65 protein-coding genes (2 of these 65 only partly in view) are annotated in these 52196 nt (G+C 64.0%); 33 read left to right on the top strand and 32 right to left on the bottom strand.

Features of this window, described 5'->3' with window-relative positions; translation table 11 throughout:
- The 10 genes from rimM to K3725_RS16355 all read right to left on the bottom strand — a co-directional run.
- Positions 1–162, bottom strand: partial view of a ribosome maturation factor RimM gene (rimM, locus tag K3725_RS16400; RefSeq protein WP_260016340.1) — the beginning only. The gene continues 342 nt to the left of window position 1, outside the view; only the first 162 of its 504 coding nucleotides appear in the window; it begins with the start codon at positions 160–162; its stop codon lies off the left edge, out of view.
- 153 nt (positions 163–315) lie between these two features.
- Positions 316–900, bottom strand: a complete 585-nt coding sequence (gene bluB / locus K3725_RS16395) for a 5,6-dimethylbenzimidazole synthase (protein WP_260018625.1) — start codon at positions 898–900, stop codon at positions 316–318.
- Positions 901–958: 58 nt separating this feature from the next.
- On the bottom strand, positions 959–1327 hold the full coding sequence (gene rpsP / locus K3725_RS16390; protein ID WP_019296654.1) for a 30S ribosomal protein S16: 369 nt from the start codon (positions 1325–1327) through the stop codon (positions 959–961).
- 61 nt (positions 1328–1388) lie between these two features.
- Complete coding sequence (locus tag K3725_RS16385; RefSeq protein ID WP_260016339.1) at positions 1389–1697, bottom strand: chorismate mutase; 309 nt, start codon at positions 1695–1697, stop codon at positions 1389–1391.
- A 114-nt stretch (positions 1698–1811) separates the two neighbouring features.
- Positions 1812–2414 (bottom strand): GNAT family N-acetyltransferase, encoded by a 603-nt coding sequence (locus K3725_RS16380; protein ID WP_260016338.1) that lies wholly within the window; start codon positions 2412–2414, stop codon positions 1812–1814.
- Between the two features lie 61 nt (positions 2415–2475).
- On the bottom strand, positions 2476–3093 hold the full coding sequence (locus tag K3725_RS16375) for a GNAT family N-acetyltransferase (RefSeq protein ID WP_260016337.1): 618 nt from the start codon (positions 3091–3093) through the stop codon (positions 2476–2478).
- A gap of 95 nt (positions 3094–3188) precedes the next feature.
- A complete protein-coding gene (locus tag K3725_RS16370; protein WP_260016336.1) occupies positions 3189–3740 on the bottom strand; it encodes a GNAT family N-acetyltransferase in 552 nt (183 codons plus the stop codon).
- Positions 3740–4252, bottom strand: coding sequence for a GNAT family N-acetyltransferase (locus K3725_RS16365; protein WP_260016335.1), 513 nt, complete (start codon positions 4250–4252; stop codon positions 3740–3742). The genes K3725_RS16370 and K3725_RS16365 overlap by 1 nt, the downstream gene beginning before the upstream one ends.
- Positions 4253–4260: 8 nt before the next feature.
- The gene (gene ffh, locus K3725_RS16360; protein WP_260016334.1) at positions 4261–5781 is read right to left on the bottom strand and encodes a signal recognition particle protein; all 1521 of its coding nucleotides are present in this window, start codon (positions 5779–5781) and stop codon (positions 4261–4263) included.
- A 164-nt stretch (positions 5782–5945) separates the two neighbouring features.
- Entirely contained in the window at positions 5946–6473 is a 528-nt protein-coding gene (locus K3725_RS16355; RefSeq protein ID WP_260016333.1) for a hypothetical protein, read from the bottom strand.
- A 274-nt stretch (positions 6474–6747) separates the two neighbouring features.
- Between K3725_RS16355 and K3725_RS16350 the strand changes: the two genes are divergently transcribed.
- Both K3725_RS16350 and K3725_RS16345 read left to right on the top strand, forming a co-directional pair.
- Complete coding sequence (locus K3725_RS16350; RefSeq protein WP_260016332.1) at positions 6748–8655, top strand: elongation factor G; 1908 nt, start codon at positions 6748–6750, stop codon at positions 8653–8655.
- Between the two features lie 141 nt (positions 8656–8796).
- Positions 8797–9324: a prolyl-tRNA synthetase associated domain-containing protein gene (locus tag K3725_RS16345; protein ID WP_260016331.1), complete on the top strand. Its 528-nt coding sequence runs from the start codon at positions 8797–8799 to the stop codon at positions 9322–9324.
- Here K3725_RS16345 and K3725_RS16340 read toward each other — a convergent pair.
- The gene (locus K3725_RS16340) at positions 9321–10073 is read right to left on the bottom strand and encodes an aspartate/glutamate racemase family protein (RefSeq protein ID WP_260016330.1); all 753 of its coding nucleotides are present in this window, start codon (positions 10071–10073) and stop codon (positions 9321–9323) included. The two genes, K3725_RS16345 and K3725_RS16340, sit on opposite strands and share 4 nt — an antisense overlap.
- Positions 10074–10194: 121 nt before the next feature.
- A complete protein-coding gene (locus K3725_RS16335) occupies positions 10195–10776 on the bottom strand; it encodes an FMN-dependent NADH-azoreductase (RefSeq protein ID WP_260016329.1) in 582 nt (193 codons plus the stop codon).
- Between the two features lie 124 nt (positions 10777–10900).
- On the opposite strand from K3725_RS16335, the gene K3725_RS16330 reads away from it, so the two are divergent.
- The 3 genes from K3725_RS16330 to K3725_RS16320 all read left to right on the top strand — a co-directional run bounded on the left by K3725_RS16330 (position 10901) and on the right by K3725_RS16320 (position 13179).
- Positions 10901–11779 carry a LysR family transcriptional regulator gene (locus tag K3725_RS16330; RefSeq protein WP_260016328.1) on the top strand — a complete coding sequence of 293 codons (879 nt, stop codon included), beginning with the start codon at positions 10901–10903 and terminating at the stop codon, positions 11777–11779.
- The gene (locus K3725_RS16325) at positions 11767–12672 is read left to right on the top strand and encodes a DMT family transporter (protein WP_260016327.1); all 906 of its coding nucleotides are present in this window, start codon (positions 11767–11769) and stop codon (positions 12670–12672) included. The genes K3725_RS16330 and K3725_RS16325 overlap by 13 nt, the downstream gene beginning before the upstream one ends.
- 96 nt (positions 12673–12768) lie before the next feature.
- Complete coding sequence (locus K3725_RS16320; protein WP_260016326.1) at positions 12769–13179, top strand: universal stress protein; 411 nt, start codon at positions 12769–12771, stop codon at positions 13177–13179.
- A 12-nt stretch (positions 13180–13191) separates the two neighbouring features.
- Here the strand turns inward: K3725_RS16320 and K3725_RS16315 are convergent, their stop codons facing one another.
- Entirely contained in the window at positions 13192–13536 is a 345-nt protein-coding gene (locus K3725_RS16315; RefSeq protein ID WP_260016325.1) for a helix-turn-helix transcriptional regulator, read from the bottom strand.
- Between the two features lie 90 nt (positions 13537–13626).
- Here K3725_RS16315 and K3725_RS16310 point away from each other — a divergent pair, with 90 nt between their 5' ends.
- The 6 genes from K3725_RS16310 (at position 13627) to K3725_RS16285 (ending at position 17402) form a co-directional block, all read left to right on the top strand.
- Positions 13627–14523, top strand: a complete 897-nt coding sequence (locus K3725_RS16310) for a DMT family transporter (protein WP_260016324.1) — start codon at positions 13627–13629, stop codon at positions 14521–14523.
- A gap of 195 nt (positions 14524–14718) precedes the next feature.
- Positions 14719–15063 (top strand): AtpZ/AtpI family protein, encoded by a 345-nt coding sequence (locus tag K3725_RS16305; protein WP_409201577.1) that lies wholly within the window; start codon positions 14719–14721, stop codon positions 15061–15063.
- A 40-nt stretch (positions 15064–15103) separates the two neighbouring features.
- Positions 15104–15904, top strand: coding sequence for a F0F1 ATP synthase subunit A (locus K3725_RS16300; protein ID WP_260016322.1), 801 nt, complete (start codon positions 15104–15106; stop codon positions 15902–15904).
- 88 nt (positions 15905–15992) lie between these two features.
- The gene (locus K3725_RS16295; RefSeq protein ID WP_008553903.1) at positions 15993–16229 is read left to right on the top strand and encodes a F0F1 ATP synthase subunit C; all 237 of its coding nucleotides are present in this window, start codon (positions 15993–15995) and stop codon (positions 16227–16229) included.
- Between the two features lie 83 nt (positions 16230–16312).
- The gene (locus K3725_RS16290; RefSeq protein WP_260016321.1) at positions 16313–16840 is read left to right on the top strand and encodes a F0F1 ATP synthase subunit B'; all 528 of its coding nucleotides are present in this window, start codon (positions 16313–16315) and stop codon (positions 16838–16840) included.
- A gap of 4 nt (positions 16841–16844) precedes the next feature.
- Complete coding sequence (locus K3725_RS16285; protein ID WP_260016320.1) at positions 16845–17402, top strand: F0F1 ATP synthase subunit B; 558 nt, start codon at positions 16845–16847, stop codon at positions 17400–17402.
- 109 nt (positions 17403–17511) lie between these two features.
- Here the strand turns inward: K3725_RS16285 and K3725_RS16280 are convergent, their stop codons facing one another.
- Together K3725_RS16280 and K3725_RS16275 are read right to left on the bottom strand one after the other, a co-directional pair.
- Complete coding sequence (locus K3725_RS16280; RefSeq protein ID WP_260016319.1) at positions 17512–17967, bottom strand: DUF6389 family protein; 456 nt, start codon at positions 17965–17967, stop codon at positions 17512–17514.
- Between the two features lie 107 nt (positions 17968–18074).
- Complete coding sequence (locus K3725_RS16275; RefSeq protein ID WP_039186774.1) at positions 18075–18845, bottom strand: FadR/GntR family transcriptional regulator; 771 nt, start codon at positions 18843–18845, stop codon at positions 18075–18077.
- 157 nt (positions 18846–19002) lie between these two features.
- Here K3725_RS16275 and K3725_RS16270 point away from each other — a divergent pair, with 157 nt between their 5' ends.
- The 4 genes from K3725_RS16270 (at position 19003) to K3725_RS16255 (ending at position 24784) form a co-directional block, all read left to right on the top strand.
- Positions 19003–20211, top strand: coding sequence for a PLP-dependent aminotransferase family protein (locus tag K3725_RS16270; protein WP_260016318.1), 1209 nt, complete (start codon positions 19003–19005; stop codon positions 20209–20211).
- 165 nt (positions 20212–20376) lie between these two features.
- The gene (locus K3725_RS16265) at positions 20377–23832 is read left to right on the top strand and encodes a chromosome segregation SMC family protein (RefSeq protein ID WP_260016317.1); all 3456 of its coding nucleotides are present in this window, start codon (positions 20377–20379) and stop codon (positions 23830–23832) included.
- Positions 23833–23897: 65 nt separating this feature from the next.
- Positions 23898–24368: a YbjN domain-containing protein gene (locus K3725_RS16260; protein ID WP_260016316.1), complete on the top strand. Its 471-nt coding sequence runs from the start codon at positions 23898–23900 to the stop codon at positions 24366–24368.
- Positions 24369–24439: 71 nt separating this feature from the next.
- The gene (locus K3725_RS16255) at positions 24440–24784 is read left to right on the top strand and encodes a hypothetical protein (RefSeq protein ID WP_409201576.1); all 345 of its coding nucleotides are present in this window, start codon (positions 24440–24442) and stop codon (positions 24782–24784) included.
- On the opposite strand, the gene K3725_RS16250 is transcribed toward K3725_RS16255, so the two are convergent.
- From K3725_RS16250 to K3725_RS16235, 4 genes are all read right to left on the bottom strand, one after another.
- Positions 24781–25950: a lytic murein transglycosylase gene (locus K3725_RS16250; protein WP_260016314.1), complete on the bottom strand. Its 1170-nt coding sequence runs from the start codon at positions 25948–25950 to the stop codon at positions 24781–24783. The genes K3725_RS16255 and K3725_RS16250 overlap by 4 nt on opposite strands.
- Positions 25951–25999: 49 nt before the next feature.
- Positions 26000–26911, bottom strand: a complete 912-nt coding sequence (gene cbiB, locus K3725_RS16245; protein ID WP_260016313.1) for an adenosylcobinamide-phosphate synthase CbiB — start codon at positions 26909–26911, stop codon at positions 26000–26002.
- Positions 26908–27870: a threonine-phosphate decarboxylase gene (locus K3725_RS16240; RefSeq protein WP_260016312.1), complete on the bottom strand. Its 963-nt coding sequence runs from the start codon at positions 27868–27870 to the stop codon at positions 26908–26910. The genes cbiB and K3725_RS16240 overlap by 4 nt, the downstream gene beginning before the upstream one ends.
- A 128-nt stretch (positions 27871–27998) precedes the next feature.
- The gene (locus K3725_RS16235) at positions 27999–28973 is read right to left on the bottom strand and encodes a glutathione S-transferase family protein (RefSeq protein WP_260016311.1); all 975 of its coding nucleotides are present in this window, start codon (positions 28971–28973) and stop codon (positions 27999–28001) included.
- A 214-nt stretch (positions 28974–29187) separates the two neighbouring features.
- Between K3725_RS16235 and K3725_RS16230 the strand changes: the two genes are divergently transcribed.
- Positions 29188–29556 (top strand): hypothetical protein, encoded by a 369-nt coding sequence (locus K3725_RS16230; RefSeq protein ID WP_039147151.1) that lies wholly within the window; start codon positions 29188–29190, stop codon positions 29554–29556.
- Between the two features lie 6 nt (positions 29557–29562).
- Here K3725_RS16230 and K3725_RS16225 read toward each other — a convergent pair whose 3' ends face one another.
- Together K3725_RS16225 and K3725_RS16220 are read right to left on the bottom strand one after the other, a co-directional pair.
- Positions 29563–30093, bottom strand: a complete 531-nt coding sequence (locus K3725_RS16225) for a murein L,D-transpeptidase family protein (protein WP_260016310.1) — start codon at positions 30091–30093, stop codon at positions 29563–29565.
- Positions 30094–30095: 2 nt separating this feature from the next.
- Positions 30096–31268, bottom strand: coding sequence for a MalY/PatB family protein (locus tag K3725_RS16220; protein ID WP_260016309.1), 1173 nt, complete (start codon positions 31266–31268; stop codon positions 30096–30098).
- A gap of 99 nt (positions 31269–31367) precedes the next feature.
- Between K3725_RS16220 and def (K3725_RS16215) the strand changes: the two genes are divergently transcribed.
- The 4 genes from def (K3725_RS16215) to K3725_RS16200 all read left to right on the top strand — a co-directional run bounded on the left by def (K3725_RS16215) (position 31368) and on the right by K3725_RS16200 (position 33664).
- Positions 31368–31886, top strand: coding sequence for a peptide deformylase (def, locus tag K3725_RS16215; RefSeq protein ID WP_260016308.1), 519 nt, complete (start codon positions 31368–31370; stop codon positions 31884–31886).
- Between the two features lie 13 nt (positions 31887–31899).
- The gene (def, locus tag K3725_RS16210) at positions 31900–32397 is read left to right on the top strand and encodes a peptide deformylase (protein WP_260016307.1); all 498 of its coding nucleotides are present in this window, start codon (positions 31900–31902) and stop codon (positions 32395–32397) included.
- Between the two features lie 112 nt (positions 32398–32509).
- Positions 32510–33415 carry a methionyl-tRNA formyltransferase gene (gene fmt / locus K3725_RS16205; protein WP_260016306.1) on the top strand — a complete coding sequence of 302 codons (906 nt, stop codon included), beginning with the start codon at positions 32510–32512 and terminating at the stop codon, positions 33413–33415.
- Positions 33416–33427: 12 nt separating this feature from the next.
- Positions 33428–33664, top strand: coding sequence for a GlsB/YeaQ/YmgE family stress response membrane protein (locus K3725_RS16200; protein ID WP_260016305.1), 237 nt, complete (start codon positions 33428–33430; stop codon positions 33662–33664).
- Positions 33665–33673: 9 nt separating this feature from the next.
- Here K3725_RS16200 and K3725_RS16195 read toward each other — a convergent pair whose 3' ends face one another.
- The 6 genes from K3725_RS16195 to K3725_RS16170 form a co-directional block, all read right to left on the bottom strand.
- Positions 33674–34297, bottom strand: coding sequence for a trimeric intracellular cation channel family protein (locus tag K3725_RS16195; RefSeq protein ID WP_260016304.1), 624 nt, complete (start codon positions 34295–34297; stop codon positions 33674–33676).
- A 16-nt stretch (positions 34298–34313) separates the two neighbouring features.
- Positions 34314–34778 carry a ribonuclease HI gene (gene rnhA, locus K3725_RS16190; protein ID WP_260016303.1) on the bottom strand — a complete coding sequence of 155 codons (465 nt, stop codon included), beginning with the start codon at positions 34776–34778 and terminating at the stop codon, positions 34314–34316.
- Positions 34771–35370 carry a bifunctional 2-polyprenyl-6-hydroxyphenol methylase/3-demethylubiquinol 3-O-methyltransferase UbiG gene (locus K3725_RS16185; protein WP_260016302.1) on the bottom strand — a complete coding sequence of 200 codons (600 nt, stop codon included), beginning with the start codon at positions 35368–35370 and terminating at the stop codon, positions 34771–34773. The genes rnhA and K3725_RS16185 overlap by 8 nt, the downstream gene beginning before the upstream one ends.
- 22 nt (positions 35371–35392) lie before the next feature.
- A complete protein-coding gene (locus K3725_RS16180; RefSeq protein ID WP_260016301.1) occupies positions 35393–36007 on the bottom strand; it encodes a LysE family translocator in 615 nt (204 codons plus the stop codon).
- Positions 36008–36108: 101 nt separating this feature from the next.
- Positions 36109–37059 (bottom strand): 4-hydroxy-3-methylbut-2-enyl diphosphate reductase, encoded by a 951-nt coding sequence (gene ispH, locus K3725_RS16175; protein ID WP_260016300.1) that lies wholly within the window; start codon positions 37057–37059, stop codon positions 36109–36111.
- 223 nt (positions 37060–37282) lie between these two features.
- The gene (locus tag K3725_RS16170; RefSeq protein WP_019296609.1) at positions 37283–37852 is read right to left on the bottom strand and encodes an NYN domain-containing protein; all 570 of its coding nucleotides are present in this window, start codon (positions 37850–37852) and stop codon (positions 37283–37285) included.
- Positions 37853–37989: 137 nt separating this feature from the next.
- On the opposite strand from K3725_RS16170, the gene folK reads away from it, so the two are divergent.
- The 5 genes from folK to K3725_RS16145 all read left to right on the top strand — a co-directional run bounded on the left by folK (position 37990) and on the right by K3725_RS16145 (position 42716).
- Positions 37990–38559, top strand: a complete 570-nt coding sequence (gene folK, locus K3725_RS16165; RefSeq protein ID WP_260016299.1) for a 2-amino-4-hydroxy-6-hydroxymethyldihydropteridine diphosphokinase — start codon at positions 37990–37992, stop codon at positions 38557–38559.
- 93 nt (positions 38560–38652) lie between these two features.
- A complete protein-coding gene (rpoZ, locus tag K3725_RS16160; protein WP_019296607.1) occupies positions 38653–39006 on the top strand; it encodes a DNA-directed RNA polymerase subunit omega in 354 nt (117 codons plus the stop codon).
- A gap of 36 nt (positions 39007–39042) precedes the next feature.
- Positions 39043–41178, top strand: a complete 2136-nt coding sequence (locus K3725_RS16155; protein WP_260016298.1) for a bifunctional (p)ppGpp synthetase/guanosine-3',5'-bis(diphosphate) 3'-pyrophosphohydrolase — start codon at positions 39043–39045, stop codon at positions 41176–41178.
- A 43-nt stretch (positions 41179–41221) separates the two neighbouring features.
- On the top strand, positions 41222–41863 hold the full coding sequence (locus tag K3725_RS16150) for a DUF2062 domain-containing protein (RefSeq protein ID WP_260016297.1): 642 nt from the start codon (positions 41222–41224) through the stop codon (positions 41861–41863).
- A 106-nt stretch (positions 41864–41969) separates the two neighbouring features.
- Positions 41970–42716, top strand: coding sequence for a pyridoxine 5'-phosphate synthase (locus tag K3725_RS16145; protein WP_260016296.1), 747 nt, complete (start codon positions 41970–41972; stop codon positions 42714–42716).
- An 81-nt stretch (positions 42717–42797) separates the two neighbouring features.
- Here the strand turns inward: K3725_RS16145 and K3725_RS16140 are convergent, their stop codons facing one another.
- Positions 42798–43535 carry a hypothetical protein gene (locus K3725_RS16140; protein ID WP_260016295.1) on the bottom strand — a complete coding sequence of 246 codons (738 nt, stop codon included), beginning with the start codon at positions 43533–43535 and terminating at the stop codon, positions 42798–42800.
- A gap of 91 nt (positions 43536–43626) precedes the next feature.
- On the opposite strand from K3725_RS16140, the gene K3725_RS16135 reads away from it, so the two are divergent.
- The 5 genes from K3725_RS16135 to rnc are packed head-to-tail and all read left to right on the top strand — an operon-like array spanning position 43627 to position 46627.
- A complete protein-coding gene (locus K3725_RS16135) occupies positions 43627–44208 on the top strand; it encodes a MarR family winged helix-turn-helix transcriptional regulator (RefSeq protein WP_260016294.1) in 582 nt (193 codons plus the stop codon).
- Between the two features lie 2 nt (positions 44209–44210).
- Entirely contained in the window at positions 44211–44630 is a 420-nt protein-coding gene (locus K3725_RS16130; RefSeq protein ID WP_260016293.1) for an ABZJ_00895 family protein, read from the top strand.
- Positions 44627–45058, top strand: a complete 432-nt coding sequence (gene acpS, locus K3725_RS16125) for a holo-ACP synthase (RefSeq protein WP_260016292.1) — start codon at positions 44627–44629, stop codon at positions 45056–45058. Before K3725_RS16130 ends, acpS begins: the two co-directional genes overlap by 4 nt.
- A 58-nt stretch (positions 45059–45116) precedes the next feature.
- The gene (lepB, locus tag K3725_RS16120) at positions 45117–45953 is read left to right on the top strand and encodes a signal peptidase I (protein WP_039186709.1); all 837 of its coding nucleotides are present in this window, start codon (positions 45117–45119) and stop codon (positions 45951–45953) included.
- Positions 45950–46627, top strand: coding sequence for a ribonuclease III (gene rnc / locus K3725_RS16115; RefSeq protein WP_260016291.1), 678 nt, complete (start codon positions 45950–45952; stop codon positions 46625–46627). Before lepB ends, rnc begins: the two co-directional genes overlap by 4 nt.
- A 3-nt stretch (positions 46628–46630) precedes the next feature.
- On the opposite strand, the gene K3725_RS16110 is transcribed toward rnc, so the two are convergent.
- Positions 46631–48028 (bottom strand): multicopper oxidase family protein, encoded by a 1398-nt coding sequence (locus tag K3725_RS16110; protein ID WP_260016290.1) that lies wholly within the window; start codon positions 48026–48028, stop codon positions 46631–46633.
- 203 nt (positions 48029–48231) lie between these two features.
- Here K3725_RS16110 and era point away from each other — a divergent pair, with 203 nt between their 5' ends.
- From era to recO, 3 genes are all read left to right on the top strand, one after another.
- Positions 48232–49137 (top strand): GTPase Era, encoded by a 906-nt coding sequence (era, locus tag K3725_RS16105; RefSeq protein WP_260016289.1) that lies wholly within the window; start codon positions 48232–48234, stop codon positions 49135–49137.
- Positions 49138–49225: 88 nt separating this feature from the next.
- Positions 49226–49555: a DUF1491 family protein gene (locus K3725_RS16100; protein WP_260016288.1), complete on the top strand. Its 330-nt coding sequence runs from the start codon at positions 49226–49228 to the stop codon at positions 49553–49555.
- A 69-nt stretch (positions 49556–49624) separates the two neighbouring features.
- A complete protein-coding gene (recO, locus tag K3725_RS16095; protein ID WP_260016287.1) occupies positions 49625–50350 on the top strand; it encodes a DNA repair protein RecO in 726 nt (241 codons plus the stop codon).
- Here the strand turns inward: recO and K3725_RS16090 are convergent.
- The 3 genes from K3725_RS16090 to K3725_RS16080 all read right to left on the bottom strand — a co-directional run.
- A complete protein-coding gene (locus tag K3725_RS16090) occupies positions 50334–50726 on the bottom strand; it encodes an META domain-containing protein (RefSeq protein WP_260016286.1) in 393 nt (130 codons plus the stop codon). The genes recO and K3725_RS16090 overlap by 17 nt on opposite strands.
- Before the next feature lie 262 nt (positions 50727–50988).
- The gene (locus K3725_RS16085; protein ID WP_260016285.1) at positions 50989–51672 is read right to left on the bottom strand and encodes an SGNH/GDSL hydrolase family protein; all 684 of its coding nucleotides are present in this window, start codon (positions 51670–51672) and stop codon (positions 50989–50991) included.
- Positions 51673–51844: 172 nt separating this feature from the next.
- Positions 51845–52196: the end of an acyl-CoA dehydrogenase family protein gene (locus K3725_RS16080; protein WP_260016284.1), read on the bottom strand. The gene runs 1334 nt beyond the window's last position; 352 of the gene's 1686 nt are visible here — the last part of the coding sequence; the start codon falls outside the window, past its right edge; the stop codon is at positions 51845–51847.

The following is a 52196-nucleotide window of genomic DNA, read 5'->3' as shown; positions in this document are numbered from 1 at the left end:
CGGGCGGGTAATGGTCAGGGAGTAGGTCCTGGTGCCGTCCTCATTGCTGAGCGGCGAATAGTCCTCGATCTCCTCGGGGATGGCGCAGAAGCTCTTGAGCCGCACCTCGCCGCGCACCCCGAAGGATCCGGAAATGGCGCCTACGCAGATCAGATCGCTCATGGTGTCAGTCCTTTGCACAGAACCCCGCGCGCAGCCATTGGCCGCCGGATTGTTCGCAGAGTTCCACTTGGTGGTTGCGTTCAAAGAAGATGCCCGCGGTAAAGGCCACTGCAACAAAAAACACAAGCCTTATCAACCGTCCCATTGGCGGTCTCAGCGGGTTTCGAGCGGCAGATCCGCCATCCGGCTTTCCCAGCCGGTTTCTTCCAGTTCCGGCGTGTCCGACAGCCGTTCCGGGTAACCGATGCAGAAATAGCCGATCAGCTGCCAGCCCTCAGGCGCGTTCAGGTCGCGGTTCAGCTGCTGGGGGTCCAGCACCGAAACCCAGCCCAGCCCCAGCCCTTCGGCGCGCAGCGCCAGCCAGAACAGGGTGATGGCAGTAACCACCGAATAGCGGCGCATCTCCGGCATGGTGGCAGCACCCAGGCCGTGGCCCTGTGCGGTCTCGTCGTCGCAGTAGACCGCCAGCTGCACCGGAGCTTCACGCATGCCGGACAGTTTCAGTTCCGCATAGCGTTCCGCCTTTTTACCGGAGTACCCGGTCAGCGCCTGGGCATTGGCGGCTTCGAAATTCTTCAGCGCAGCGGCGCGGGCGGTATCGCTCTCCACCCGCAGGATGCGCCAGGGTTCGCTCAAACCCACGGATGGGGCGAGCTGAATGGCAGAGAGGCAGCGCATCAGCACTGCCTCCTCCACCGGATCGCTGCGGAACCGGCGAACGTCGCGCCGGAGCCGCATCAGCAGATCAAGCTGGCTGCGGAACTCTTCGGGAAAAGCGCCCCGCAGCTCCACGGAATTATTCCGCGTCTGCAGCTGCTTCGGCGGCTTCAGCAGCCTTTGCAGCTTTCTCTTCTGCGCGCTCCTGGGCTTTCTTGCCCGGGGTGCCTTTTTTCGGGTTGCTGCGCTCGGCCTTGGCGCGGACGCCTGCGGCTTCCAGCATGCGGGCGATACGGTCGGTCGGCTGCGCGCCCTGGTCCAGCCAGTGCTGCACGCGCTCCAGGTCCATTTTCACGCGGTCTTCCGAGTCTTTCGGCAGCAGCGGGTTGTAGGTGCCCAGCTTCTCGATGAAGCGGCCGTCGCGCGGCATGCGGCTGTCAGCAGCCACGATGCGGTAGAAGGGGCGTTTTTTGGAGCCGCCGCGGGCCAAACGGATTTTCATTGCCATGGGTACATCTCCTTTGATGGCGTTGTCCGGGGTATGCCCCGGTTGTTCCTGTTGTTCGTTGTTATTCTTGGTGTTTCTTGTGGTGGCGGATGACTTCATCGATGATGAAGTTCAAGAATGCCTTGGCGAATTCAGGGTCCAGATCGGCCTGATCCGCCAGGTCTTCGAGCCGTGCGATCTGCGCCGCTTCGCGGGTGGGATCGGACGGGGGAAGGTCGTGTTCGGCTTTGAGCCGGCCCACCGCCTGGGTGTGCTTGAACCGCTCGCCCAGAGTGTAGACGAGGATCGCATCCAGACGGTCGATGCTTTCGCGGTGGCCCTTCAGCAGCTGGGCTGCGCGGGCAACGGGATCTTGGGTATCTGTTGTCATCGGGTTCTCCGCAATGCAGCAGGGCGGGGTGTCATCGAAGGGGTGCCAGGCATGCACCGGCTGTGCACCACCTGTGCACCGCCGCAGCGCAGCATGAGGGAAATCGCGCGCGCATCAGTCAATGGCCCAGCCCTCCGGCTTGAAGAGCGGATCGGCGTAATGGCTGATTTCCATGTCGATGCCATGCGCAATCTGGCTGTCCTTCAGGGCGTCCGGCGCGGGGTGGCGGTAGACGGCGTCGTTGCCGTCGATGGTGGCGGCACCATGGTCCTTGGCAGCGCCGAGCCGTTCCGCGAGCCGGATCGAGTCGAGATTCTTGGGGTCGATATAGCTGACCGCCGTGTCCCAGCCCAGTTCCGAATAAAAGTGGCGGCGGGCGGCATGGGCGGCCTCCAGCGCGTAGCCCTTGCCGGCCGCTCCGGGCCAGATGATCCAGGCAATCTCGCGCTCGGGCCAGCCTGCGGGCTGCCAGCCGCCGGCCATGCCGTAGGTCTCGCCGCTGGCCTTGTCGTGGATCATCCACATGCCGAAGCCGCGCACCTGCCAGTGGCCGATCTCGGCGGCATAGAGCATCCAGGCCTCGTACGGATTGAGAGGCCCGCCCATGAACCGCGAGCGGTAGGAGCTGAAGGTGGCCTTGAAGTCAGGGTAATCCTGCGCTTCGGGGCCGCGCAGCTCCAGGCGGCGGGTTTCGATCACCGGAATGTCAAACGGCATCAGCGCGCTCCTTCCTGCGGAAGGGCGCGGCGGCGCCGGGATATGACTGCAGCGGGGCGCATCAGTGCAGAAGCCCCCGTGCAGGCTGCGGGCCGGTGCTGCGGCCCGGGGGCAGGTGGCGCCAGCAGCGCAGGCCGGGCGCGGGCTGCAGCGGGAAGGAAACCAGCCGTTCCGGCTTGGCGCCGGCGCGGCGGGCCAGTGCGATGGACGCGGTGTTTTCCTCCGGCACGTAGGAGACGATGGTGTTCCAGCCGGCCGCGTTGAACAGCCAGTCCAGCACGCATTGGACGGCTTCGCTGGCATAGCCCTTGCCCTCGCCGGTTTCCATCAGGTGCCAGGACAGTTCCGGTTCCGGCCATCCCTTGGGGAACCAGGGGCCGACCAGGCCGACGGTGCTGCCGGTGCTGCGCTCCACCACGGCAAACAGGCCGTAGCCGTGCAGGTGCCAGTGGCCGATGATGGTGGCAATCGACCACCACAGCGAATCGGCCTCCTCCGCAACATTGATGAAACGCGGCGCGTCCGGAGCCAGGAAGGCGGCCTGGGCGTCAAACTCCGGGTCCGCCGGAGAAATCAGCATCAGCCGCTTGGAAACCAGCCTCGGATACCGCCGTTGCGCGTCTTTCATGTCATACCCCATTGCCCGGGCAGCAGGCCGCCCGGCGTCAATTTCACCCATCCGGTGAAGGAGTATCGTGGAGACTGCGTAATTTTCCGTTAAGCCGGGCGCGGCGCAAGCCGCGGTACGCAGGGGGGCGGTGAACTGGCGGGAGGTCATGCGTTAGCCTCCATTCCGCCGTCGCAAGGCGTCTCTGGTGCAGGGTGGCGGTAGACCAGCTCACGCCCGTGCTTGGGGTTGTCGAATTCAGCTTCGAACACCGCGCCCAGCCGTTCGGCGAGCGCCACCGAGCGGATGTTGCCCGGGAAGATGTTGGAGCACAGCGCGGGCAGGCCCATCACATCATAAGCATGGGTGCGGGTGGCCAGGGCGGCCTCGGCCATGACGCCGCGGCCTTCGCCTGCCGGAAACGCGACCCAGCCCAGTTCCGGTTCCGGCCAGCCTTCGGGCTGCCAAATGCCGGTGATGCCAAGCGCCTCGCCGCTGTCCTTGCAGGTGATGGTCCAGAAACCGAAGCCCCGCATCGCCCAGTGGCCCACCGACATGGTGAACCAGCGCCAGGCCTCGTTGCGGTCGAGCGGCCCGCCGAACCCCCAGGAGCGTGCTTCGTCCGCGAAGAACGCTGCCACCGGCCCGAAATCCGCCGCCTCCGGTCCGCGCAGGACCAGGCGTTCGGTTTCAAGCTGAGGGATGGCGGGGAGCTGCATCAGGAAAATTCCCGCAGGTCATGCACGATCACAACATCACCGGGGCTTTCGCCCTTGGCATCCGGGTCAATCACCCCGCCCAGGCGCTGGCCCAGGGCGATGGAACGGGTGTTGCCGGGGTCAATGATATTGATCAGGCTATCCCATCCGAACGCGCGGCGGGCCCAGGCCATCACCGCGCGGGCTGCTTCGGCCGCATAACCTTTGCCTTCGGCTTCGGGGATCACAAACCAGCCCAGTTCGGGACCCGGGTAGCCATCGGGCTGATAGATGCCCACTTCGCCTGCGTATGCGCCGGTTTCGCGGACTTCCAGTCCGAAGGGGCCGTAACCGCGCAGGGTCCAAAGTGCGACATCCCCGGCCCAGACCTTCCACGCTTCGCCGCGCGGCAGGATCCCGCGTTCGTAGCGGGCGCGTTCTGACGCAAAGAAGCCGGCCCAATGCTCGAAATCCTCAAGCTTGGGGGCGCGCAGCGTCAGGCGCTCGGTTTGAAGGGTGGGGATGGAGGTCACGGGTCAGATCACTTCTTCTTGCCAAATCCGCTGAGGCCTGCGGGCAGGCCCATGCCTCCGCCGAGGCCCGGAAGGCCGCCGGGCAGGCCGCCTTTGCCGCCCATCGCCTTGGCTGCCGCTTCCAGTGCCTTGGGGTCCATCTGGCTGGGGTCCATGCCGCCCATGTCCGGCATGCCGCCCTTGCCGAACATGCCCTTCATGGCCTGTTTCAGCATCTTGCCTTTGCCCATCTTGCCCATCTTCTTCATCACGTCGGCCATCTGCCGGTGCATCTTCAGAAGCTTGTTGAGGTCAGACACTTCCATGCCGGAACCGGCCGCGATGCGTTTCTTGCGGCTGGCCTGCAGCAGGGCGGGGTTGGCGCGCTCTTTCTTGGTCATCGACTGGATCATGGCGATCTGGCGCTTCAGCACCTTGTCGTCCATGCCGGCATCCTGCACCTGCTTGGCCATTTTGCCCATGCCGGGCATCATCTGCATCATGCCCTCCATGCCGCCCATCTGCAGCATCTGTTCCAGCTGCATGCGCAGGTCGTTCATGTTGAACTGACCCTTCATCATGCGCTTCATCATCTTCTCGGCCTGTTCGGCCTCGATGGTTTCCTGGGCCTTCTCGACCAGCGCCACGATGTCGCCCATGCCGAGAATGCGGCCGGCGATCCGGTCCGCCTCGAAGGTCTCCAGCGCGTCCATCTTCTCGCCCAGGCCGACAAAGCGGATCGGCTTGCCGGTGACAGCGCGCATCGACAGGGCGGCGCCGCCACGGCCGTCGCCGTCCATCCGGGTGAGCACCACGCCGCTGATGCCGATCTTGGCGTCGAATTCCTCGGCCACCTCGACGGCGACCTGGCCGGTCAGGCCATCAACGACCAGCAGGGTCTCGCGCGGGGACACCACGTTGCGGACGTCCTCGACCTCCTGCATCAGAGTCTCGTCGATGTGCAGGCGGCCGGCGGTATCGAGCATGTAGACGTCATAGCCGCCCAGGGTCGCCTGCTGCTTGGCGCGCTTGGCGATGTCGACGGGTTTCTGGCCCGGCACGATGGGCAGGGTGTCGACGCCGATCTGGACACCGAGCACCGCCAGCTGGTCCATCGCCGCCGGGCGGTAGACGTCGAGAGAGGCCATCAGGACCTTCTTGCCCTCTTTCTCCTTCAGCCGTTTCGCCAGCTTGCCGGTGGTGGTGGTCTTACCGGAGCCCTGCAGACCGACCATCAGGACCGGGGCAGGCGGGTTGTCGACCTTGAGCTTGCCGGGGTCCTCGTCGCCGCGCAGCACGTCGACCAGCGCGTCGTGCACGATTTTCACCACCTGCTGGCCCGGGGTCACCGATTTGGTGACCGCCTGGCCGGTGGCCTGTTCCTGGACCCGCTTGACGAAATCGCGGGCAACCGGCAGCGAGACGTCGGCTTCCAGCAGCGCCACACGGACTTCGCGCAGGGCGGATTTGACGTCCTCTTCGCTGAGGGCGCCCTGTTTGGTCAGCCGGTCAAAGACGCCGGAAAGGCGTTCGGATAGATTTTCAAACATGCCTGCGGCCTCCTGATGCCGGTTTCAATGTGTGGCGCCCCCGTATGTAGGGGACAAGCGAACCATGCGCAAATGCCCCCACGGGCGTACAACGCTGGTGGGGGGCGATCCCTGGCACGGGCAGGGACCGGAAGACTCAGATCTCCCGGATGTTTGGGCGGGGCTTACGCGGATTGGGGGGCGGAGTCAACCTTTGGCCGGCTATCGGCTGGCAGCCACGCATTGACCGCATCAGCCAGCCGCTGGGCACCGCGGCCGCTGGTGTAGGCCTCGACCACCGGGTGGCGGCCGGCGCTCATGCCGCTGTCCAGCACCAGCACCGGGCGGTGGAGCGTGCGGGTGCGGCCCTCGCTGCGGCTGGTGGTGCTTTCCACCTCGGCGTGGGAGAGGTCGGCGAGGCGGTGCTCTACCCGGTTGTAGCCGAACACCGACTGGCGCCGGATCACGATGCTGCCGCCGGGCCTGTCGAGGATCACCTGCACCCGGCGCACGAACAGGCAGAAGGCGGCAAAGCCCATGCCGCCGCCCGCGAGGGCAAAGAAAAGGCCGAACCAGAGGTTCTCACCGCCGGTGCTGGCGGCCCCCAGGCCTGCGCCGACAAAAACGAGGATAAACAGGATGAGGGCGATGCCGATGAACCAGGGGTTGTCGGCCAGGATCAGCTGCTCAGGCGTGTTGCGGGTGATTTTCATAATTCAAGCTTACCCAAGGGAAAGGCGAGAGGGAGGGGAAATCGGCACCGGTTGCGTCAAAACCGTGCGCGGGGCGCCGCCGCTACGCCCTCTGCGCGCTTGACTCGGGGGCGGACGCTTGGCCAACATCGAAAACGGCCCCTTGCTGCCCACTCACCGGCACGGGGCGCTCAGAAGAGCACCGAGGCAGATCTTTGGCACAGGCAAGCTGCACGCCCTTGGCGGCTGCGGTCCTAGGCGGGCATTCGCATCAGCTAAGGGAGGATCTGAGAACATGCGCGTTTTCACTATTCTGGGACCGTCGCAGTCCGGCAAATCAACGCTGGCCACGGCGCTGGCCAATCTGGACAGTGCCGCTGGCAAAAGGCAGGAGGTTGCAGGCGTCACCGCTTTGCAGCCTTTTTCATTTATGGGGGAGGATTGGGCCGCGATCGACATCGCAGGCGGTGCCGACAATCTGGCGCAGGCGGGACCGGCGCTGGCTGCCAGCGATGCTGCCGTCCTCTGCGTTCCGGCTGACGCCGGCGCTGCGGTGCTGAGCGCGCCGTATCTGCGCAAGCTGGAGGAGGCGGGGGTTCCCGCCTTTATTTTTGTCAACCGTATGGACCAGGCAACGGACCGGGTAGCGGAGATCGTTGCCGCGCTTCAGGCCTATTGCAGCCACAACATCATCCTGCGGCAGGTGCCGATCCGCGAGGATGGGCAGGTTGTGGGTGCTGTGGATCTGATTTCCGAACGGGCCTGGCAGTATCAGGAGGGCAAGCCTTCGGCGCTGATCGAGCTGCCGGTGGCGATGTACGCACGCGAGCAGGAAGCCCGCACCGAACTGCTGGAGGCGCTGGCGGATTTTGACGACACGCTGCTGGAGGAGCTGATCGAGGATCAGCAGGTGATGGCGGAAGAGGCCTATGAGGTGGCCACGAAGGTGCTGCAGCACAATGACCTGATCCCGGCGCTGATGGGATCGGCGGAGCACAAGAACGGGATCCTGCGGCTGATGAAGTCGCTGCGCCATGAGGCGCCGGATGTGGGGGCGGCGCTGGAACGGTTGTCGCAGGACGGCAGCGTGCTGGCGGTCGGCTGCATGGCGGATCTGGTCAAGCATCTGGGCAAGACGGTGATGGTGCGGGCGCTGGACGGCAGCGTCGGCAATGGCGTGCCGGTTGGCGGTGCCGCGCTGGGATCGCTGACCGGCGTTGGATCGCAAGCGAACACCAGGCTGACACCGGGCGACATGGGGAAGGCGGTGAAATCCGACCATCTGAATCTGGGCTTTGCCTATGGGACGGATGGTGCATCGCCGCTGCCGGAGTGGGCGCAGCCGCGGCCCTCGACCTTCCGGCGGATCATCACCCCGGTGAATGAGCGCGACGATGCCCGCCTGTCCACCGCGCTGGAGCGGCTGGCGGAAATCGACCCGGCGCTGGTGCTGGACCAGGATGAGGCTAGCGGCCATGTGCTTTTGAACCTGCAGGGGCCGCTGCACATGCGCCGGATCAAGCAGGCGCTGAAGGACGAGTTTGGCGTCGAGGTGGAGGAGGGGCCGGTGCCGCCGGCCTTGCGCGAAACTATCAAGAAATCCGTGCAGGTGCATCACCGTCACCGCAAGCAGTCGGGCGGCGCCGGGCAGTTTGCGGATGTGGTGATCGAGGTGAAGCCCTTGCCGCGCGGCAGCGGGTTCGTGTTCGAGGAAACCGTGAAGGGCGGCGCGGTGCCCAAGAACTACATCCCCTCGGTCGAGGCGGGCGCGCGCGAGGCGCTGGCGCAGGGGCCGAACGGCCATCCGGTGGTGGATGTCTGCGTGACGCTGAAGGACGGCAAGCACCATTCGGTGGACAGTTCCGACTATGCCTTCCGGACCGCGGGCAAGAACGCGGTGAAGGAGGCGCTGGGCGAGGCCGGTCTGACCCTGCTGCAGCCGATCATGCGGGTGCATATCCATGTGCCGTCGGTCTTCACCGGCGGGCTGGTTCCGGTAGTGAGCGGCATGAAAGGGCAGATCCTGGGCTTTGAGGCAGAAGAGGGCGCCGCGGGCTGGGACGTGTTCGAGACGCTGCTGCCGATGTCGGCGCAGGATGAGCTGTGCAGCACCCTGGCCAGTGCCACCCGCGGCACCGGCTGGTTCAGCACCGATTTCGACCACTACGAGGAGGCGCGAAGGGCCGATTTCGCCGAGGCGTGATCTGGCCGGGCGGCGGGCGTTCGCGCCCGCCCTCCGCGGCGATGGCGCAAAACGGGGCGCAGGCGGCGGAACACCGCTTGCGTCCCGGCGCTGTTTTTTGCGATCTGCACGGCAAACCGGAACCGCTTGCGGAGTAAGATCATGGACGCCTCATCCACCTATCAGGACAGCCTGCCCATCTCCTCGGATGCGCTGCTGAAGCAGCTGGACGACTGGGGCATTGCCTATCAGCTGCATACCCATGTGCCGCTGCGCACGGTGGAGGACGCCAAGGGCGTCGAGGAGCAGTTCATGGTGCCGGGCGAAAACGCGCTGCGGCTGAAGAACCTGTTCCTGCGCGACAAGAAGAAGCGGAACTACCTGGTGACACTGCAGCAGGACCGGGAGATCGACCTGAAGGCGCTGGGCGCAGAGCTGGGGATCGGCAACCTGTCCTTTGGTTCCGCTGACCGGCTTCTGGAGAACCTGGGTATCCGCCCCGGCGCGGTCAGCCCGCTGGCGATGATCACCGGCGCGGAGAAGGGCGTCACCTTCTATATGGATGCGCAGGCGCAAGAGGCGGACGTGATCTATATGCACCCGCTGGTCAACGACCGCACGGTGGCGATGAAGCGCGATGATGTGATGGCGTTCTTTGAACGCATCGGCGTTGAGGTGCGCTGGGTCTAACCCGCCATTTCATCCGCCAGTGCCAGATCCAGCGCGGCGGCCACATGGGCGGCGGAGGGGTTCACAAACAGGAAGCCGCCGGCCTCGAAGCTGACGTCGTCGATGTGATCGGGGAAGGCAAGCGGCAGCTCGGTGCAGGCCAGCAGGATGGCGGTGCCGGGCTGGGCGTGTCTCGCGCAAAAGCGCAGCAGGCGGGCCTGTGCGGTGGCGGAAGCGCCGCCGTAGAAATCCTCGTCGATCATCATCTGCATCTCGGCGATCTCGTCCTGCGGCAGGGTCTCATTTGCTGTGACGCCCTGTGCGGCGAGCACGCTGGCATAGTTGCTGGCCTGCATGGTGACGGCGGTGCCCAGCACCAGCGCGCGGGCGGCGCCGGTTGCGGCGGTAGCTTCTGCGGTGGCGTCGAAGATGCTGAGGATTGGCATCACCACGCCCTCGCGGATCGCGTGCAGGCGGGCGTGCGGGGTGTTGGACGCGATAATGGCGAAGTCGCAGCCAGCGCGTTCCAGCGTCAGCATCGCCTCGCGGAAGACGGCATCAAAAGCGGTCCAGCTTGCTTCATCCCCCGGGCGGCCGCGCAACGCGCGGGTCTGGGCCTGAACCACGGATTCGATGGTGATCGGCGGCACCGGCAGCGGTGTGCCCGCGCCGCGCTCTGCAAAGAACCTTCCGGCTCCTTCGCAAATGGCGCGGTAGTAATCGAGGGTGGAGGCCCAGCCGACGCCGCCGAGAATGCCGATCTTCTTCATGGGAATGCCTGTTTTTGAAATACCGGTGCAGGCAGAGTGGCACAGGGCGAGCCGTGGTGCTAAACGCAAAAAGGCCGCCAGCCGGAGGGCTGGCGGCAGGAGCGCGCGGCGGTGCAGGGGGTCAGGCCGCCAGCGCTTCGATTTGGTTTTTCGCTTTGGCCAGCGCGCCCTCGGCGTCGATGGACATGGCGTCGGCGGCCACGATCTGGACATTGGTTATGCCGATGAAACCCAGCACATGGCGCAGGTAGGTGGTGGCAAAGTCGATGTCGGATCCGGCCTGGGTGCCGCCGGAGGCCACGGCAATAATGGCGCGCTTGCCCTCCAGCAGGCCGATGGGGCCGGTGTCCGTATAGCGGAAGGTGACGCCGACGCGGGCCACCAGGTCGATCCAGGCCTTCAGCGTGGAGGGCACCGAGAAGTTGTAGATCGGCGTGCCGATCACGATGGTGTCGGCCTGTTTCAGCTCCTCGACCAGCGCGTCGGAGAGGGCGAGCAGCTGTTTGTCTGCCTCGCTGCGCTGGTCGGCGGGGGTGAAGTTTGCCCCGATCCAGGCGCCGTCCAGCAGCGGTAGCGGTGCGGCGAGGTCGCGGCGGATCACAGTGTCCGCGTCCAGTCGGCTGACGATCTGTGCGGAGAGGCCCCGGGTCACCGAGCCTTCGGTGCGGGCGGAGGAGTCGAGGTGCATAACGGTGCGGGTCATGTCAAAGTTCCTGTGCTTGTTGCTGACAGAAATTTGGGTTATTGCATTTTCGAACGCAACGCCGCAAAAGTAACATCGAGTGTGCGCTTGTGCGCATGTCGCGCGGATCGGCAAGGAGGCAGCCATGGACAATTGGGATGAGGTGCGTACCGCCTATCAGGTCGCCCGGATGGGCACGGTCAGCGGTGCCGCCGAGGTGCTGGGGGTGCACCATGCCACGGTAATCCGACATATCGACGCTATCGAGGCGCGGCTGGGGGTGAAGCTGTTCCAGCGCCATGCCCGCGGCTACACGCCGACGGAGGCCGGGCAGGATCTGTTGCGGGTGGCGCAGGCGACCGATGATCAGTTCAGCCAGCTGGTCGGCCGGCTGAAGGGGCAGGGCGATGATGTCTCCGGCGAGCTGGTGGTGACGTCGCTTGCGTCTTTTGCGCCGATGCTGGTGCCGGCGCTGAAGGAGTTCCAGGACATGCACCCGGGACTGATCATCCGCTATCTGACCGGCGACCGGCTGTTCCGGCTGGAATACGGCGAGGCGCATGTGGCGGTGCGGGCCGGCAACGCCCCGGATCAGCCGGACAATGTGGTGCAGCCCTTCATCAAGCAGCAGGTCGGGCTTTATGCCTCCAAGGCCTATACCGAGAAATACGGCGTGCTGCAGGGGGTGGAGGACATGGCCAATCACCGCTTCATTGGCAATGACGATGAAAACAGCCGCGCTCCGTTTTCGCGCTGGCTGCGGGCTCATGCGCCGGCTGAGGCGATCTCGTTCCGGTGCTCCAACGGGTTCACCATGCAGAACGCGGTGCACAGCGGCGCGGGCATCGGATTCATGGCGGCCTGGGAGGCGCGGCAGAACCCGAACCTGGTGGAAATGATGGCGCCGCAGGAAGAATGGGAAGGCACGCTTTGGCTGGTGACCCATGTGGACCTGCACCGCACCACCAAGGTGCAGGCGTTTTTGAAGTTCCTCAAGGAACAGGCCAAGGAATGGCAGCTGTGAGCGAGGCGCTGCGCGGGCATCTGGCGATGCTTGCCTTTTCGGCACTGGTGGCTGGGTCGTTTTCGCTGGGCGTGATGGTTGCCAACGAAATCGCGCCGGCGGCGCTGAATGCGGCACGGTTCGCTATCGCTGCGGTGGTCATCGGCATCGCCGCCGCGGCCACATCCGGCATCAGGCGAACGCATTTCCAGGCCCCCTGGCGCTTTGCGGTGCTGGGCGGGCTGTTCGGCGGCTACTTCGTGCTGATGTTCTACGGGCTGCAGACCGCGGCGCCGGTCAGCGCGGCGGCGGTGTTCACGCTGGTGCCGGTGATGAGCGCGGGCTTTGGCTGGCTGCTGTTGCGGCAGGTGACCACCCGCTGGATGGCGCTGGCGCTGTCGATTGGCGCCGCCGGTGCGGTCTGGGTGATCGTGCGCGGCGACCTGGGCGCCTTGGCGGCGTTCCGGATCGGCCAGGGCGAAATCATCTATTTCTGGGGCTGCGTGCTGCACGCGATCTACACGCCGATGGTGCGCAAGCTGAACCGGGGCGAGCCTGCGGTGGTGTTCACCTTCGGGATGCTGCTGGCGGGCGGCGGGCTGCTGGCGGCGTTCGGCTGGCAGGACATTCTGGCGACTGGTTGGATGCAGCTGCCGGGCATCGTCTGGATCGGATTGTTCTATCTGGCGTTTTTTGCCAGTGCTGCCACCTTTGTGCTGCTGCAATACGCCACCCTGCGGCTGCCATCGGCCAAGGTGATGGCCTATACCTATCTGACCCCCAGCTGGGTGATCCTGTGGGAGATTGCGCTGGGCCGCGGTGCGCCGCCGGGCATGGTGCTGATCGGGGTGGTGATGTCGGTTGTTGCCCTGGCAATGCTGCTGGAGGGGGACGCCAAGCCGGTACGCGCCTGACCGCTGCGTGCCGGGCGTGCTTGCGGCAGGTCAACGCACGCCTCTTGTTTTCCTGTATGCTGGTCCTGAGGGACGCGTCAGGAAGAGGAGGGAAAGATGTTCAAGCATATCATGGTGCCCGTTGACCTGCACATGCCCGCTGGGGTCAAGAAAGCTCTGAACGTGGCCGCAGATTTTGCCGCCAACCATGGCTCACGCGTGACGCTGGTCCATGTGACGGGCGAGCAGATTGAAGGCGCACACACTTTGGGGCCGTCTGGCGATGAACTGGCTGCACTGGCCAGCAAGATGGCTGAAAGCAGCGGCGCAAGGGTTGAGGGGCTGCCGGTTCATTCGGTGGATGTCGGGTCAGAGATGGACTCCATCCTGGCCCGGACCGCCAAGGAGCTGGAAGTGGACCTGATCGTGATCGCCACCCATATGCCCGGTATTCTGGACTATGTGTTCTCGTCCCACGCCAGCCATCTGGTGCTGCATTCCGACATTTCGGTGTTTGTCGTCCGCTAGGGGCCAATACGCCTAATTGCCGGTCTGGCTGTCCTCTGACAGGTGCTCCGCCTCCAGGAAGCGTTCGAAGGCGTCCAGGTTCACCGGCTCGAACTGGCCAAAGCCCTGCATCCATACGCTTGCGGCCCGCATTGCGTCGGGCTGCAGCTTGCACCATTTGACCCGGCCGCGCTTTTCCTGCGCGATGAGACCTGCGCGGGTAAGGATGGTCAGGTGCTTGGAAATTGCTGCCAGCGACATCTCAAACGGCTCTGCCACGTCGGTTACGGCCATGTCGTCCTCCAGCAGCATGGTCAGGATCGCCCGGCGGGTCGGGTCGGCCAGGGCCGCAAAGACGGTGTCGAGGGTGTCGCTCATGCCTGATACTCCTAAAGGGCAAGAAGCGGGTCGACAATCCTGCAAAAACTGCGATGGATCGGTGCAAGGCATTTCGAGGGAGCAGTTGGCATGGCGTTGCGCTATTGGGCGGTGATTTTCATTCTGGGCATCGGCTGGGGCATGTCGTTCATGTTCAACGCCATTCTGCTACGCGAGTTGGGGCCGCTGTCGGTCTCCATGGGGCGGGTGGGCTTTGGCGCGCTGGGCTGCTGGATCTACGTGCTGGCGGCGCGGAAGAAAGTGCCGGCCGATGCGGGGCGCTGGCAGGCGCTGTTCGGGTTCGGCGTGCTGAGCTATGCGGGGCCTTTTGCCTTCTACGCGCTGGGCCAGCAGCATATCGCCAGCGGCGTGGCCGGGATTGTCAATGCCACCACCCCGGCGCTGGCGGTTGTCGTGTCTCATTTCTGGCCCGGAGGAGAGCGGGCCACGGTGCTGAAATCATTGGGGGTGATCTGCGGGTTCCTCGGGATCGTGCTGCTGTCGCTGCCAATTCTGGAGGGCGGCCAGTCCTCGGAAGCCTGGGCGGTGCTGATCACCCTCTGCGCGCCGCTGTGCTATGCGTTCTCCGTTAATATCGCGCGCAGCTTCCGGGATATGGAACCGGTGGTGCTGGTCGCCATTGCGCTCACCGGATCGACCGCCGCGATTGCGCCGCTGGCGTTGTGGAGCGAGGGGGTGCCGGTGATCACGCGTATGGAAACCTGGGCGTCACTGCTGGTGATCGGCTTTGTGCTGACCTCGGCGGCCTTCATCGCCTTTTACTGGGTGCTGCCCAAGGTGGGGCCGACCAACATCACCATGCCGACGCTGATCGCGCCGGTTTCGGCGCTGTTTCTGGGCACTTACATTCTGGGCGAGACGCTTCTGGCAGAGCACCTGTGGGGCATGGCAGCAATCCTCTTGGGGCTGTTGCTGATCGACGGGCGGATTGTGCGCTGGCGGCCGGCAAAACCGCCTGCCGGCTAAAATCAACCTTTTGGTTGAATATGGATTCCGCACCAGTTTGGCGCTAACGGCGGCTGCGGCAGAGCGGCGCGGCGTATGGGGGTTGGCAAAATATCGCGCATAAACAAGGAGATGAGCATATTTTGAATCTTCAATCCTTGTAATTGACTCCTAGGCCCCGTGGCCTTAGCACCCTCCATAGAAATTCGCGTGAGGATGGCGCCCGTGACCGATGACGACCAAAAGCAGCGCATGGCGCAGCTGGAGGAGAAATTGGCGGCGGCGCGTAAGGCCCAGGAGCCCAAGCCGCGCGCGGATGAGCATTATTCCCTGGCCAATCAGGCCTGGCGGATGGTGATCGAATTGGTGGCCGGTCTTGGGATCGGCTTTGGCATCGGATACGGGCTGGACCATCTGTTTGGAACCCTGCCCATCTTCATGGTGCTGTTTATTATGCTGGGCCTGGCCGCCGGGGTGAAGACGATGCTTCGCACCGCGCAAGAGATCCAGAAAGAGAAACTGGCCGAAGAGGCCGAAAAAAATGCGCAAGACCGGGATTGATCCGACGGGATCACACACCGGCGACAGGAGAAGCGGACCGATGGGCAAAATTTTCTTTTACGCAGCTCTGGCACTGGTCGTTGTGTCGGGTCTGATTTTCGCTCCGGCGGAAGCAAAGCTGGCGATCCACCCGATGGATCAGTTCCAGGTGAGCGCGCTGTTCGGCGATCACATCTCCTGGTACACTCCGACCAATGTGACCCTGTGGATGGCGCTGGCTGTTGCCGCCGTGTTCGCCCTGCTGGTTCTGGGTTCCTCGCGCCGCGCCATCGTGCCGGGCCGCGCCCAGTCGGTTGCGGAACTGGCCTATGGCTTCATCTACAAGATGGTTGAGGACGTGGCCGGCAAGGACGGCGTCAAGTTCTTCCCCTACATCATGACCCTGTTCATGTTTATCGTGATGGCCAACTTCCTGGGCCTGATCCCCGGTTCCTTCACCACAACCTCGCACATCGCGGTCACCGCGGTTCTGGCGGCGCTGGTGTTTGTGACCGTGACCGTGGTCGGCTTCGTCAAGAACGGTGTTGGCTTCCTGGGCCTGTTCTGGGTGTCGAGCGCGCCGCTGGCGCTCCGCCCGATCCTGGCCATCATCGAACTGATTTCCTACTTCGTGCGCCCCGTCAGCCACTCCATCCGTCTTGCCGGTAACGTGATGGCGGGCCACGCGGTTCTGAAAGTGTTCGCAGGCTTTGCCGCAGCACTGGGCATGTTCAGCTTCCTGCCGATCTTTGCCATCACCGCAGTTTACGCACTCGAAGTTCTGGTGGCCTTCATTCAGGCCTACGTCTTCACCATCCTGACCTGCGTGTACCTGAAGGATGCACTGCACCCGAGCCACTAAGGCCAGGATCTGAAAGCTTACCGGGCGGCGCCCTGAGCGGCCCCGCCCACCCTAGAAATCACCACATTCCATCGTAAGGAGAGAAATCATGGAAGGCGATATCGCACAACTCGGTCAGTTCGTCGGCGCAGGCCTGGCAGCAATCGGTTCCGGCGCAGCCGCAATCGGTGTGGGCCACGTGGCTGGCAACTTCCTGGCAGGCGCTCTGCGTAACCCGTCGGCAGCAGCCGGCCAGACCGCAACCCTGTTCATCGGCATCGCGTTTGCAGAAGCACTGGGCATCTTCTCGTTCCTGGTCGCTCTGCTGCTGATGTTCGCCGTCTAAGACCTTAGGAACCTATTTCCTTACGGCCGGGCAGTGCAGATCCTGCGCTGCCCGGTGTAACGGCAAGTTCCTGGGAGGACGACATGGCATCAAATACGCAAGAGGCAGCACACGGCGGCGGTTCCGCAATGCCGCAGCTGGACTTCTCGACCTTCGGGAACCAGATCTTCTGGCTCGTGGTCGCCCTGGTCGTGATTTACCTCATTCTGTCGCGCGTCGCGCTGCCCCGCATTGCTGCGGTGCTGGCCGAGCGTCAGGGGACCATCACCAACGACCTCGCCGCGGCTGAAGACCTGAAAGCCAAGGCTGTCGAGGCCGAAAACGCATATAACAAAGCTCTGGCGGATGCCCGTGCCGAGGCTCAGCGCATCGCTGCCGAGACCCGCGCCGAGATCCAGGCCGGGCTGGACGAGGCCATCGCCAAAGCAGACGAGCAGATCGCTGCCAAGGCCGCCGAGTCCGAAAAGGCTATCGCCGAAATCAAGGCCGGCGCGCTGGAAAGCGTGAAGGCCGTGGCCACAGATACCGCAGAGGCGCTGGTCGCTGCTCTGGGCGGTTCGGCAGACAAAGACGCAGTTGCCGCGGCAGTTGCCGAGCGGACGAAAGGATAAGGACATGCGCAATATTCTCGCTCTTGCCCTGACCCTTGGCGCGGCTTCCCCGGCTTTCGCTGCAGGTGGCGGCATGGACCTGTCCAACACCAACCTGGTTGTTGCGCTGGCGTTCATCTTGTTCATCGGCATCCTGCTGTTTGCCAAGGTGCCGTCGCTGCTGGCTGGCCAGCTGGACAACCGCGCCGCAGGCATCCAGAAGGAACTGGACGAAGCCCGCGCCCTGCGGGAAGAAGCCCAGACCATCCTGGCGTCTTATGAGCGCAAGCAGCAGGAAGTTCAGGCCCAGGCCGATCAGATCGTGGCTGCCGCCCGTGACGAAGCTGCCCGTGCAGCGGAGCAGGCAAAAGCTGATCTGCAAACCTCCATCGCCCGCCGTCTGGCGGCCGCTGAGGATCAGATTGCCTCGGCAGAAGCTTCGGCTGTGAAGGAAGTGCGCGACCAGGCGATCTCCATCGCTGTTGCCGCTGCGGATCAGGTGATCTCCAAGCAGATGACCGCTGCCGAGGCCAACAAGCTGATCGACGCCGCCATCGCGGATGTGGACGCCAAGCTGCACTAAGCTTTGGCTGATCCTGACAAGCTAAAAGAACCCGGCCCGAGCGGCCGGGTTTTTTTCTTTTGGGAAGGGGTGTTTTGAGCCCAAGGCGGTCGCCAAGGATGGCTATAGGTTAGGGCCTCAGTCTTTTCAGGCCAATATCGCCCCAATCCTCTTCGCCAAAAACGTCCGCCGACTTACCTGAGGCCAACCCACCAAAGGAAGCCCAAACCTCCCTTAACCAACAGAAGGCTACTTGGACGATCACGTCGTTCACTTCAAAGTCTTGATTAAAAGGATCGAAACTTGGAACTCTTGTTCTAGGATCGCTGATGCCCGTGTTTGCAAACCCATCAAATAGCAAACGGTTTTCTGAAATAGCATTGTTCAAGGCATAGAGATTGGGTCCTTGTGCATGAACCCAGATACTGAAGGAGCCATCCGGCTCTTGTGCGGGGTGAATGCCAATATGCAGCCCTTGGGCCATTTCAGGCAATGCTTTTTCCACGCCCCTGAGCTTCGAAACTGCTTGTTCTGATTTTTGTCGAAGAATTTCAAGTAATTGCTCACGGTAGGTCTGTTCGTCCATATTGGCATCCATAGCATTCGTTTTGAAACATACAGCTTAAAGCTGATTTTCCGTCAAGATTCGCTGTGTCACGCTTGTCGGTCTAAAGCCCGCTTCTACCTTCGCCATCACCCCTTCCCGGTCTCATGCTCCAACCGCTGCCGGGCCACCTCTGCGTTGCGCTCAGCCCGCTGGTGGTCGGTGAGGGCTTGTTTCACATAGTCCAGATGCGCCTCCACAGCGGTGCGGGCGGCTTGCGGGTCGCGGGCCTGCAAGGCGGCGTTGATGGCGCGGTGCTGCTCCAGAAGCGCCTCATAGGTGGTGTGCTGCTGGAACATGATGCGGCGGTTATAGAACACGCCTTCACGCAACAGATCGAACATCGAGCGCATCATGTGCAGCATGATCACGTTGTGGCTGGCGTCCATGATGGCGGAGTGGAACTGGGCGTCGAGCCTGGCGGCTTCCTCGGAGACGGCGGGATTGCCGGCCGCTTCCATCTTGTCAAAGATCGCCTGGATCACCTGCAGGTCGTAGTCTGACCCGAAGCGCGCGGCGCGCTCTGCCGCCAGCCCTTCCATGTCGCGGCGGAAGGAGAGGTAATCGAACACCGCCTCGTCATGGGTGGCGAACAGCTGGATCAGGGCGGGGGAGAAGGCAGAACCCAGAACATCGGCCACAAAAACGCCGGAGCCGGCCTTGGAAGCCAGCAGGCCGCGGGCCTGAAGTTCGCTGATGGCATCGCGCAGGGAGGGGCGGGAGACGCCGAGCCGTTCGGCCAGCTCCCGTTCGGCGGGCAGCCGTTCACCGGGCGACAGGATACCGCGCAGGATCAGCTGTTCGATCTGCTTGACGACGGAGGCGGAGAGTTTTTCGGGCTGGACTTTCTGGAAAGGCATCTGGTCGCTCTGACGGATTGGTCAATTTATATGACCACGCGGGGCGGGTGGCTGCAAGAGCGGAGCGCATCACGAAGGCTGTAACAATAGGTCAGCTTTGTTGACTTTATTCTGGGGCCTCCTACCGTGATCCTGAAAGCTCAGCGAGGAGAGAGCCATGCAGCTGGACCAGATCTTTGCCACCCGCAACAGCCGGATGAAGGCGTCGGAAATCCGCGAACTGCTGAAACTGCTGGACCAGCCGGACATCATCTCCTTTGCCGGCGGTATCCCTGATCCGGCGCTGTTTCCGGCGGATGAGTTCGCCGAAGCCTTCAAGACCGCGCTGGCACCGGACCGGCAGGCGCAGGCGCTGCAGTATTCCGTCAGCGAGGGCTATCTGCCGCTGCGCCAGTGGATCGTGGCGGAGATGGCAAAGATCGGCATTGCTTGCGAGGCTGAGAACGTGCTGATCACCTCCGGCTCGCAGCAGGCGCTTGATTACCTGGGCAAGCTGTTCCTGTCGCCGGGTGACACCGCGCTGGTCGGCTGGCCGACCTACCTGGGGGCGCTGGCGGCCTTCAACGCTTATGAGCCGCGCTATGACCGGCTGTCGCTGAACGGGAACCGCACCGCGGAGAGCTACGCCGAGAGCGCGGCAGAGGCAGGCAGTGCAGTGAAATTCGCTTATCTCTCACCGGATTTCGCCAACCCCACTGGTGAGACGCTGGATCACGCCGGGCGGTTGCGGCTGCTGGACATCGCGGACACGCTGGACTGTGCGGTCATCGAGGACGCGGCCTATCAGTCGCTGCGCTATGACGGGGAACCGGTGCCGCCGGTGCTGGCGCTGGAGATAGAGCAGAAGGGCTCGATCGAGGATTGCCGGACGATCTATTGCGGCACCTTCAGCAAGACGCTGGCGCCGGGGGTGCGGATCGGCTGGGCTGTGGCGGCCAAGCCGGTGATTGCGCAGATGGTGCTGCTGAAACAGGCGGCGGACCTGCATACCTCATCGATCAACCAGATGGCTGTGCATGGCGTTGCAGAGACCTGTTTCGACGCTCATGTAGAGCAGCTGCGCGCGGTTTATCAGCGCCGCCGCGACGTGATGCTGGCGGCCATGGCGGAACATATGCCGGAGGGTGTGGAATGGACCCGGCCAGAGGGCGGCATGTTCATCTGGGTCACCCTGCCGGAAGGCATGAGCGGCGCAGACTTGCTGGCCCGCTCGCTGGAGACGGAGCGGGTGGCCTTTGTCCCCGGTCAGGCGTTTTTTGCCGATGGCAGCGGCCAGAACTCGATCCGTTTGAGTTTCTCCAATTCCAACCATGCAGCCATCGAGGAAGGGATAGCCCGGCTGGGGCGGCTGTTGCGGTCCGTCTGAGGCCAGACAGGCTGCTGTTTGGCAAAACACCGCCGCTTGGTTTGGGTTATCCACAAGATATGGTGTGGTTTGAACAGAATTCGCCCCGATTTGGGGGTGCGGAGCGTTGACTCAACGGGTAGGAACCGCTGAACTTTCTCGATACGGAATCACGAAGGGGCAGCTTTGCGGTTTTCCAAGCTCAGGCTGAACGGCTTCAAAAGCTTTGTTGATCCTACCGAACTGGTCATTGCCGATGGGCTGACAGGGGTTGTGGGTCCAAACGGTTGCGGCAAATCCAATCTTCTCGAGGCATTGCGCTGGGTGATGGGAGAAACCCGCGCCAAGGCCATGCGCGGCGGCGGCATGGAGGATGTGATCTTTGCCGGCACCTCCTCGCGGCCGGCGCGCAACTTTGCCGAGGTGAGCCTCAACATCGACAATTCCGAACGGTTGGCACCCTCGGGCTTCAATGATGCCGACGGTCTGGAGATTGTGCGCCGCATCACCCGAGATGTGGGCAGCGCCTATAAATCCAACGGCAAGGACGTGCGGGCGCGTGATGTGCAGATGCTGTTTGCCGATGCCTCCACCGGTGCGCATTCGCCGGCGCTCGTGCGGCAGGGGCAGATCGCTGAGCTGATCAACGCCAAGCCCAAGGCGCGGCGGCGCATTCTGGAGGAGGCGGCGGGGATCTCGGGCCTGTATCAGCGGCGCCATGAGGCGGAGTTGAAGCTGAAGAACACCGAAGCCAACCTGCTGCGCGTCGACGATGTGATCGAGCAGCTGGCGGCACAGCTGGCGCAGCTGGCCAAACAGGCGCGGCAGGCGCAGCGCTACCGTGAGATCGGTGAGAACCTGCGGCTGGCCGAGGGCATGCTGCTCTACCGACGCTGGCGCGAAGCAGATGAGGCAAGGCTGGCCTCCGAGGATGAGCTGCGGCAGCGGGTTGAGCAGGCCGCGAAGGCGGAGGCGCTGGTGCGTGCCGCGGCCACCCAGCGCGGCACGTTCGAGGAAAAACTGCCGCCCCTGCGCGAGGAAGAAGCCATTGCGGCCGCCATCCTGCAGCGGCTGGTGGTGCAGCGGGATTCGCTGGGTGATCAGGAGGCGCAGGCGCGCCAGACCATCGAGCGGCTCAGCAGCCGGATCGTGCAGCTGGGCAATGATATTGAACGTGAGACCGGTCTGAACAAGGACGCAGGCGAAACCATCGAACGGCTGGAATGGGAGCAGCGCGAGCTGTCCAAGGCCGGCGACGGCCATGACGGCAAGCTGGCCGAGGCCGCAGAACTGGCACGCGATGCGGGTTCGATCCTGCAGGCGCGCGAGGACCATCTGGCGCAGGTGACCGAGGATGTGGCCCGTTTGGCTGCTCGGCACCAGTCGGCGCGGCGGGCGGTCGAGGATTGCCAGCGCGCGTTGGGCCGCTCCGAGGGGGAGGCAGAGAAAGCCCGCGCGGCACAGAGCGAGGCGCAGGAGGCGCTGGAGCTGGCGGCGGAGAAATTCGAGGCTGCGGTCACGGCTGAGGAAGAGGCACGTGAAGCCTCTGAGATGGCTGAGGAGGTGCTGGAAGCGGCGGATGAGGCGCGCACGGAGACCCAGGCCCGTGAGGCAGAGGCGCGCTCGCAGCGGTCTGAGGCTGAGGGCGAACTGGGGGCGCTGCGCGCCGAGGTCACCGCGCTGGCCAAGCTGGTGGAGCGCGACACCGCAGAGGGCGGCCAGGTTCTGGATGAACTGACCGTGGCACCGGGGTATGAAAAGGCGCTGGGTGCGGCGCTGGCCGATGATCTGCGCGCGCCGCTGGCGGAGGCGGACGGGCCGACCGGCTGGGTTTCTCTGCCGGGCTATGACCGCGACGCGGCTCTGCCGGAAGGCGTTGAGCCGCTGGCGCTGTTTGTCTCCGGCCCTGAGGCCCTGTCGCGCCGGGTGGCGCAGATCGGCCTGGTGGATGGCGATGCGGCGGCAGGATTGCAGGCGCAGTTGCAGCCCGGTCAGCGGCTGGTGACGCTGGAAGGCGACTTGTGGCGCTGGGATGGCTACCGTGCCTGGGCCGAGGACGCGCCCAGTGCAGCAGCGCTGCGGCTGGAGCAGCTCAACAAGCTGGAAGCGCTGAAGCAGGAAATGGAGCGTGTCAGCGCCACGGCAGACGGCGCCCGCGCTGCGCATGAGATGCTGCTGCGCAAGCTGGAAGAAGTGACGCTGGCGGACCAGGACGCCCGCCAGGCCCGCCGGGTGGCGGATCAACGGGTGGCTGATGCGGCTCGTGCGCTGAGCCGGGCAGAGGCCGACCGCAACCTGGCAGAGGGCAAGCTGGAAACCCTGGGCATTGCGGTGTCGCGCCACGAAGAAGACGCGCTGAATGCCAGCCTGCAGCTGAAAGAGGCGGAAAAGGCGCTGGGTGAACTTGGTGATCTGGACCAGGCCCGCAGCGCGGTTGAGGATATCAAGCAGTCGGTGGAGGCGGCGCGGATCACCATGCTGACCCACCGGTCCAGCCATGACGAGCTGCGCCGCGAGGGCGAGGCCCGCACCAAACGCGGTCAGGAGGTGACCAAGGAGCTGTCCGGCTGGCGCCACCGCCTGGAAAGCGCCGAGGCTCGGATCGAGGAACTGGCCGAACGCCGCGAGGCCTCGCAGGAGGAACTGGAGGAAGCCAACGCGGTTCCGGCGGAAATTGCCGAAAAGCGCGAAGAGCTGAATGAGGCGATTGCTGAGGCGGAGGGCCGCAAGTCGGCCGCAACCGAGGCGCTGATTGCGGCGGAGGCCGAGCTGCGCGAGGCCGTCCACAAGGAACGCGAATGCGAGCGGCTGGCCTCTGAGGCGCGCGAGGCGCGGGCGCGCTCCGAGGCGCGCAGCGATGCGGCCAAGGATGCCGTGACGCAGGCCGCAGGCCGCATCATCGAAGCGCAGCAGATCACGCCGCAGGCACTGCTGGAGAAGTTGGGCGTGTCACCGGATGAGATGCCGGTCTCGGATGATCTGGAACATGATGTCGACCGCTACAAGCGCCAGCGTGACGCTTTGGGAGCGGTCAATCTGCGGGCCGAGGAAGACGCCCGCGGCGTTCAGAACGAGCATGACACGCTGGTGGCGGAAAAGCTGGACCTGGAAGGCGCGGTGAAGACCCTGCGCGACGGCATTGCCAGCCTTAACCGCGAGGGCCGCGAACGGCTGCTGACCGCGTTTGAACAGGTGAACAGCAGCTTTGCCATGCTGTTCACCCATCTGTTCGGCGGCGGCGAGGCCAACCTGGTGATGGTCGAAAGCGACGACCCGCTGGATGCGGGGCTTGAGATCATGTGCCAGCCGCCGGGCAAGAAGCTGTCGACCCTGTCGCTGCTCTCCGGCGGTGAGCAGACGCTGACCGCAATGGCGCTGATCTTTGCGGTGTTCCTGTCGAACCCGGCGCCGATCTGTGTGCTGGACGAGGTCGATGCACCGCTGGATGACGCCAACGTCACCCGTTTCTGCGATCTGCTCGATGAGATGTGCCGCCAGACCGACACCCGCTTCCTGATCATCACCCACCATGCGGTGACGATGGCGCGGATGGACCGGCTTTTTGGCGTCACCATGCAGGAAAAGGGTGTCAGCCAGCTCGTTTCGGTTGACCTCAAGAAAGCAGAGGCGATGGTGGCCTGAGTGCCGGTGCAGAGGGGATCTGTGCCAGTGCCTGTTTGCAAAGACAAAGTTTTGTGGAGTGACAAATGAATATGCTGAAAGCAATTGCCGCTGCTGCGGTGCTGATGACCCCGGCTGCCGCGATGGCTGGCAATGTGGTGGCCAAAACCGGCGAGAGCGTGGCCAATTTCTTCAAGGATGAAGGTGCCAAGGTCGAAGTGACCACTGACAGCGTTGGTGATCCGAACCTCAAGGTCGAATATTACGGCAACGACTTCTCGGTCTACTATTACGGCTGCAGCGACAATACCGACTGCGAGGCGATCCAGTTCTTCTCTGGCTACCAGACTGATGGAAGCGTGCGCCTGTCCAAAATCAACGAATGGAATACGAACAACCGCTTTGCCCGTGCCTATGTCTCCGAGGAAGGCTCTGCCCGGATCGAGATGGACGTGCTGCTGGGTGATAACGGCATGACGCCGGATGATTTCGCCGACGCGGTGGGGCTTTGGAACCGCGCGATGCAGGATTTCGAAGAGTTCATCGACTGGAACTAAGGCGCGGCTGTCACCGCATCGTGACAGCGCGCCGCAGGATCAATCGTTAGGGTGGGGGCATGAAATGGATCATGCCCCTTTTTCTTTGCCTGATGGCAGGCAGCGCCGCGGCGGACAGCTGGCAGCTGCGCCCCGGCGACACGCCTTTCGCGCAGGCGGAGCTGGAGGCGCTGCCGGGCCAGACGTTCCGGTTTTTCGACGGAGGTGAGTCGCAATACGGCGGCGGCGGGGCCTATGCCTATACCTATTCTGCTGAGAATGGCGGCGGCACGGCCTGGGGCAGCTACCGGATTGCCGGCGATGGCAGTGTCTGCGTGGACTTCATCAACGGCTTCAGCCGCTGCGATCTCTATGTGCGCAACAGCGGCCGGGTCATCCTGATCACCCGGCAGGGTGAACGCTTTCCGGTGCGTTAAAGCTTCTTCAGCAGCGCAGGCGTGGGCCAGGCGTCAGCAGGCAGGCCAAGGCGCTGTTGCTCCTTCTGGACTGCGACCCGGGTGCGGGCGCCAAGGATACCGTCGATGTCACCCACATTGTGGCCGCGGGCCTGCAGTTTCTGCTGCAATTGCTTCATCTGGGTGCCGGTCAGCCCGCTGTCGGGCCTGCCGGCCTCATAGACGTCTGCGCCCTGCAGCCGGTTGGCAAAATAGGCGGCGGTCAGCACATAGGTGAAGCTCTGGTTCCACTCGAAATAGACGTCGAAGTTCGGATAGGCGAGGAAGGCCGGCCCTTTATGCCCCTGCGGCAGCAGCAGCGAGGCGCGCATCGCAGGATCCGGCAGCTTGCCGTCCCGGGCCGAGACACCAAGTTTGCGCCACTGGGCCACGGATTTCTTCTGCGCGGTGCCGCTGAAGGACAAGTCCAGATCATCGGGAATTGCAACTTCCTGCAGCCAGGGCTGGCCCGGCTGCCATCCCAGGTGCGACAGCATCCGCGCACCGGACATCAGCGCGTCGGGGGCTGAGGTTTTCAGGCTGACCTTGCCGTCGCCATCGGCGTCGACGCCGTGCTGCAGGATGTCACCCGGCAGCATCTGCACCATGCCGATCTCGCCTGCCCAGGCGCCGGTGGTGCGCTTGGGGTCGAAGTTGCCCTGTTTGAACAGTTCCAGCGCGGCAAAGACTTGCGGCCGGAACAGCTCCGGGCGGCGGCAGTCATGGGCCAGGGTGACCAGCGCGTCGCGGGTATTGAAATCGCCCTGATAGCCGCCGTAGTCGGTCTCGAACGCCCAGAAGGCCAGCAGGACGCCGCGGTCGATGCCATAGGTGCTTTCGATCCGCTGGAAGGTGGCATCGTGTTTCTGTGCCATCTGACGGCCGGTTTTCAGCCGGTTCTGCGAGATCAGGCGGCGGGAAAAATCGATGAAAGGCTTCTGGAACACGCCCTGGCCGCGATCGGCCTTGAGCACGCTGTAGTCCTGACGGGTGCCGGCAAAGAAGGCATTGACCGTGGCGGTGTCATAGCCGGCCTGAACCGCCTCTTCCTTCATCAGCTTCACGAAGTTCTGAAAGCCGCCGCCGCATTGGGCTGTTGCTGCCGCAGGCAGCAGGGCTGCTGCGAGCACAAAAGGCAATAGGCGCATGGTTCTGGCGCTCCTTGGTCTTCTTACCGCTCCCACAGGGTCTTATCTGCTAGAAAACCGCGGCAATGGCAACCGTCAGGGCCAGCGCAAGCGCCCAGGTCTGCCAAAGGAGCCCAACGGAACGGGTAATGGTTTCGGCGTTGGCGCTCTTGGTGCCCTTGGCGTGGACCCAGGCAAAATCGCGCATCTCGCCGTCATAGGAGCGCGGCCCCGCCAGCGAGGCGCCCAGCGCCCGGGCCATGGCGGCCTCCGGCCAGCCGGCATTGGGGGAGCGGTGCTTGCGCGCATCCTCCGCGATGGCGCGCCAGTGGCGCAGCCGGCCGCCGGCGGCGGCGATCAGCAAACCGGTCAAGCGGGCCGGGATAAGATTCAGCAAATCGTCCAGCCTGGCAGAGGCCCAGCCAAAGTCCTGATACCGTTTGTTGCGGTATCCGATCATGCTGTCCGCTGTGTTGACCATTTTGTAGATGATCAAACCCGGCAAGCCTGCGGCCAGGAACCAGAAAGCAGGCGCAATGACGCCGTCCGACAGGTTCTCTGCGCCGCTTTCAATGGCAGAGCGCGCGGCCTGCGGCGCGGTCATCGCGCCGGTGTCGCGGCTGACGATCATGGCAACAGCCCGGCGGCCCTCCTCCAGGCTGCTGCGCAGGCCTTGGGCAACTGCGGCGACATGTTCAGTCAGGGACCGCTGGGCGATCAGGATTGCAGCCACCAGAATTTCGACCAGTGTGCCGGGCAGGGCCAGCAGTTTGCCCGCAATCAAGCCTGCCAGAACCAGGGCCGCTGCTGTCAGCACGCCTTTGGCGCGGCGGCTGGGGCCGGTGTTGAGTTTGCGGTCCAGATACCCGACCAGTTTGCCCATCAGCACTGCTGGGTGGATCACGCGCGACCACAGCCACTTCGGCTCGCCAAAGATGGCGTCCAGAAGCAGGGCCATGGCAAGCATGCCAGCGGTTGTCACAGCGCGGCCTCCAGCCGGTCCCAGCCGTCCGCGGGCGGCAGGCCAAGACGCAGGAAGTTCTTGGAATAGGGGAAGATGCGGCTCCAGATATGAACGCGGGCCAGCTTTTGCTGCCAGGCTGCCGCATCATCCACTTGGTAGAGCCGGAACAGGTCGGTGCCGCCTGCCAGGCAAGCGCCCCTGGCAAGAACCATCTCATCCAGCCGGGCCGCGTCCTGACGCAGCCGGGTGCGGGCAGCTTCGGCCCAAGCTTGGTCCTGCAAGGCCATAGCACCAGTGCGCAACGCTGGGCCGGAGACCGCCCAGGGACCCTGCCAGGTGGCGAGCTGCGCAATCAGCTTGGGGTCGCCGATGGCAAAGCCCAGCCGCATCCCGGCCAGGCCCCAGAACTTGCCAAAGCTTTTCAGGACAACAACGCCGGGGCGGGCAGCCATGCGGATCAGGCTTTCACCCGGGCAGACATCGCAGAAGCTTTCGTCGATGATCGTCAGCGGTGCGGCGAGCTCGTCCTCGCGCCACATCCGGCCATCCGGATTGTTGGGATGGACTGCCACCTTGGCCTCGGCGGGCCCGTGCACCCGGACGATCCAGCCGCGGGCCTCAAAGGCGGCAGCGTGCTCGTTGTAGGTGGGTTTGGTAATCTGCACCCAGCGCGGCTCGGCCAGCGCAGGCAGGGCGGCAATCAGCGCAGATGCGCCGGGGGCGGCAAGAACGGCGGCCTGATCCGGGATGCTCCAGAAACTGCGGGCGGCCTGTTCCAGATTGGCCAGCGCATCCGCATCCGGCAGCGCCCCCCAGTCGCCGTCGCTGAACTGCGGCAGCGGGTAGGGGTGCGGATTGATGCCGGTGGAGAGGTCGATCCAGCCGTCGCGGCTGCCGCCGAATTCGGCGATGGCAGCGCTCAGGTTGCCGCCATGGTCGCGGGGCTGGGTTGCGGGGTCGTGAGAGAGGTCATGCATCGCGGTCGCCACCGGTGAGAGTTCACACCGGCCAGGGCCGGCTGCCATCTGAGGCACTGCGCGTATTAACCTATGCTGGGCGGGGCGTGAACTCCCTATTTACGGCGGGTCAAACGCAAACGCGTGAGTCAGCTGCGCCCGTGCGGCTCCTGCCAGTTGATCTCCGGGTTGGCAGGGATGATCCGGTGCGGATTGATGGTGTCGTGGCTGTAATAATAGTGGCGCACGATGTGCTTCATTCCGACCGTCTCCGCCACACCCGGCCACTGGTAGAGCTCGCGGGTGTAGGCCCAGAGGTTCGGGTAATCCATCAGCCGTTTTCGGTTGCACTTGAAGTGGGTGTGATAGACCGGATCGAAGCGCAGCAGCGTGGTGAACAGCCGCCAGTCGGCCTCGGTGATGCGCTCGCCCAGCAGGTAGCGGTGCTGCGACAGCAGATCTTCCAGCCAGTCCAGGCTTTCGAACAGCGGCGCGACGGCCTCGTCGTAGGCCTGCTGCGAAGTGGCAAACCCGCATTTGTAGACGCCGTTGTTGATGGTGCTGTAGACGCGGGCATTCACGGCTTCGATCGGCTCGCGCAGCTCTTCCGGCCAGTAGTCATCGCTGTTGCCCGTGATGCCGTCGAAGGCCGAATTGAACATGCGGATGATCTCGGCGCTCTCGTTGGAGACGATGGTGTTCTGCGCTTTGTCCCACAGCACCGGCACCGTCACCCGCCCGGTGTATTCCGCATCGGCGCGGGTGTAGATCTGATGCATATGCGAGCTGCCGAACAGGCCGTCGCCGGTGGCGCCGTGTCCGTCGGTCTCAAAGGTCCAGCCTTCGCCCAGCATGTCGGGATGCACCACGGAGACAGAGATATGCTCTGCCAGGCCTTTCAGCTGGCGGAAGATCAGCGTGCGGTGCGCCCAGGGGCAGGCGAGCGAGACGTAAAGGTGGTAGCGCCCGCTTTCGGCCCTGAAGCCGCCCTTGCCCGACGGGCCCGCACTGCCATCGGCGGTGATCCAGTTGCGGAACTGCGATTCGCTGCGCTTGAAGGCGCCGCCGGTGGAGTCTGTGTCATACCACTGGTCATGCCATTTCCCGTCGATCAAAAGACCCATCGCGTCTGCTCCTGCTGCTGTGCAAGGCAAACATATGCGGGCAAGGCGCCTGCGCCTATGCAAGCCAGCGCGCAGGCCGTCTGCACCCCTGCACAGCAGCAACAAAATTGCGCGGCCGTCAAAATTTCGAAAATGTTCACTTGATTTTATATATTTGTGACGCACCGTTGAAAGAAGGACCCGTGTAAACCGAAGCATCTGGAAGGCCGCTGCCATGAATACCTACGTACCCAAAGCCGTGCAGGAAGCGCTGGATACTGCCCGCCTGCAGGGGATGCGGCGCAAGAGCCGTTTGCGGGTGATGGCGGATAATGAGTTGTATCCGGTGCTGCGGCTTTGGAAGACCGGTTTCTCGGTTGAAGCGGAAACCGCGCCGATGCTGCGCGGGCTGGTCGATATCTACGACGGCGCCCGCCACGTCTCGCAATGCCTGATCGTGGCAGGCGAGGAAGAGGGCGGCGAGATGCGTTATGAATTCAAGCGCTCCACCCCGGCTGCGGACAAGGCGCCGGTGGATTTCTACAAGTCGCCGGACGCGCCTGCGGGGCTTATCCCCTTCGACCAATCCCAGGGCAAGATTTGAAGCGGTTCAGGGGCGGATTTCCACTTCCGTCCCGATCCCGGCCAGGCGCCAGAGCGTTTCCATCTGCTCATTGCTGACAGCGATGCATCCGGCGGTCCAGTCGCCGGGCAGGGTGACCAGGTTGCCCACCGCATTCGGCTGCCCGTGGATGAAGATATCGCCGCCGGGGCTGACCCCCGCGGCCAGCGCGCGAGCGCGGTCCTCGGGCTGCGGGTAGTCTATTCCCAATGACAAGTGATAGGCGCTGTTCGGATTGCGCCGGTCGATGCGGAAGACGCCCTCGGGCGTCTTGCCGTCGCCTTCCTGCTGTTTGTCGCCAGCGGGTGCAAAACCAAGCGCAATGGGAAACTCCAGCACTGTCTCGCCATCCCGGCTGGCGGTCAGGCGGCGGGCGGATTTCTCGATCAGGATACGGTCGATCCGGTCGACCGCCGCGGATTGCGGCGGCGGCGCGGGACGCGGGGCAAAGGCCTGCCAGGCCATCCAGGCGGCGCCGGTCAGAACAACCAGCGCCAACAGGCGCAGCAGGCGCTTCATGCTTATTGCAGGTCCGAGAAGGCTGCGGTCAGGCGGCGGCAGGCTTCCTCCACCCGCGACCGCTGGGTTGCCAGGTTGAAGCGCTCCATGAGTTCGCCGCCGGTGCCGAAACCGTCGCCGGGCGAGGTGGCGATCCTGGCGTCTTCGCGCAGGCGCTTGATGAACTCTTCGCGGCTCATGCCGGTGCCGGAGAAATCGACCCAGGCCAGGTAGGTGGAGGCCAGCGGCAGCGACTTCAGACCGGGCAAGGCGTTGACCGTCTCATCAAACAGTTTCCGGTTGCCCTCCAGATGCGCGATCTGGGCATCGACCCATTCAGCGCCTGCGGGCGAATAGGCGGCGGTGATCATCGCCACGCCCAGGCTGCTGGGGTCATAGTCCAGCGTGTTCTGCTTGTGCCGCATTGCCGAACGCAGATCCGGATCGGGGATGATCATGTTGCCGGTGCGCTGACCTGCAATGTTGAAGGTCTTGGACGCTGCGGTCAGGGTGATGGTCCAGGCGCGCGCATCGGGTGCGGCCACGTCCATCGGCACAAAGGTGCTGCCCGGATAGACCAGATCGTGGTGGATCTCATCCGAGACCAGGATCAGCCCGTTGCGCTTGGCGAATTCGGCCACGGCGCGCAGCTCCTCCGGCGTCCACACCCGGCCCGAAGGGTTCTGCGGCGAACACCACAGCAACAGCTTCTCGGTGCCGTTCAGGCGCGATTGCGCATCGTCCAGATCCAGATTGTAGGTGTCGCCGTCCCGTGCCAGCGGGCATTCGGTCACCTTGCGGCCCGCCTTGTTCACCTTGTGGGCAAACTCATGATAGACGGGCGATAAGATCACCACCCCGTCGCCCGGCTGGCTCCAGACATCGAGGCAGAGTGCGATGGCATTGCCAAGGCCTTGGGATGTCAGGATCCAATCGGTCTCAATGTCCCAGCTGTGGCGGTTCTTCATCCACCATTGCACCGCCTTCAGATACTCGGGGTGCTGCCAGGAGTAGCCGAATACGCCATGCTCCGCGGCCTTTTTGACGGCCTCGATCACGCAGGGCGCGGTTTCATAGTCGGAGTCCGCCGTCCACATCGCCAGACCGTCCTCGGGGGAGACGCCGAACAGCTGCTCCATCTTGTCCCATTTTGAACTGTGAGTGCCGCGCCGGTCAGTGGGTTTGTCAAAATTCATGTGGTGAACTCCCGTATGATTGGAAGCGAAGCTAACCGTTGCGGCGGCGCGCGCAAGGGGGGCGTTGCGATGGGACGGCTGATCGCATACATGAGGCGCATGAAACGACCGATCCTGATCCATCCCGATCCCCGCCTGAAAAAAGTCTGCGCGCCTGTGCCGGACCTGAGCGATGATTTGCGCGTGCTGGCGGATGACATGCTGGAAACCATGTATGCTGCGCCCGGCATCGGCCTGGCAGCGCCGCAGATAGGCATCCTGCAGCGGCTTATCGTGCTGGATTGCGTCAAGGAAGAGGATGGCGAGCCGCGCCCGCTGGTGATGTTCAATCCTGAAATCATCTCTTCCTCGGACGAGACCAACGTCTATGAGGAAGGCTGCCTGTCGATCCCGGATCAATATGCCGAGGTGACCCGCCCCAAGGTGGTTGAGGTCGAATGGATGGACCGCGACGGCAATGCGAGAGCCGAGACTTTTGACGGGCTTTGGGCGACCTGCGTGCAGCATGAAATCGACCATCTGAACGGCAAACTGTTCATTGATTACCTGAAGCCGCTGAAGCGCCAGATGATCACCCGCAAGATGCAGAAGCTGAAGCGCGAACGCGCCCGCGCCTGAGGGAATAACAGACATGACCGTCCGCACCTGCCTGCCCTGGCCCGACAAGCGCCTGCGCACCAAAGCCGATGAGGTGACAGAGATCACCGACGAGATCCGCGAGATTTGGAACGACATGGTCGACACGATGGAGGCAATGCCGGGTGTGGGTCTGGCCGCCAACCAGATCGGCGTGATGCTGCGGCTGGCGGTGGTGGACGGCTCGGCTGAGCGCGGCCGTGCGGTGAAGCTGGCGAACCCGGAGATCCTGCATGCCTCAATTGAGCTGCGCGAGCATGACGAGGCCAGCCCCAACCTGCCCGGCGTCTCGGCCAAGATCAAACGCCCGCGCGCCGTCACGGTCCGCTTCCTCAACGAGCAGGGCGCAGTGGACCGCAAGGATTTCGTCGGGATCGAGGCGACCTCGGTGCAGCACCAGATCGACCACTTGAACGGCAGGATGTATTTCGACCATCTGAGCAAGGTGAAGCGCGACATGCTGATCCGCAAGGCGAAGAAGCTGAACGGCTGAGGCTGATCATAATTCCCGGATCGCCTGCGGTCCGGTTCGCGCCCTGGCAGCAGGCTGCCCGGCAATCAGCGCAGGGAATGGTGGGCAGATTGCCCGCCCTACGGAGGCATTGATGCGCATTATCTTCATGGGAACGCCTGACTTTTCAGTGCCAGTGCTGGATGCGCTGGTGGAGGCCGGGCACGAGATCGCGGCTGTTTACTGCCAGCCGCCCCGGCCTGCAGGCCGCGGCAAGAAGGACCGGCCGACACCCGTCCATGCCCGCGCCACGGCCCTGGGGCTCGAGGTTCGCCACCCGGTCTCGCTGAAAGGGGCAGAGGAGCAGGAGGATTTTGCTGCTTTGAATGCCGATGTGGCAGTGGTCGTGGCCTACGGGCTGATCCTGCCGCAAGCGGTGCTGGACGCACCCGCGCATGGCTGCCTCAACATCCACGCCAGCCTGCTGCCGCGCTGGCGCGGCGCGGCGCCGATCCACCGGGCGGTCATGGCGGGCGACGCCGAAACCGGCGTCTGCATCATGCAGATGGAGGCAGGGCTGGACACCGGTCCGGTGCTGCTGCGCGAGGCAACCGCAATTGGCATGGAAGAAACCACCGCGCAGCTGCACGACAGGTTGTCTGAAATGGGCGCGGCGCTGATCACCGAAGCCTTGGGCCGCCTGCCGGAGCTGACACCGGAAGTGCAGCCCGATGAGGGTGTCACCTATGCCGAAAAGATCGACAAGGCAGAGGCGCAGGTCGGCTGGTCCCATCCGGCTGTGGAAGTGGACCGCAAGATCCGCGGATTGTCGCCCTTCCCCGGTGCCTGGTGCGAGATCGAAGGCCAGCGGGTCAAGCTGCTGGCCTCGAGGCTGGCGGAGGGGCAGGGGGCGCCCGGCGAGGTGCTGGACGACAGCCTGACCGTGGCCTGCGGCGAAGGAGCGGTGCAGCTGTTGCGCTTGCAACGGGCAGGCAAAAGCGCGCAGGATCCCGATGTATTCCTGCGCGGCTTCCCGGTTCCCAAGGGCCGCCGCCTGTAACCGGAGGGTCTGATGCCCATCATTGCCCTGATCATCATCGGTGCCGCGGCAGGCTTTCTGGCAACCCGGCTGATGAAACTGGAAACCGATATCATCACCACGGTCTGCATCGGCATGGCTGGGGCGCTGGTGGGCGGTCTGGTGCTGCGCGCGCTGCTGGCGGTGATGGGCTTCATGGCCGGTTTCGTGGGCGCAGTTCTGGGCGCCCTTGTGCTGATCTGGCTCTGGCAGAAATACATCCAGCGCTAACAGCCTGGCCTAGCTGCGCGGCGGGCGGCTCTTGTAGACCGGCAGGTGCCAGCCAAACAGAATGGAGCCAGCCCGCAGCACCCAGCAGACCCCGGCGCAGGACAGCAGCGCGAACTTCAGCTCAAACCCCAGCCAGATGGCCGCAACGGCGGTGATCGCGCCTGCCATGGCGCAGGTGATGTAAAGCTCACCCTGTTTCAGCACCAAGGGCACTTCGTTGCAGACCACGTCGCGCATCAGCCCGCCCATGGTGCCGGTGGCCATACCCATCAGCACGACGATCACCGGCGGACTATCCAGCGAGATCGCGGCGCCGGTGCCGGCAGGTACAGCAATGGCAAGGGCAAAGCTGTCGAGCCAGACCACCCAGCGCAGGCGGCTTTCCAAGAGATGCGCAGTGAAGAACACCGCCACGGCGGCCAGCGCGGCCAGCAGGATGTAGTTGGGGTTGCCGATCCAGAACACCGGATTGCGGTCCAGCAGCAGGTCGCGCAAGGTGCCGCCGCCAAGCGCGGTCAGGCTGGCGACAAAGGCAAAACCGACAATGTCCAGCTGCGCCCGGCTGGCCACCAGCGCGCCGGAGAGGGCAAAGACCAGCACCGAGGCATAGTCCAACAGCGCCAGAAAGGTCATGCGATGCCCTCGCGCATCAGACGCTTTTCTTCTTCTTGAAGGGCGCCATGCCCGCGCGCGCCAGTTCATCCGCGCGCTCGTTTTCCGGGTGGCCTGCGTGGCCCTTAACCCATTCCCAGGTCACCTTGTGGCGGGCTTGCGCTTCGTCCAGACGCTGCCACAGCTCGACGTTTTTCACAGGTTTTTTGTTCGACGTCTTCCAGCCGTTCCTTTTCCAGCCGAAGATCCAGCCGGTGACGCCGTTCTTCACATAGGCCGAGTCGGTGACCACTGTGATCGTGGAGGGCCGTGCCAGGCTTTCCAGCGCGTTGATCGCGGCCAGGAGTTCCATCCGGTTGTTGGTGGTCTCACCCTCGCCGCCGCTCAGTTCTTTTTCTTTGACGATGGTGTCACCGTCCATGGCGCGCAGCAGAACGCCCCAGCCGCCGGGGCCGGGGTTTCCAGAACAGGCGCCGTCGGTATAAGCAAACAGTTCAGGCATGCGCGGTCAGGATCACGTAGGTTTCAATTCCTCCGGCCAATCCCTGGCCATTGCCGCGGCGGGACCGGGTCACGGTGAAACTCGCGTTTTGAAGCTGATTTCTCAATTCGTCCTCGCTGTAATAGGCGTAGAAACGTCCCAGTTTGTCACGCCCCTCGCTGTCTCCGAGCTTCATGCCAATATGGAAGATGCCGCCGGGGTTCAAGGCTCGATGGATGCGGGTCAGATGACCGGGGAGATCAGCCCGCGGCGCATGCAGCAAGCTGAAGTTGGCCCAGATGCCATCATAGCCGCTTTTGCTCTCCAGCGCTTCGAAGGGCGCAACTTCCACCTCAATTCCGAAATCAGATTTCGCCAGTTCGGCCATCTCAACGGAGGCATCCAGGGCCGAAACCTCAAAGCCCTGCGCCTTGAAGCGTGCCGCCCAATGGCCTGGACCGCAGCCCAGATCCAGAACATGGGCGGCGGTCGGCAATAGAGATGTGAAAGCTTCAAAATCCGGATCGTGAAACCCGTCATCGGACCGCGCAAAACCATCCGCGTATGCCTGCGCTGCCTTGGCATAGACCTCCAGTGTTTGCCGGTCGCTCATCTGCTATCTCCCCGTTAAGCTGTCAGGCGCGTTCCATGGCCAGCCGGGCGGCGAGGCCTGCAAAGACGGCGGCAAAACCGCGGCCCATCCATTTCAGCACCCGTTCGCTGTTCATCAGGTACGTGCGGGCCTGGGCCGCAAACAGACCGTACAGCACGAATACGACAAAGGTCATTGCCATGAACACCAGCCCCAGAACTGACATTTCCAGCGTGGCGCTGGCGGGATTGCCGCTCAGGAACGGCGGCAGCAGTGCCAGAAAGAACACCGACAGCTTGGGGTTCAGGATGTTGATCAGCGCGCCGCGCCAGGCGATTTTCCAGCCGGGCTGGCTGGTGCGTTTCGAGGAGACAGCCAGCACGCCGCCGCTGCGCAGCGCTTGCCATGCAAGGTACAGGAGATAGGCCACGCCCGCGGCTTTGACGATTTGAAACAGCAGGGCAGAGCTGTGCAGGACGGCGGCAAGCCCCAGCGTCGCCGCGGCCAGATGCGGGAGAATGCCGAAGGTGCAGCCGATTGCGGCCCAGATGGACGCGCGCCAGCCCTGGCCGAGGCCAAGCGCCAGCGTGTAGATGACACCCGTGCCGGGCGCGAGGACGACGACAAAGGCGGTAATCAGAAAGTGCAGCGTGATCATCAATATGGCTCCAGAAATAAAACCCGGGACCTCATGCGTAACACGGTTCGCCTGAAACGTGAGCAGTTTCTGTCACTTGGTTTGCGCGCCGGCCTGTGCGTTCACGCAGGCTGCCGCAGCACGCGGGGCACCTTGAACTCCACTGTTTCCACCGCGGTCTCCACGACTTCCACAGTCACCTCGTACCGCTCCCGGAAAGCGTCGATCACCTCGTTGACCAGCAGTTCAGGCGCAGAGGCGCCAGCGGTGATTGCGACAGAGCGGATGCCCTCCAGCGCGCGCCAGTCGATGTTTTCGGCACGCTGCACCAGCTGGGCGTAATCGCAGCCGTTCTTGGCCCCGACTTCGACCAGCCGGCGGGAGTTGGAGGAATTCGGCGCGCCGACCACCAGGAGGGCGTCTGCCTTGGGGGCCACTGACTTCACCGCCTCCTGGCGGTTGGTGGTGGCATAGCAGATGTCTTCCTTGTGCGGGCCGGTGATGTTGGGAAACCGTTCTTCCAGCGCCGCAACGATTCCCTTGGTGTCATCCACCGACAGGGTGGTCTGGGTGACATAGGCCAGCCGGTCCGGATCCCGCACGTCAACTGTTGCCACATCTGCGGCGGTCTCTACCAGCAGTACCTCGCCCTCGGGCAGCTGGCCCATGGTGCCGATGGTCTCCGGGTGGCCCTTGTGGCCGATCATGATCATCTGCAGCCCGGCTTCGGCGTGGCGCTGGGCCTCGATGTGCACCTTGGACACCAGCGGGCAGGTCGCATCGACATAAATCATCTCGCGTGCTTCGGCCGCGGCGGGCACCGATTTCGGCACCCCGTGAGCGGAGAAGATCACCGGCCGGTCGTCGGGGCATTCATCCAGTTCCTCGACAAAAACTGCGCCTTTTTCGCGCAAAGAATCGACCACGAATTTGTTGTGCACGATCTCATGGCGCACATAGACCGGCGCGCCCCATTTGGTGATCGCCATTTCGACAATTTTGATGGCGCGGTCCACGCCAGCGCAAAAGCCGCGCGGTGCGGCGAGGTAGAGGGTCAGGGCTGGCTTGGTCATGGGTGTCTCCTTGCGCGCCAGAGGTAAGCGCTTCGTGCGGCAAGGTCCAGTGCCGGAGCGGTCTGGATGCGATGGCAACAGGCCACACCATCCGAGCGGCCGGCAGAGGCTGCATAGGAGGGCCAGTCAGCCGGCCTCCGCATCGGGGCTGACGGCCGGAAGCACTGGAACAGGCCCCACCCCATCTGGTGCCTGTTCCGCTCTGTCTTCCGGCGGTCCGGGCTCAGCCGTGGGCGGCTGTTGCGGAACGCGGTTCGCTTTGCTCGCGCGGCGGGCGGCCGATCACGTCGCGCAGCTCTTCCAGCTCGATGAAATTGTCGGCCTGGCGGCGCAGGTCGTCAGAGATCATCGGCGGCTGGCTGCGGATGGTCGAGACCACCGAAACGCGCACGCCCTGGCGCTGCAGGCTGGCAATCAGCGGGCGGAAGTCCCCATCGCCCGAGAACAGCACGATATGGTCGACGCGCGGTGCCAGCTCCATGGCATCGACGGTCAATTCGATGTCCATGTTGCCTTTGACCTTACGGCGGCCCATGCTGTCGGTGTATTCCTTGGCCGGTTTGGTGACCATGGTGAAACCGTTGTAGTGCAGCCAGTCGACAAGCGGCCGGATCGGCGAATACTCGTCATTTTCCAGCAGGGCGGTGTAATAAAAGGCCCGCAGAAGCTTGCCGCGGCGCATGAATTCCTGCCGCAGGAGCTTATAGTCGATATCAAACCCGAGCGCCTTGGCGGCGGCGTACAGGTTTGAACCGTCTATGAACAGCGCGAGCCGTTCGTCCTTGTAAAACATCAAAATTTTCCTTCCGGTATAACCGTCTCGTCCGGGGGTTCCGTGAGTGTGATTTTGAAATCGGCGAAACGGGTAGACTTAATGTAAGTTATTTGTCATTTGCCGCAAGTATACTGTCCGTTTGAATAGGGTCAAAGATGACCGGAATCCGTAAAACGGCGCTGATCGCGCTGGGCGGCAACCTGCCCGCTGACGCTGATGCGCCTCAGACCACCCTGGCAAAGGCCATCCGTGCGCTGCAGTCGCAGGAGGTTTTCCTGCGCAGCGTGTCCCGGTTCTTTCAGACCCCCTGTTTCCCGGCAGGTGCCGGGCCGGACTATGTGAATGCTGCGGTGGCGGTGGAAACAACGCTGTCCGCCGGCGGCCTGCTGGAAAGGCTGCACCAGGTAGAGACGCAGTTTGCCCGGGTGCGGGAGCAGCGCTGGGGGATGCGGACATTGGATCTGGATCTGGTGGATTTTGACAGCGCGGTGCTGCCGGACACGGCCGGGTACACCCGCTGGCAAGGGCTGCCCTTGGAACGCCAGATGCAGGAGGCGCCTGGCCAGCTGGTTCTGCCGCATCCGCGCATTCAGGACCGTGCCTTCGTGCTGGTGCCGCTGGCCGACATCGCGCCCCGCTGGCGCCACCCGGTGCTGCAGAAAACCGTGGCTGAGATGCTGGCGGAACTGCCGCCGCAGGACGTGGCAGAGGTGACACCGCTCTGAGCCGCGCAATGCGGTGTTTTCCGCCCTTGTCAAGAGAAAGATATGGGCGTAAATGTCTGCCTTCTGGACCAGGAATGATATGGAGAGTCGCTGATGGCCCGCGTGACGGTTGAAGATTGCGTCGATAAAGTGCCCAACCGCTTTGAGCTGGTGATGCTGGCTGCGCACCGTGCCCGCGAAATCTCGGCCGGTGCTCCGATCACCGTCGAGCGCGACAACGACAAGAACCCGGTTGTGTCCTTGCGCGAAATCGCCGACGAGACCCAGAGCGCCGATGATCTGCGCGAGCGCCTGATCGAGAGCAACCAGACCCAGATCGAGGTCGATGAGCCGGAAGAAGACTCCATGGCTCTGCTGATGGGTGCGGACAACGATAAGCCGGCTGACGACGACATGTCGGAAGAGAAACTGCTGCGTGCGCTGATGGAGGCCCAGGGCCAGGGCTGAAGCGCGCGTCTGACTATTTGAGGCTGCGGACCGGACATGATTTCCCCTGACGACCTGATTGCTCTGGTCCGCAACTACAATCCCAAGACAAATGCGGACAGGATCGCGGACGCCTTTGCGTTTGGCGAGCAGATGCATGAAGGGCAGTTCCGCCACTCAGGCGAGCCCTATTTCACCCATCCGGTGGCGGTGGCCGCCATCCTGACCGAACAGCGCCTGGATGATGCAACCATCATCACCGCGCTGCTGCACGACACAATCGAAGACACCAAGGCCAACTACGAAGAAGTCTCCCGCCGTTTCGGCGAAGAGGTGGCGATGCTGGTCGATGGCGTCACCAAGCTGACCAACCTGCAGCTCTCCAGCCGTGAGACCAAACAGGCCGAGAACTTCCGCAAACTGTTCATGGCGATGTCCAAGGACCTGCGGGTGATCCTGGTCAAGCTTGCCGACCGCCTGCACAACATGCGCACCATCAAGGCGATGCGCCCGGAGAAGCAGGCCCAGAAGGCGCGCGAGACGATGGATATCTACGCGCCGCTGGCAGGCCGCATGGGCATGCAATGGATGCGTGAGGAACTGGAGGATCTGGCCTTCCGCGTGCTGAATCCGGAAGGCCGCCAGTCGATCATCCGCCGCTTTGTGACCCTGCAGCGGGAAACCGGCGATGTCATCCACCGGATCACCGGCGACATGCGTCTGGAGCTGGAAAAGGCCGGGATCGAGGCGGAGGTCTTCGGCCGCGCCAAGAAACCCTATTCGATCTGGCGCAAGATGCAGGCCAAGGACCAGGGCTTTTCGCGGCTGTCCGACATTTACGGCTTCCGGGTTATCACCCTGTCAGAAGAGGACGCCTACCGTGCGCTGGGCGCCATCCACCAGCGCTGGCGGGCGGTGCCGGGCCGGTTCAAGGATTACATCAGCCAGCCGAAGTCCAACGGCTACCGTTCGATCCACACCACGGTGTCGGGCCGCGACGGCAAGCGGGTGGAAGTGCAGATCCGCACCCGCCAGATGCATGATGTGGCGGAGACAGGCGTGGCGGCGCATTGGTCCTACCGGGACGGGGTGCGCACCGAAAACCCCTTTGCCGTTGATCCAGCCAAGTGGATCGCCTCGCTGACAGAGCAGTTCGATGCCGAGGACGACCACGACGAATTCCTCGAGGCCGTGAAGCTCGAGATGTATTCGGACCAGGTGTTCTGCTTCACGCCCAAGGGGGACGTGATCAAGTTGCCCAAGGGCGCCACGCCGATCGATTTTGCCTACGCCATCCACACCCGTATCGGCGGCTCCTGCGTCGGAGCCAAGGTGGACGGTATCCGGGTGCCGCTGTGGACGCGCCTGCGCAACGGCCAGTCGGTTGATGTGATCACCGCCGAGGGCCAGACCCCGCAGGTCAGTTGGCTGGAAATTGCCACCACTGGCAAGGCGCGCACCGCTATCCGCCGGTCTTTGCGCGAAGCGGACCGGGCGCGGTTCGTCAAGCTTGGCCATGAGCTGGCGCGCTCGGCCTTTGAGCACGTCGGCAAGAAGGCCACCGACAAGGCGCTGGAAACCGCAGCCCGCGCGTTGCGGGCCAGCGGCGTGGATGAATTGCTGGCGCGGCTGGGCGCCGCTGAGATCACCGCCCATGACGTGGTGCAATCTGTCTATCCGGAGCTGACCTCCACCGGCGACGGCGACGAGATTTCCCCGCGCCGGGCGGTGATCGGCCTGGAACCGGGTCAGAGCTTCGAGCGCGCGGCCTGCTGCCAGCCGCTTCCGGGCGAGCGCATCATCGGCATCACCTACCGCGGCCGCGGGGTGGTGGTGCACGCAGCCGATTGCGACAGGCTGGGCGAGTTCGAAGACCAGCCGGAGCGCTGGATGGACGTCCAGTGGCACAGCGGCACCCACCCGGCCGCCTATGGCACCACGCTGGAGCTGACCATCGGCAACGACGCGGGCGTGCTGGGGCGTATTTGCACATTGATCGGCGAGAAAAAGGCCAATATCTCGGACCTGGAATTTGTAGACAGGAAACCAGACTTTTACCGGCTCATGATCAATGTGGAGCTGCGGGATGTGGAGCAGCTGCACTCGCTGATGCTGACGCTTGAGGCGGAAAGCGATGTTGCCGCGGTGGCGCGGTTCCGGGAAAAGCCGGAAGAGCGCCATTTTCCGGGGTAAGCCGCTGAAACTCTGAGCCGGGAACTGGGAAGGACGCACAGCTTTGGTATTCAGGCGCCGGGACAGACGTCCGCCCCTCCGGGCGCTGGCGGACTTCCTCTGGCCGCGCGGCGGCTGGGGCAGGGCGTTCCTGTACGTAAAGCACCGGGTCCGGCGCCTTCCCGATTCGCCTGAGCGCATCGCCCGCGGCATCTGGGCCGGGGTGTTCACGACTTTCACACCCTTCTACGGGCTGCATTTCTTTGTTGCTGCATTCATAGCCCGGCTGATGAACGGTAATATCCTGGCCTCGCTCAGCGCCACCTTCTTTGGCAACCCGCTGACTTATGTGCCGATCGGGGTCGCCTCGCTGCAGACCGGGCACTGGCTGCTGGGGACCGAGTTTGATCAGGAAGTGGACAAATCCCTGGTGGGTAAATTTCTGGCCGCAGGCGGGGATTTGAAGGACAACCTGATTGCCCTGTTTCTGGACCGCCCCGCCGACTGGCAGGGCCTGCACCTGTTCTATAACGAGGTGTTCTATCCCTACATGATCGGCGGTATCATTCCCGGCATCATTTCTGCCACGGCCTGCTACTTGCTCAGCCTGCCGGTGATCCGGGTTTACCAGCAGCGCCGCCGGGCCAAGATCAAGGCCAAGTTCGAGGCGATCAAGAAACGCGCCGAGGTCGATACCAGCACCTGAGCGGGGCCGCCGCATTGTACCATTATTGCCTGCAGGCTTGCTCTTGCCGGCTGTCTGTCTAGTCTCGGAACCAAGGCTTTGACTTCAGACGGATGAGAGACTTCTCATGACAGATAATCAGCTGCGCCTGGGCGTGAACATTGACCATGTGGCCACTGTGCGCAACGCCCGCGGAGGCGCCTATCCGGACCCGGTCCGGGCTGCAAAACTGGCCGAAGAGGCGGGCGCGGATGGGATCACTGCGCACCTGCGCGAGGACCGCCGCCATATCACGGACACGGACATCGATGCGCTGATGGAGGCGCTGACCGTGCCGCTGAATTTCGAGATGGCCGCAACAGACGAAATGCAGAAGATCGCCCTGCGCCACAAGCCGCACGCAGTCTGCATCGTTCCGGAGAAGCGCGAGGAGCGCACCACCGAAGGCGGGCTGGAAGTGGCGCGCGAGGAAAACCGCCTCGCCCATTTCATTGCGCCGCTGCGGGATGCAGGCTGCCGGGTGTCGATCTTCATCGCGGCGGACCGGAAACAAATCGACGCCGCCCATCGCATCGGGGCTGAGGTAATCGAGCTGCACACCGGGGCTTACTGCGACTACCACGCCGAAGGGCGGTTTGCGGACCGCGACCGTGAACTGGAGGCATTGCGGGATATGTCCGCCTATGCCCACTCGCTGGGGCTCGAGGTGCACGCGGGCCACGGGCTGACCTATGAAACGGTCCAGCCGGTTGCTGCCTTCCCGGAAGTGCACGAGCTGAACATCGGCCACTTCCTGATTGGTGAATCGATTTTCCGCGGCCTGACCCCCGCCGTGCAGGAAATGCGCCGCCTGATGAATGCCGCACGCAGCTGAGAGCTGCCGGGCAAAGGCATGAAGCCGGGGCAGGGCAATTGCCGCTGCCCCAGGCCAGTTCCGGTTCCTACAGGGGGCTGATCATTCCAGTTTGCCGGGCAGGCTCAGGTCGCCGGATGCAATGTCGAACACATCTGTCACGCAGAGCAGCGGCGCGTGGATGTTTGCATTGACCTCCAGCCCTGCGGTCACCCCGTCAAAGGCCAGCGCCCCTGCCGCCAGCGGCACCGTCAGGCTGACTTCCTTGCCGTTCAGGACCGGAGAATACCCGGGGCTGTCGATGTAGAGCGGCAGGCCGGGCCAGGTTGCAGGCAGCGCCGGGGCGGCGCCTTCGGGAATATCCTTGACGGACAGCATCCCGTCGCCGCAGCCGTCGTTCGGGGTCAGCACGACCCAGTGGCTGTGCCAGCCGGCGCCATCGTTGGCCAGATCGCCATCGCCGTTCTCGTCGAACAGCGGCGTGTCGTCAAAATCCGGATGCGCAGTGGCAACCAGCGCCAGCGTGCCGCTGCCGGCTTCAAAGCCTGCGGCTGAGGGATCCAGCGACAGCGGCCAGACATAGGCCTGCACCCCGGCACCGCCCAGGGAACCAGTGGCAGGCGGCACGGTGCTGCCGGCCGTCCCGCCGGTTTCCATCCGGAAAGTGACATGCCCGCCGCTGCGGCTGGCCTGCACACTGCGGATATCGGTGTCCGGTGCGATCCCGTCTTTGGCTTCCGACAGCAGCGGCTCTGAATGAAAGGCGTGGCTGCCGCCGGCCTGTGCTGCCTGTCCGGCTGCAAGGGCGGCGAGCACCGCCGCAAAATACGCGAGTTTCATATCGACCTCCTTGGTTTCGACTCGATGCCACATTGAATAGTATCGAGTCGATATAATTGCAATGATGATTTTGACTCGCTATCAAGCTTGCATGACAGCGGCACATGAAATCGCCAGCCTCCTCGATCGGCTCTCGCGCCTGCATGGCACCGGGCGCCGGGCCGCCGGGCTCAACCCCGCGCAGGCGTCGGCGCTGGACTACCTCGCGCGCGCCAACCGGTTTTCCCGGACGCCGTCTGCCGTGGCCGACTACCTGTCGGCGACCCGCGGCACGGTTTCCCAGACTCTGAAATCGCTGGCTGCCAAGGGGCTTGCCGAGGAAGGGCCGGGCGGCAGCGACCGGCGGTCGCGGCGCTATGACCTGACACCGCAAGGCCGGGCTGTGGCCGATGCGCTGGACGCTACGCCACCCGTGGACCTGCCGGACCGCCAGTTGGAGGATATCCGGGATGCGCTGAGGCTGCTGGTCAAGGGCATGATAGCGGCCCGCGGCGGGCGCAGCTTTGGCCTGTGCCGCAGCTGCCGCCATCACCGGACGTCTGCTCAGGGCGCCCATTGCGCGCTGCTGGATGTGCCGCTGCAAGGCGAGGAAACAACGCAGATCTGCCAGGAGCATGAGCCGGGCGGCGCGGAAAACACGCTGGCCGATGGCTGCGATGCGGGGGGAGGATGAATATGCAGGTCAATCTGATCCGTTACGGTCTTTGGTGGATGGGGGCCTCCGTCGCGATGCTGCTGGCAGGCCTCCTGCTGGGGCAGTTCGGGATCGCCATGCCCGCAGGGCTGGCGACGGTGCTGCCGCCGATGATCGCCTCTGTTGTGGAAGGGATGCGCATTGCCCGGGCGACCCGCGCACCCCTGCCGGGCAGGGATGCCTGGATCTGCGCCGCGGCAATGACCGGGGTGGTGGCGGTGCTGACCGTCATCCAGCTGCCGCTCTACTGGAACAGCCCGATGGTGACAGAGGCGCGGCAGACAATTCCCTTTGTCTACCTCGCGGGCATTTTCCTGCTCCTGCTGGCCGTCATCCTGATGGTCAACCGCCTGTTCCTGGGCCATGGCATTAAACTGGGTCTGAAGCGGCTGGAAGAATGATCCTGGGCATCGGAACCGACCTCGCCAATATCGAGCGCATCCAGCGCACGCTGGACCGGTTCGGCGACCGTTTCCGCAACCGTGTTTTCACCGAGACCGAGCAGCGCAAGGCCGAGCGCCGCCGCGATGTGGCCGGCACCTATGCCAAGCGCTGGGCCGCCAAGGAAGCCTGCTCCAAGGCGCTGGGGACCGGCTTGCGCATGGGCATCGCCTGGAAGGATATGGCTGTCAGCAATCTGGCGACAGGCCAGCCGGTGATGCATGTGACCGGCTGGGCCGCGGAGCGCCTGCAAGAGATGACCCCGCCCGGCCATGAGGCGGTGATTCACGTGACTTTGACCGATGATCACCCTTGGGCGCAGGCCTTTGTGCTGATCGAGGCACGCCCAATCCCCGCGAAGCCCGCGGAATCACCCGCCGGAACTTGACTTGCCCCCCTCAGGCCCGCATGTAGCCCCGGACCCTGTTTCCAAACCGGAGAGCCTGATGACGGCCAAAGCAAAGACCGGCAGTTCGATCATCGAGACGATCAAGACCATTGTCTACGCACTGCTGATCGCCGGTGTCTTCCGCACCCTGTTTTTCCAGCCCTTCTGGATTCCGTCGGGATCGATGAAGGAAACCCTGCTGATCGGGGATTTCCTGTTCGTGAACAAGATGGCCTACGGCTATTCCTACGCGTCCTGCCCCAGCATCCGCATGCCTGCGATCGGGGTGAACATTGACGCCAAGAACATCTGCGGCTTTCTCGATGGCGACAACACCCGTCTGATCGGCGGCGAACCGGAGCGCGGCGATGTTGTGGTGTTCCGCCATCCCGTTAACGGCAATGATTTCATCAAGCGGCTGATCGGCCTGCCGGGCGACAAAATCCAGATGAAGAACGGCGTGCTGTTCATCAACGGCGAAGCAGTCAAGCTGCAGGATGCAGGCGATTTTGAGGAAGTGATGGAGCGTCAGGGCCCGCAAGGCTCGATGCCGCGCTGCGAAAACGCGCCGGTGGGCCAGGGCGCCATCTGCAAGAAGTCGCGCCAGATCGAAACCCTGCCCGGCGGCAATGAGCATACCGTGCTCAACATCACCAACCAGGGCGTCGACCACACCAGTGTCTACCAGGTGCCCGAAGGCCATTACTTCTTCATGGGCGACAACCGGGACAATTCCTCGGACAGCCGGCTGCCGCAATCCGCAGGCGGGGTTGGTTTCGTGCCGTTTGAAAACCTGATCGGCCGCGCCGACCGGATCATGTTCTCCTCCGCCGGGCGCTCGATGCTCTACTTCTGGACCTGGCGCAGCGACCGTTTCTTCAAGGGGATCCAGTGAAACTGTCCAAGGAATTGCGCGCGTTTGAAGAGCGGATCGGGCACAAGTTCACCCGACCCGACCTGCTGCAGCGTGCCGTGACCCACGCGTCGGTGTCTTCCTCCACTCGCAAGGACAACCAGCGTCTGGAATTCCTGGGCGACCGGGTGCTGGGGCTGGTGATGGCCACGGCGCTGCTGGAGCATGACAAGACCGCAACCGAGGGCCAGCTGGCGCCGCGCTTCAACACGCTGGTGCGCAAGGAGGCCTGCGCCGACGTCGCCAAAGACATCGACCTCGGCGCTGTGCTGAAGCTGGGCCGCTCCGAGATGATGTCCGGCGGCCGCCGCAAGCAGGCGCTCTTGGGCGACGCGATGGAGGCGGTGATTGCCGCGGTTTACAAGGACGCAGGCTTTGACGCCGCAGCGGAGGTGATCCTGCGCCTCTGGGGCAGCCGCATCCATCAGGTCGAAACCGACGCGCGCGACGCCAAGACCTCGCTGCAGGAATGGGCGCAGGCCCGGGGGCAGAAAGTGCCGACCTATGTGGAGGTCTCCCGCAGCGGCCCGGACCACGCGCCGGTCTTCACCATCGCGGCTCGTCTTCAGGACGGCACAGAGGCACAGGCCACCGCAGGCTCCAAGCGGCAGGCCGAACAGGCCGCCGCCAAGGCGCTGCTGGAACAGCTCGGCTAGGTATCAGGTCACGCGGATGAAACCGGCAAGGCCGGTTTTCTGGTGCTCGATCACATGGCAATGAAACGCCCAGTCGCCCGGGTTGTCAGCCACCAGCGCGATGTCCGCCACCTCATCTTTCAGCAGCAGCATGGTGTCCGTCACCAGCGGTGGCAGTGTCCGCAGGTTGGAGCGGACCGGCACAAACGCCAGCCCGTGCAGGTGGATCGGATGCAGGTTCGGGGATTCATTCCGCAGCCGCAGGACATAGCTCTTGCCCCTCTCTAGCACCGCCAGCGGCCCTATCCCCTTGGCCGCATCCCCGGCCCAGGGGGTGCGGTTGATCGACCAGAAACTGTAGCCCATCGAGCCGCAGTAGCCGTCGTTCGGCGGCCCGCCCTCCGGCGTCCAGCCAAAGACGAAATCATGCACCTCTGCGTTTGCCAGATCAGGCCGGGCAACCGGGTTGGCAGGCAGCGGCTTCAGCTCCCGCAGATCCCGTGCCATGTCCGCGCCAACCGACTGCAGCCGCGCCATGACGAGGGTGGGCTGGCCCGGCAGCTCTGCCAGCAGCTCCGCCGTCTGCCCCTCCTCCGCAGGCATCTGCACTGCAAAATCCACCCGCTGTCCGGGGCCAACCAGCAGCGGCTCCTGAGCGGAGGGCAGGGGCAGTTCGATCTCCACCGGATGCCCGTCCCAGGCAATGATCCGCGCCTGGTCCGTGCTCAGATGCAGCTTGTAGATCCGCGTGGTGTCGCTGTTCACCACCCTGAGCCGCACCAGCCCGCCTGCCGGATGGTGATAGACAGGCGCCTGCAGCCAGTTTGCAGTCAGCACATTGCCATGCGTCCCGCCGCGGGCCGCGCCCCGTGCGGTGTAATAGGGCAGGAACGCGCCCGCATCATCCAGCCGGAAATCCCGCAGGTTGATCACCTGATCGGCGTCGAACCCGGGATCCTCCGCCTCCCGGATCACCATCACCCCGGTCAGCCCATGCGCCATCTGCGCCATGGTCATGCAATGCGGATGATACCAGTAGGTGCCGGCATCCGGCGGCGTAAACGCGTAGTCAAAGCTCTCCCCGCCCGCGATCGGCATCTGGGTCAGATAGGGCACCCCGTCCATCGCATTGGCTATCCGCAGCCCGTGCCAGTGCATCGCGGTGTAATCTTCGGTGCCATTCTCAACCCACAGGCGCATCGGCTTGCCCTGGGTGCCAAACAAAACCGGCGGCGGCGCATCCGGCGACAGGCTCACCAGCCCTTGGGTCGGCGTTTCACGGAAAGTAAAGCTGGCCGGCTGGATCGTCAGCTGTTGCGCGGCTGGCGCGCCCGCAAGGCTCCATCCCCCCGCGCCAAGCACTCCCGCTCCAAGCGCCCCGGCGGATACGGCAGTTCCTAGCAGAAAATCCCGGCGGTTCATCGGGCAAGCCCCCTTATGTGCTCTCGAAGAAAGGCCTGGCTGTCGGATTGGCTTGGCGCTGCGGTTCTTTCACGGGATCTGCCACAGGTCTTTGACATAGGGCAAGCCTGTGAGATTGTGCCTGAAGCCCGGTTTCAAAACGCCTCTGGCCCCTGTGGGTAAAATCCTGTAGGGGATCGGCTCTGCAAACAGGATGTGTATTGATGACCACACGCGCCGGATTCGTTGCCCTGATCGGAGAGCCCAACGCGGGCAAATCCACCCTTCTGAACCGCATGGTCGGGGCCAAAGTCTCGATCGTGACCCACAAGGTGCAGACCACCCGCGCCCGCATCCGCGGCGTGGCGATGGAGGGCGACGCGCAGCTGGTGTTCGTTGACACGCCGGGCCTGTTCAAACCCCGCCGCCGCCTGGACCGCGCGATGGTTGCCGCCGCCTGGGGCGGGGCTGCGGACGCCGATGTCGTGGTGCTGATGGTGGAGGCCCACCGCGGCATCACCGAAGGGGTGGAAACCATCCTCGAAGGCCTTTCGGAAATCGGCGAAGGCCGCACCGTGGCGCTGGCAATCAACAAGATCGACAGGGTGCCGGCTGAAAAACTCCTTGGCCTCGCCCAGGATCTGAACAGCCGCTATACTTTTGCGGAAACCTTCATGATCTCGGCTGAGCGCGGCCACGGCGTCGACGACCTGCGTCAATGGCTGGCGGGCAAGCTGCCGGAAAGCCCCTGGCTCTACCCCGAGGACCAGATCGCTGATCTGCCGATGCGGATGATCGCGGCGGAAATGACCCGCGAGAAGCTGACCCTGCGCCTGCACCAGGAACTGCCCTACCAGCTGACGGTTGAGACCGAGAAATGGGAAGAGCGCAAGGACGGCTCCGCCCGGGTCGACCAGATGATCTATGTGGTCCGCGACGGCCACAAGGGCATTGTTCTGGGCAAGCGCGGCGAGACCATTAAAGCCGTCTCCCAGGCCGCCCGCGCCGAGCTGGAAGAGTTCCTGGGCCGTAAGGTGCATCTGTTCCTGCAGGTGAAGGTGCGCCCGAACTGGCTGGAAGAGGCCGAGCGCTATTCGGAAATGGGTCTCGACTTCAAAGACGGCAACTGAAGAAGCCCATGCTTTTCACCTTTGTGAAAATACTCCCGCCGGAGGCTCCCGCACTATCGGCAGGCGCTGTCACAGGCGGGGGCGCGGCATGACCCGCCTCACCGCCCGCTTCTGGGTCGACGCCTACCTGGCCCGCCTGCGGTTCCAGGATATCCCGGCCTTTGTAACCTCCCACGGCGATGACACCGCCGGCGCGGTGCTCGTCAAACTCAACACTCTGGATGGCCAGGCCCGCGCCTTTCACCGCACCTATGACCTGATGACCGGCAACCGCAAATGGGATGAATTGGCCGCAGGTGCCGAAATGGACGTCGATGCTTCAATAAGCCGGCAGCGGAACTTCGATCCGGATCTCTGGGTGATTGAGGTGGAGGACCGCCAGGGCCGTCATCTGCTGGACGAACCCGGCCTGGAATGACCCTGCTGCTTGCAGCCCATCCGGCAATGCGCTCTGTTGGGGCGGACTGCAGGACAGGGAGGCCCGCTTTTGGAATGGCGTGATCACGGCATATTGCTTTCGGTGCGCCGCCACGGCGAAAGCTCGGCCATCATTGACGTCTTCACCGAAGAACACGGGCGTCACGCAGGCGTGGTGCGTGGCGGCGCCGGCCGCCGGATGGCGCCGGTCCTGCAGCCCGGTGCACAGCTGGATGTGTCCTGGCGGGCGCGGCTGGAGGATCACCTGGGCAGCTATCACGCTGAACCCCTGCGCAGCCGCGCTGCCGCGGCGCTCTCCGGCCGGCTGGCGCTGGCCGGGCTGAACACAGTCACCGCGCTGTTGTCCTTCTGCCTGCCGGAGCGCGAACCGCACGCTGGTCTTTACAGCCGCAGCGAACAGCTGCTGGACCTGCTGGGCAACGAGGACCTCTGGCCGCTCGCCTACCTGCGCTGGGAGATGGCGCTTTTGGAGGAGATGGGCTTTGGACTGGACCTGTCGGCCTGCGCCGTGACCGGCAGCCGTTTCGGCCTGGCCTATGTCTCGCCAAAAACCGGCCGGGCTGTTTCACGTGAAGGCGCCGGAGACTGGGCAGACCGCCTGCTGCCGCTGCCGCCTGTGATGCTGGGCCTGGGCGATGCGGAAGACGCCGAAATCATCCAGGCCTTGCGCACGACCGGGCATTTCCTGGAGGCGCATCTGGCCCCGTCGCTGGGCAATCACCCGCCGCCAGAGGCGCGGGCCCGGCTGCTGGATCTGCTCAGCCGCCGGCTTTGAACAGCATCTCGCGCCCCGCATCATTGCTGAGGATCAACACATCGCCTGAGACCTCTGCCAGCGTCATCTCCTGCAGCGCTTTCAGGAAAGCCGTCTCCGCCTCCAGCTCCGGGCAGGCCATGCGCGTCACCGCCAGCGGGCCGGTCTCAAACCAGGGGTAGGGCGCGCTCTGGCTGCCCAGAAACCTGTTGCAAGGCGCCTGACCGGCGATCTTGCCCGGTTCCGGAAAGGTGAGGGTGGCATCGGCGGCAAAGGCGGTCCCGTCAATGCTTTGCAACCGCCATGCGTTGCCGGCGGCACCATAGGCCGACAGGGTTTCATCGCCTGTGCAGGCGCTCGGCAGCAACAGGGAAGTGATCAGAACAGCGCGCAGCATGACGGCCTCCGGCAGCAGTGTCTTCAACTACTTTGGAGGTCAACGGCGGTTCGCACAAGGCAACAACCGCACGATGTGTCTCCCGCCCGCCGCTGCGGCATCCCAAATGCCTTGCGTCCGTTGGGCCCGGCACCGCGCGGTGCGCGGTGCCTGCCGCGCCGTTCAAAGGGAGTGCTTCCGCGCCGTGCGAAGCACGGCGCCAGGCCCAACGCCTTGGACGCATTCCGTGAATGCGCAGCCAAGGGGGCGGGAGCCTTTCCTTTCAGTTCTGCCGGATGATCTCCGCAACCTTGCGGCCGATCTCGTTGCTGGCCTTGACCGACGGGTGGATCATGTCCGCTGCGTGGTAGGAGCGGTCGCCATAGGGCACCAGGTCCTTGTTCGACAGGAAGAAAATACCGTCCTCCTGCGATGCCAGACGGGTGATGCGGGCTTCCAGCTCGTTGCCTTCGTCCCGGCAATGCTCGATCAGCGATCCCACGCCGGGGCTGCGCAGATAGCCGACGTAGATCACCTTGGCTCCGGTTTCGCGCAATCCGATAAGCATCGCCGGAATCGCGCCCGTGCTTCCGTCAGAGGAAATCAGCCTGTCCATCTTGCGGTCGCAGGCAAAGCAGCCGCAGCCGAGCCACAGGTCGTTGCCGCCGCCGTTCACGATCACCCAGTCCCATTCGCCAGGCGTGTACTGCTTGCCGATGTTCATGCCTGCAGCACCGGAAACCGGCAGCTTGTAGAGGATCCGCGCGGCTGAGACCGAGCGGTCCACCACCGGTTCCTGCAATTCCCGCGATACCGTGTCCGAAATGGATTTGCCCGCCAGGCTGTGCCAGGCCAGAAGGGAATCCCCCATCGCAAGAATACGTGCGGACTGGCCTTCCGGCACCGTATCGCCGCAGGCGGACAGCAGAAACAGAAAGGGCAGAAACAGGCAGCGCAGGAAGGTCATGCCTCCTTGTTAAACTGGTTTTGCCTGGCTGCGAATAACCTGAATCGGAAACAGATTTATTTTGCGGAAGGGTTGCGGGCTGGACGCATGAAACGCGATTCCGGACAAAAAAGCCCGGCGCGAACGCCGGGCAAGGAGGGGATTGCTCCCCTGCGGTGGTCTCTGACAGCGGTCAGCCCAGCAAGCGGCGGGCGATGACCTGCGCCTGGATCTCGGCGGCGCCTTCGAAAATGTTGAGGATACGGGCATCGCACAGCACGCGGGAGATCTTGTACTCCATTGCAAATCCATTGCCGCCGTGGATCTGCAAGCCATTGTCGGCCGCCGCCCAGGCAACCCGTGCGCCCAAGAGCTTGGCCATGCCGGCCTCCAGGTCGCAGCGGTGGCCGTGGTCCTTTTCCCAGGCCGAGAAATAGGTGAGCTGCCGGGCGATCATGATCTCCACCGCCATCATCGCCAGCTTGCCCGAGACCCGCGGGAAATTGATCAGCGACTTGCCGAACTGCTTGCGCTCCTGCGCGTAC

The sequence above is a fragment of the Leisingera sp. S132 genome (genome assembly GCF_025144465.1).
Classification (GTDB): Bacteria; Pseudomonadota; Alphaproteobacteria; order Rhodobacterales; family Rhodobacteraceae; genus Leisingera.
Note: the sequence above shows the minus strand (reverse complement) of the source record. Positions and strands in the feature narration are given on the sequence as shown.

Excerpts from the sequence above, each read along its gene's own strand:
- K3725_RS16375 (WP_260016337.1), bottom strand. The coding sequence starts at position 3,093 with ATGGGTGAAATTGACGCCGGGCGGCCTGCTGCCCGGGCAATGGGGTAT.
- era (WP_260016289.1), top strand. The coding sequence starts at position 48,232 with ATGACCACACGCGCCGGATTCGTTGCCCTGATCGGAGAGCCCAACGCG.
- folK (WP_260016299.1), top strand. The coding sequence starts at position 37,990 with ATGACCGGAATCCGTAAAACGGCGCTGATCGCGCTGGGCGGCAACCTG.
- K3725_RS16320 (WP_260016326.1), top strand. The coding sequence starts at position 12,769 with ATGTTCAAGCATATCATGGTGCCCGTTGACCTGCACATGCCCGCTGGG.
- bluB (WP_260018625.1), bottom strand. The coding sequence starts at position 900 with ATGCGGCTCCGGCGCGACGTTCGCCGGTTCCGCAGCGATCCGGTGGAG.
- K3725_RS16345 (WP_260016331.1), top strand. The coding sequence starts at position 8,797 with ATGGACGCCTCATCCACCTATCAGGACAGCCTGCCCATCTCCTCGGAT.
- ispH (WP_260016300.1), bottom strand. The coding sequence starts at position 37,059 with ATGACCAAGCCAGCCCTGACCCTCTACCTCGCCGCACCGCGCGGCTTT.
- K3725_RS16085 (WP_260016285.1), bottom strand. The coding sequence starts at position 51,672 with ATGACCTTCCTGCGCTGCCTGTTTCTGCCCTTTCTGTTTCTGCTGTCC.
- K3725_RS16350 (WP_260016332.1), top strand. The coding sequence starts at position 6,748 with ATGCGCGTTTTCACTATTCTGGGACCGTCGCAGTCCGGCAAATCAACG.
- K3725_RS16100 (WP_260016288.1), top strand. The coding sequence starts at position 49,226 with ATGACCCGCCTCACCGCCCGCTTCTGGGTCGACGCCTACCTGGCCCGC.
- K3725_RS16355 (WP_260016333.1), bottom strand. The coding sequence starts at position 6,473 with ATGAAAATCACCCGCAACACGCCTGAGCAGCTGATCCTGGCCGACAAC.
- K3725_RS16300 (WP_260016322.1), top strand. The coding sequence starts at position 15,104 with ATGGGCAAAATTTTCTTTTACGCAGCTCTGGCACTGGTCGTTGTGTCG.
- K3725_RS16200 (WP_260016305.1), top strand. The coding sequence starts at position 33,428 with ATGCCCATCATTGCCCTGATCATCATCGGTGCCGCGGCAGGCTTTCTG.
- K3725_RS16315 (WP_260016325.1), bottom strand. The coding sequence starts at position 13,536 with ATGAGCGACACCCTCGACACCGTCTTTGCGGCCCTGGCCGACCCGACC.
- K3725_RS16260 (WP_260016316.1), top strand. The coding sequence starts at position 23,898 with ATGAATATGCTGAAAGCAATTGCCGCTGCTGCGGTGCTGATGACCCCG.
- lepB (WP_039186709.1), top strand. The coding sequence starts at position 45,117 with ATGACGGCCAAAGCAAAGACCGGCAGTTCGATCATCGAGACGATCAAG.
- K3725_RS16195 (WP_260016304.1), bottom strand. The coding sequence starts at position 34,297 with ATGACCTTTCTGGCGCTGTTGGACTATGCCTCGGTGCTGGTCTTTGCC.
- K3725_RS16380 (WP_260016338.1), bottom strand. The coding sequence starts at position 2,414 with ATGCCGTTTGACATTCCGGTGATCGAAACCCGCCGCCTGGAGCTGCGC.
- acpS (WP_260016292.1), top strand. The coding sequence starts at position 44,627 with ATGATCCTGGGCATCGGAACCGACCTCGCCAATATCGAGCGCATCCAG.
- K3725_RS16325 (WP_260016327.1), top strand. The coding sequence starts at position 11,767 with ATGGCAGCTGTGAGCGAGGCGCTGCGCGGGCATCTGGCGATGCTTGCC.
- K3725_RS16330 (WP_260016328.1), top strand. The coding sequence starts at position 10,901 with ATGGACAATTGGGATGAGGTGCGTACCGCCTATCAGGTCGCCCGGATG.
- K3725_RS16290 (WP_260016321.1), top strand. The coding sequence starts at position 16,313 with ATGGCATCAAATACGCAAGAGGCAGCACACGGCGGCGGTTCCGCAATG.
- K3725_RS16240 (WP_260016312.1), bottom strand. The coding sequence starts at position 27,870 with ATGCATGACCTCTCTCACGACCCCGCAACCCAGCCCCGCGACCATGGC.
- K3725_RS16255 (WP_409201576.1), top strand. The coding sequence starts at position 24,440 with ATGCCCCTTTTTCTTTGCCTGATGGCAGGCAGCGCCGCGGCGGACAGC.
- K3725_RS16250 (WP_260016314.1), bottom strand. The coding sequence starts at position 25,950 with ATGCGCCTATTGCCTTTTGTGCTCGCAGCAGCCCTGCTGCCTGCGGCA.
- K3725_RS16235 (WP_260016311.1), bottom strand. The coding sequence starts at position 28,973 with ATGGGTCTTTTGATCGACGGGAAATGGCATGACCAGTGGTATGACACA.
- fmt (WP_260016306.1), top strand. The coding sequence starts at position 32,510 with ATGCGCATTATCTTCATGGGAACGCCTGACTTTTCAGTGCCAGTGCTG.
- rpoZ (WP_019296607.1), top strand. The coding sequence starts at position 38,653 with ATGGCCCGCGTGACGGTTGAAGATTGCGTCGATAAAGTGCCCAACCGC.
- K3725_RS16370 (WP_260016336.1), bottom strand. The coding sequence starts at position 3,740 with ATGCAGCTCCCCGCCATCCCTCAGCTTGAAACCGAACGCCTGGTCCTG.
- K3725_RS16130 (WP_260016293.1), top strand. The coding sequence starts at position 44,211 with ATGCAGGTCAATCTGATCCGTTACGGTCTTTGGTGGATGGGGGCCTCC.
- K3725_RS16185 (WP_260016302.1), bottom strand. The coding sequence starts at position 35,370 with ATGAGCGACCGGCAAACACTGGAGGTCTATGCCAAGGCAGCGCAGGCA.
- K3725_RS16135 (WP_260016294.1), top strand. The coding sequence starts at position 43,627 with ATGACAGCGGCACATGAAATCGCCAGCCTCCTCGATCGGCTCTCGCGC.
- K3725_RS16155 (WP_260016298.1), top strand. The coding sequence starts at position 39,043 with ATGATTTCCCCTGACGACCTGATTGCTCTGGTCCGCAACTACAATCCC.
- K3725_RS16220 (WP_260016309.1), bottom strand. The coding sequence starts at position 31,268 with ATGAATTTTGACAAACCCACTGACCGGCGCGGCACTCACAGTTCAAAA.
- K3725_RS16145 (WP_260016296.1), top strand. The coding sequence starts at position 41,970 with ATGACAGATAATCAGCTGCGCCTGGGCGTGAACATTGACCATGTGGCC.
- K3725_RS16340 (WP_260016330.1), bottom strand. The coding sequence starts at position 10,073 with ATGAAGAAGATCGGCATTCTCGGCGGCGTCGGCTGGGCCTCCACCCTC.
- K3725_RS16335 (WP_260016329.1), bottom strand. The coding sequence starts at position 10,776 with ATGACCCGCACCGTTATGCACCTCGACTCCTCCGCCCGCACCGAAGGC.
- K3725_RS16305 (WP_409201577.1), top strand. The coding sequence starts at position 14,719 with ATGGCGCCCGTGACCGATGACGACCAAAAGCAGCGCATGGCGCAGCTG.
- K3725_RS16310 (WP_260016324.1), top strand. The coding sequence starts at position 13,627 with ATGGCGTTGCGCTATTGGGCGGTGATTTTCATTCTGGGCATCGGCTGG.
- K3725_RS16275 (WP_039186774.1), bottom strand. The coding sequence starts at position 18,845 with ATGCCTTTCCAGAAAGTCCAGCCCGAAAAACTCTCCGCCTCCGTCGTC.
- K3725_RS16295 (WP_008553903.1), top strand. The coding sequence starts at position 15,993 with ATGGAAGGCGATATCGCACAACTCGGTCAGTTCGTCGGCGCAGGCCTG.
- def (WP_260016307.1), top strand. The coding sequence starts at position 31,900 with ATGACCGTCCGCACCTGCCTGCCCTGGCCCGACAAGCGCCTGCGCACC.
- K3725_RS16180 (WP_260016301.1), bottom strand. The coding sequence starts at position 36,007 with ATGATCACGCTGCACTTTCTGATTACCGCCTTTGTCGTCGTCCTCGCG.
- K3725_RS16285 (WP_260016320.1), top strand. The coding sequence starts at position 16,845 with ATGCGCAATATTCTCGCTCTTGCCCTGACCCTTGGCGCGGCTTCCCCG.
- K3725_RS16230 (WP_039147151.1), top strand. The coding sequence starts at position 29,188 with ATGAATACCTACGTACCCAAAGCCGTGCAGGAAGCGCTGGATACTGCC.
- K3725_RS16270 (WP_260016318.1), top strand. The coding sequence starts at position 19,003 with ATGCAGCTGGACCAGATCTTTGCCACCCGCAACAGCCGGATGAAGGCG.
- rpsP (WP_019296654.1), bottom strand. The coding sequence starts at position 1,327 with ATGGCAATGAAAATCCGTTTGGCCCGCGGCGGCTCCAAAAAACGCCCC.
- K3725_RS16110 (WP_260016290.1), bottom strand. The coding sequence starts at position 48,028 with ATGAACCGCCGGGATTTTCTGCTAGGAACTGCCGTATCCGCCGGGGCG.
- K3725_RS16280 (WP_260016319.1), bottom strand. The coding sequence starts at position 17,967 with ATGGACGAACAGACCTACCGTGAGCAATTACTTGAAATTCTTCGACAA.
- K3725_RS16140 (WP_260016295.1), bottom strand. The coding sequence starts at position 43,535 with ATGAAACTCGCGTATTTTGCGGCGGTGCTCGCCGCCCTTGCAGCCGGA.
- K3725_RS16225 (WP_260016310.1), bottom strand. The coding sequence starts at position 30,093 with ATGAAGCGCCTGCTGCGCCTGTTGGCGCTGGTTGTTCTGACCGGCGCC.
- def (WP_260016308.1), top strand. The coding sequence starts at position 31,368 with ATGAAACGACCGATCCTGATCCATCCCGATCCCCGCCTGAAAAAAGTC.
- K3725_RS16385 (WP_260016339.1), bottom strand. The coding sequence starts at position 1,697 with ATGACAACAGATACCCAAGATCCCGTTGCCCGCGCAGCCCAGCTGCTG.
- K3725_RS16090 (WP_260016286.1), bottom strand. The coding sequence starts at position 50,726 with ATGCTGCGCGCTGTTCTGATCACTTCCCTGTTGCTGCCGAGCGCCTGC.
- ffh (WP_260016334.1), bottom strand. The coding sequence starts at position 5,781 with ATGTTTGAAAATCTATCCGAACGCCTTTCCGGCGTCTTTGACCGGCTG.
- K3725_RS16170 (WP_019296609.1), bottom strand. The coding sequence starts at position 37,852 with ATGTTTTACAAGGACGAACGGCTCGCGCTGTTCATAGACGGTTCAAAC.
- rnhA (WP_260016303.1), bottom strand. The coding sequence starts at position 34,778 with ATGCCTGAACTGTTTGCTTATACCGACGGCGCCTGTTCTGGAAACCCC.